The organism is Bacillus paramycoides (assembly GCF_001884235.1).
Taxonomy (GTDB): Bacteria; Bacillota; Bacilli; order Bacillales; family Bacillaceae_G; genus Bacillus_A; species Bacillus_A paramycoides.
In genome coordinates, this window is the sequence record NZ_MAOI01000015.1 from 115,343 (window position 1) to 173,013 (window position 57,671).

52 protein-coding genes and 2 pseudogenes (1 of these 54 cut by a window edge) are annotated in these 57,671 nt (G+C 35.8%); 30 read left to right on the forward strand and 24 right to left on the reverse strand.

Annotated features, from left to right (window positions below; genetic code table 11):
• Together BAU28_RS02040 and BAU28_RS02045 are read right to left on the reverse strand one after the other, a co-directional pair.
• On the reverse strand, positions 1-1,101 hold the 5' portion of the coding sequence (locus BAU28_RS02040; protein WP_116500270.1) for a sensor histidine kinase. The gene continues 270 nt to the left of window position 1, outside the view; 1,101 of the gene's 1,371 nt are visible here — the first part of the coding sequence; it begins with the start codon at positions 1,099-1,101; the stop codon falls past the left edge of the window.
• Positions 1,102-1,112: 11 nt separating this feature from the next.
• Positions 1,113-1,790, reverse strand: coding sequence for a response regulator transcription factor (locus BAU28_RS02045; RefSeq protein ID WP_071717569.1), 678 nt, complete (start codon positions 1,788-1,790; stop codon positions 1,113-1,115).
• 173 nt (positions 1,791-1,963) lie between these two features.
• On the opposite strand from BAU28_RS02045, the gene BAU28_RS02050 reads away from it, so the two are divergent.
• The 4 genes and pseudogenes from BAU28_RS02050 (at position 1,964) to BAU28_RS02065 (ending at position 4,488) form a co-directional block, all read left to right on the forward strand.
• Positions 1,964-3,211, forward strand: a complete 1,248-nt coding sequence (locus BAU28_RS02050; protein ID WP_071717570.1) for an ArsR family transcriptional regulator — start codon at positions 1,964-1,966, stop codon at positions 3,209-3,211.
• 147 nt (positions 3,212-3,358) lie between these two features.
• Positions 3,359-3,664, forward strand: a pseudogene (locus tag BAU28_RS02055) (STAS domain-containing protein); the annotation flags it as partial.
• A 65-nt stretch (positions 3,665-3,729) separates the two neighbouring features.
• Positions 3,730-4,152, forward strand: a complete 423-nt coding sequence (locus BAU28_RS02060) for a universal stress protein (protein WP_025149813.1) — start codon at positions 3,730-3,732, stop codon at positions 4,150-4,152.
• 219 nt (positions 4,153-4,371) lie between these two features.
• Complete coding sequence (locus BAU28_RS02065) at positions 4,372-4,488, forward strand: DUF4027 family protein (protein ID WP_071717615.1); 117 nt, start codon at positions 4,372-4,374, stop codon at positions 4,486-4,488.
• Between the two features lie 103 nt (positions 4,489-4,591).
• Here the strand turns inward: BAU28_RS02065 and opp4A are convergent, their stop codons facing one another.
• The 6 genes from opp4A to glpT form a co-directional block, all read right to left on the reverse strand.
• Positions 4,592-6,367: an oligopeptide ABC transporter substrate-binding protein gene (gene opp4A / locus BAU28_RS02070; RefSeq protein WP_071717571.1), complete on the reverse strand. Its 1,776-nt coding sequence runs from the start codon at positions 6,365-6,367 to the stop codon at positions 4,592-4,594.
• Between the two features lie 12 nt (positions 6,368-6,379).
• The gene (locus BAU28_RS02075; protein ID WP_071717572.1) at positions 6,380-7,285 is read right to left on the reverse strand and encodes an ABC transporter permease; all 906 of its coding nucleotides are present in this window, start codon (positions 7,283-7,285) and stop codon (positions 6,380-6,382) included.
• A gap of 18 nt (positions 7,286-7,303) precedes the next feature.
• A complete protein-coding gene (opp4B, locus tag BAU28_RS02080) occupies positions 7,304-8,272 on the reverse strand; it encodes an oligopeptide ABC transporter permease (RefSeq protein WP_042981932.1) in 969 nt (322 codons plus the stop codon).
• A 14-nt stretch (positions 8,273-8,286) separates the two neighbouring features.
• On the reverse strand, positions 8,287-9,213 hold the full coding sequence (locus BAU28_RS02085) for an ABC transporter ATP-binding protein (protein WP_071717573.1): 927 nt from the start codon (positions 9,211-9,213) through the stop codon (positions 8,287-8,289).
• Positions 9,200-10,219 carry an ABC transporter ATP-binding protein gene (locus BAU28_RS02090; protein WP_071717574.1) on the reverse strand — a complete coding sequence of 340 codons (1,020 nt, stop codon included), beginning with the start codon at positions 10,217-10,219 and terminating at the stop codon, positions 9,200-9,202. Before BAU28_RS02090 ends, BAU28_RS02085 begins: the two co-directional genes overlap by 14 nt.
• A 273-nt stretch (positions 10,220-10,492) precedes the next feature.
• A complete protein-coding gene (gene glpT / locus BAU28_RS02095; RefSeq protein WP_071717575.1) occupies positions 10,493-11,842 on the reverse strand; it encodes a glycerol-3-phosphate transporter in 1,350 nt (449 codons plus the stop codon).
• 271 nt (positions 11,843-12,113) lie between these two features.
• On the opposite strand from glpT, the gene BAU28_RS02100 reads away from it, so the two are divergent.
• The 10 genes from BAU28_RS02100 (at position 12,114) to inhA2 (ending at position 23,552) form a co-directional block, all read left to right on the forward strand.
• Positions 12,114-12,572 carry a MarR family winged helix-turn-helix transcriptional regulator gene (locus BAU28_RS02100; protein ID WP_048370760.1) on the forward strand — a complete coding sequence of 153 codons (459 nt, stop codon included), beginning with the start codon at positions 12,114-12,116 and terminating at the stop codon, positions 12,570-12,572.
• A 19-nt stretch (positions 12,573-12,591) separates the two neighbouring features.
• On the forward strand, positions 12,592-14,205 hold the full coding sequence (locus BAU28_RS02105) for an MDR family MFS transporter (protein ID WP_071717576.1): 1,614 nt from the start codon (positions 12,592-12,594) through the stop codon (positions 14,203-14,205).
• Positions 14,206-14,342: 137 nt separating this feature from the next.
• Entirely contained in the window at positions 14,343-15,314 is a 972-nt protein-coding gene (rbsR, locus tag BAU28_RS02110; RefSeq protein ID WP_071717577.1) for a ribose operon transcriptional repressor RbsR, read from the forward strand.
• A 13-nt stretch (positions 15,315-15,327) separates the two neighbouring features.
• Positions 15,328-16,224, forward strand: a complete 897-nt coding sequence (gene rbsK, locus BAU28_RS02115; RefSeq protein WP_071717578.1) for a ribokinase — start codon at positions 15,328-15,330, stop codon at positions 16,222-16,224.
• Positions 16,221-16,616, forward strand: a complete 396-nt coding sequence (rbsD, locus tag BAU28_RS02120) for a D-ribose pyranase (protein WP_071717579.1) — start codon at positions 16,221-16,223, stop codon at positions 16,614-16,616. Before rbsK ends, rbsD begins: the two co-directional genes overlap by 4 nt.
• A gap of 18 nt (positions 16,617-16,634) precedes the next feature.
• Positions 16,635-18,119, forward strand: a complete 1,485-nt coding sequence (rbsA, locus tag BAU28_RS02125; RefSeq protein ID WP_071717580.1) for a ribose ABC transporter ATP-binding protein RbsA — start codon at positions 16,635-16,637, stop codon at positions 18,117-18,119.
• Between the two features lie 3 nt (positions 18,120-18,122).
• Positions 18,123-19,058 (forward strand): ABC transporter permease subunit, encoded by a 936-nt coding sequence (locus tag BAU28_RS02130; RefSeq protein ID WP_071717581.1) that lies wholly within the window; start codon positions 18,123-18,125, stop codon positions 19,056-19,058.
• A 14-nt stretch (positions 19,059-19,072) separates the two neighbouring features.
• Entirely contained in the window at positions 19,073-19,996 is a 924-nt protein-coding gene (rbsB, locus tag BAU28_RS02135) for a ribose ABC transporter substrate-binding protein RbsB (RefSeq protein ID WP_071717582.1), read from the forward strand.
• A 38-nt stretch (positions 19,997-20,034) separates the two neighbouring features.
• Positions 20,035-20,682 (forward strand): fructose-6-phosphate aldolase, encoded by a 648-nt coding sequence (gene fsa, locus BAU28_RS02140; protein ID WP_071717583.1) that lies wholly within the window; start codon positions 20,035-20,037, stop codon positions 20,680-20,682.
• Between the two features lie 470 nt (positions 20,683-21,152).
• Positions 21,153-23,552 (forward strand): M6 family metalloprotease immune inhibitor InhA2, encoded by a 2,400-nt coding sequence (gene inhA2, locus BAU28_RS02145; protein ID WP_071717584.1) that lies wholly within the window; start codon positions 21,153-21,155, stop codon positions 23,550-23,552.
• Between the two features lie 399 nt (positions 23,553-23,951).
• Here inhA2 and BAU28_RS02150 read toward each other — a convergent pair whose 3' ends face one another.
• Positions 23,952-25,106, reverse strand: a complete 1,155-nt coding sequence (locus BAU28_RS02150) for an MFS transporter (protein ID WP_071717585.1) — start codon at positions 25,104-25,106, stop codon at positions 23,952-23,954.
• A 225-nt stretch (positions 25,107-25,331) separates the two neighbouring features.
• On the opposite strand from BAU28_RS02150, the gene bdhA reads away from it, so the two are divergent.
• The 6 genes from bdhA to BAU28_RS02180 all read left to right on the forward strand — a co-directional run bounded on the left by bdhA (position 25,332) and on the right by BAU28_RS02180 (position 31,630).
• On the forward strand, positions 25,332-26,384 hold the full coding sequence (gene bdhA, locus BAU28_RS02155; RefSeq protein ID WP_000645833.1) for a (R,R)-butanediol dehydrogenase: 1,053 nt from the start codon (positions 25,332-25,334) through the stop codon (positions 26,382-26,384).
• A gap of 119 nt (positions 26,385-26,503) precedes the next feature.
• Positions 26,504-26,848: a potassium channel family protein gene (locus tag BAU28_RS02160; RefSeq protein WP_048370784.1), complete on the forward strand. Its 345-nt coding sequence runs from the start codon at positions 26,504-26,506 to the stop codon at positions 26,846-26,848.
• A 265-nt stretch (positions 26,849-27,113) separates the two neighbouring features.
• Positions 27,114-27,965 carry a phospholipase CerA gene (cerA, locus tag BAU28_RS02165; protein WP_025149832.1) on the forward strand — a complete coding sequence of 284 codons (852 nt, stop codon included), beginning with the start codon at positions 27,114-27,116 and terminating at the stop codon, positions 27,963-27,965.
• Between the two features lie 77 nt (positions 27,966-28,042).
• Positions 28,043-29,044, forward strand: a complete 1,002-nt coding sequence (gene sph / locus BAU28_RS02170) for a sphingomyelin phosphodiesterase (protein ID WP_071717586.1) — start codon at positions 28,043-28,045, stop codon at positions 29,042-29,044.
• A 106-nt stretch (positions 29,045-29,150) separates the two neighbouring features.
• Entirely contained in the window at positions 29,151-30,323 is a 1,173-nt protein-coding gene (locus BAU28_RS02175) for an amino acid deaminase/aldolase (RefSeq protein ID WP_071717587.1), read from the forward strand.
• Positions 30,311-31,630 (forward strand): D-arabinono-1,4-lactone oxidase, encoded by a 1,320-nt coding sequence (locus BAU28_RS02180; protein ID WP_071717588.1) that lies wholly within the window; start codon positions 30,311-30,313, stop codon positions 31,628-31,630. The genes BAU28_RS02175 and BAU28_RS02180 overlap by 13 nt, the downstream gene beginning before the upstream one ends.
• Here BAU28_RS02180 and BAU28_RS02185 read toward each other — a convergent pair whose 3' ends face one another.
• A complete protein-coding gene (locus BAU28_RS02185) occupies positions 31,631-32,782 on the reverse strand; it encodes a VanZ family protein (protein WP_071717589.1) in 1,152 nt (383 codons plus the stop codon).
• A 162-nt stretch (positions 32,783-32,944) separates the two neighbouring features.
• On the opposite strand from BAU28_RS02185, the gene BAU28_RS02190 reads away from it, so the two are divergent.
• Entirely contained in the window at positions 32,945-33,148 is a 204-nt protein-coding gene (locus BAU28_RS02190; RefSeq protein ID WP_002174894.1) for a hypothetical protein, read from the forward strand.
• A gap of 39 nt (positions 33,149-33,187) precedes the next feature.
• Here BAU28_RS02190 and BAU28_RS02195 read toward each other — a convergent pair whose 3' ends face one another.
• The 3 genes and pseudogenes from BAU28_RS02195 to BAU28_RS31515 all read right to left on the reverse strand — a co-directional run.
• The gene (locus BAU28_RS02195) at positions 33,188-33,475 is read right to left on the reverse strand and encodes an antibiotic biosynthesis monooxygenase family protein (RefSeq protein WP_002174895.1); all 288 of its coding nucleotides are present in this window, start codon (positions 33,473-33,475) and stop codon (positions 33,188-33,190) included.
• 214 nt (positions 33,476-33,689) lie between these two features.
• Positions 33,690-34,502 (reverse strand): undecaprenyl-diphosphate phosphatase, encoded by an 813-nt coding sequence (locus BAU28_RS02200; protein WP_071717590.1) that lies wholly within the window; start codon positions 34,500-34,502, stop codon positions 33,690-33,692.
• Positions 34,503-34,634: 132 nt separating this feature from the next.
• A pseudogene (locus BAU28_RS31515) lies at positions 34,635-35,153 on the reverse strand (methyl-accepting chemotaxis protein); the annotation flags it as partial.
• Between the two features lie 646 nt (positions 35,154-35,799).
• On the opposite strand from BAU28_RS31515, the gene BAU28_RS02210 reads away from it, so the two are divergent.
• The 4 genes from BAU28_RS02210 to BAU28_RS02225 all read left to right on the forward strand — a co-directional run bounded on the left by BAU28_RS02210 (position 35,800) and on the right by BAU28_RS02225 (position 38,595).
• Entirely contained in the window at positions 35,800-37,050 is a 1,251-nt protein-coding gene (locus tag BAU28_RS02210) for a 3D domain-containing protein (RefSeq protein WP_071717592.1), read from the forward strand.
• 112 nt (positions 37,051-37,162) lie between these two features.
• Complete coding sequence (locus tag BAU28_RS02215; RefSeq protein ID WP_000154019.1) at positions 37,163-37,381, forward strand: helix-turn-helix transcriptional regulator; 219 nt, start codon at positions 37,163-37,165, stop codon at positions 37,379-37,381.
• Positions 37,374-37,847, forward strand: coding sequence for a DUF2178 domain-containing protein (locus tag BAU28_RS02220; protein WP_071717593.1), 474 nt, complete (start codon positions 37,374-37,376; stop codon positions 37,845-37,847). The genes BAU28_RS02215 and BAU28_RS02220 overlap by 8 nt, the downstream gene beginning before the upstream one ends.
• A gap of 115 nt (positions 37,848-37,962) precedes the next feature.
• Positions 37,963-38,595 carry a class A sortase gene (locus BAU28_RS02225; protein ID WP_071717594.1) on the forward strand — a complete coding sequence of 211 codons (633 nt, stop codon included), beginning with the start codon at positions 37,963-37,965 and terminating at the stop codon, positions 38,593-38,595.
• Positions 38,596-38,626: 31 nt separating this feature from the next.
• On the opposite strand, the gene BAU28_RS02230 is transcribed toward BAU28_RS02225, so the two are convergent.
• Positions 38,627-40,012 (reverse strand): peptide MFS transporter, encoded by a 1,386-nt coding sequence (locus BAU28_RS02230; protein WP_071717595.1) that lies wholly within the window; start codon positions 40,010-40,012, stop codon positions 38,627-38,629.
• Positions 40,013-40,265: 253 nt separating this feature from the next.
• On the opposite strand from BAU28_RS02230, the gene brnQ1 reads away from it, so the two are divergent.
• Complete coding sequence (gene brnQ1 / locus BAU28_RS02235) at positions 40,266-41,576, forward strand: branched-chain amino acid transport system II carrier protein BrnQ1 (RefSeq protein ID WP_083594474.1); 1,311 nt, start codon at positions 40,266-40,268, stop codon at positions 41,574-41,576.
• A 194-nt stretch (positions 41,577-41,770) separates the two neighbouring features.
• Positions 41,771-43,492, forward strand: a complete 1,722-nt coding sequence (locus BAU28_RS02240; RefSeq protein WP_071717597.1) for a DUF2339 domain-containing protein — start codon at positions 41,771-41,773, stop codon at positions 43,490-43,492.
• Between the two features lie 35 nt (positions 43,493-43,527).
• Here BAU28_RS02240 and BAU28_RS02245 read toward each other — a convergent pair whose 3' ends face one another.
• Together BAU28_RS02245 and BAU28_RS02250 are read right to left on the reverse strand one after the other, a co-directional pair.
• Entirely contained in the window at positions 43,528-45,075 is a 1,548-nt protein-coding gene (locus BAU28_RS02245; RefSeq protein ID WP_071717598.1) for a DNA-binding protein, read from the reverse strand.
• Between the two features lie 181 nt (positions 45,076-45,256).
• Entirely contained in the window at positions 45,257-46,648 is a 1,392-nt protein-coding gene (locus BAU28_RS02250; protein WP_071717599.1) for an amino acid permease, read from the reverse strand.
• 280 nt (positions 46,649-46,928) lie between these two features.
• Here BAU28_RS02250 and BAU28_RS02255 point away from each other — a divergent pair, with 280 nt between their 5' ends.
• The 3 genes from BAU28_RS02255 to BAU28_RS02265 all read left to right on the forward strand — a co-directional run bounded on the left by BAU28_RS02255 (position 46,929) and on the right by BAU28_RS02265 (position 49,078).
• Positions 46,929-48,221, forward strand: a complete 1,293-nt coding sequence (locus BAU28_RS02255; RefSeq protein WP_071717600.1) for an NCS2 family permease — start codon at positions 46,929-46,931, stop codon at positions 48,219-48,221.
• A gap of 223 nt (positions 48,222-48,444) precedes the next feature.
• Positions 48,445-48,645, forward strand: coding sequence for a helix-turn-helix transcriptional regulator (locus BAU28_RS02260; protein ID WP_025149845.1), 201 nt, complete (start codon positions 48,445-48,447; stop codon positions 48,643-48,645).
• 4 nt (positions 48,646-48,649) lie between these two features.
• Positions 48,650-49,078, forward strand: a complete 429-nt coding sequence (locus tag BAU28_RS02265; protein ID WP_071717601.1) for a hypothetical protein — start codon at positions 48,650-48,652, stop codon at positions 49,076-49,078.
• Between the two features lie 39 nt (positions 49,079-49,117).
• Here the strand turns inward: BAU28_RS02265 and BAU28_RS02270 are convergent, their stop codons facing one another.
• The 8 genes from BAU28_RS02270 to BAU28_RS02305 all read right to left on the reverse strand — a co-directional run bounded on the left by BAU28_RS02270 (position 49,118) and on the right by BAU28_RS02305 (position 57,399).
• Positions 49,118-49,555 carry a GNAT family N-acetyltransferase gene (locus BAU28_RS02270; protein ID WP_071717602.1) on the reverse strand — a complete coding sequence of 146 codons (438 nt, stop codon included), beginning with the start codon at positions 49,553-49,555 and terminating at the stop codon, positions 49,118-49,120.
• Between the two features lie 14 nt (positions 49,556-49,569).
• Positions 49,570-49,827 (reverse strand): DUF4022 family protein, encoded by a 258-nt coding sequence (locus tag BAU28_RS02275; RefSeq protein WP_071717603.1) that lies wholly within the window; start codon positions 49,825-49,827, stop codon positions 49,570-49,572.
• A 52-nt stretch (positions 49,828-49,879) separates the two neighbouring features.
• Positions 49,880-51,709, reverse strand: a complete 1,830-nt coding sequence (locus BAU28_RS02280; RefSeq protein ID WP_071717604.1) for a monovalent cation:proton antiporter family protein — start codon at positions 51,707-51,709, stop codon at positions 49,880-49,882.
• Between the two features lie 220 nt (positions 51,710-51,929).
• A complete protein-coding gene (gene qoxD / locus BAU28_RS02285) occupies positions 51,930-52,241 on the reverse strand; it encodes a cytochrome aa3 quinol oxidase subunit IV (RefSeq protein ID WP_002174911.1) in 312 nt (103 codons plus the stop codon).
• The gene (gene qoxC / locus BAU28_RS02290; RefSeq protein WP_002174913.1) at positions 52,242-52,844 is read right to left on the reverse strand and encodes a cytochrome aa3 quinol oxidase subunit III; all 603 of its coding nucleotides are present in this window, start codon (positions 52,842-52,844) and stop codon (positions 52,242-52,244) included.
• Positions 52,845-52,857: 13 nt separating this feature from the next.
• Positions 52,858-54,792 (reverse strand): cytochrome aa3 quinol oxidase subunit I, encoded by a 1,935-nt coding sequence (gene qoxB, locus BAU28_RS02295; protein ID WP_002174915.1) that lies wholly within the window; start codon positions 54,790-54,792, stop codon positions 52,858-52,860.
• Positions 54,793-54,825: 33 nt separating this feature from the next.
• Positions 54,826-55,701: a cytochrome aa3 quinol oxidase subunit II gene (locus BAU28_RS02300; RefSeq protein WP_071717605.1), complete on the reverse strand. Its 876-nt coding sequence runs from the start codon at positions 55,699-55,701 to the stop codon at positions 54,826-54,828.
• 282 nt (positions 55,702-55,983) lie between these two features.
• The gene (locus BAU28_RS02305; RefSeq protein ID WP_048370822.1) at positions 55,984-57,399 is read right to left on the reverse strand and encodes an amino acid permease; all 1,416 of its coding nucleotides are present in this window, start codon (positions 57,397-57,399) and stop codon (positions 55,984-55,986) included.
• Between the last annotated feature and the right edge of the window lie 272 nt (positions 57,400-57,671).

Sequence of the window (57,671 nt, forward strand, 5' to 3'; positions counted from 1 at the left end):
TTCTTTCGAATGCCTATAGGCGTTATTTAAAATATTAACCATAACTTGCTCAAAACGCTGCTCATCTAGCTTTACTAAGAGGGAGGGAGGACATGTGAAAACAACTCTAATTTGTTTTTCTCCGTACATAACATTTATTTTTTCAGTGATACGAGTCAGGAAGGCGTGTAAATATACTTCCTTTACTTGAATAGAAAAGTTATGTTGTTCCATTTGAGCGAGTGAAAATAAATCTTGAACTAAGTTTGTAATATAATCAGATTCATCTTTTATAATGGATAAATATCGTAAACGTTGCTCAGGAGTTGTACTTTCTTTTAATGCAATGTCAGCATAACCTCTTACGTACGTTAAAGGTGTTCGTAATTCATGAGCAACACTCGCTAGAAATTCACTTCTTTCGGTTTTCATATAATGTAAATCATTTGCAAGAGTTTGAATGGATTCTGCAAGTTCACCAATTTCATCATTTCGAGTAGTAGTTAAAGAAACGGATAAATCGCCCTTACTCATTTTTTCAGTGGCATGTTTCATGTGTAACAATGGTTTTGTTAATAAGCGGGATAATAGAAAAATTGTGACGACTGTTAATAGGAAAGTCACGATGCCGGCAATAATAAATTGTTTTGTTAAGCCATTAATCATTTCTTCGATTGATGTTGTTCTGAGAAACATATAAACATAACCTTCTAATTTTCCATTTACTACAATGGGACTAACTGTACATATATAATTAGATGTTTTCCAATGATTTTCTATAATAGATCCGTTATGATCTGTACTCGTATTCATCTCGGCAATATGCTTTTTTATAGTTGTATCTAGCTCGTTAGATTTTGCTAGTACTTCCTTATTTGCATTTGTAATAACAACGGTTGTTTCAGCTTCGGATTCCATTAAAGCGACGTGAGAGATTGTTTGCCTGTCAAAATACTTTTCAAGGACATCTCGGTGACTATTTCCGCGCTTTAATAAAGCTGTCATTTCTTCATTTACTCTAGCGTTTACAAGGCTATAATAGAGCAAGACAAATAGAACACTTTCGATTAAAAGTGTAACAATTAGAAAATAAAATCCGAGTTGAATAGAAATTCGCTTCATTGTTTTGCTCCTTAATTTTCGCTATCAATCCATCGATAACCTACTCCGTATATAGTTTTTAAATGGTGATCAATAGGGAAATTTACTTTTCGTAATTTATCACGCAAATTACGAATATGTGAATCGACTGTTCTATCTTCTGTATTTGTATTTAAACCCCAAATCCGTTCAATGAGCTGATCACGGCTTAATACGTAGTTCACATGGCGTAAAAATAATCCGAGTAAAGAGAATTCGATCGGAGTGAGAAGAAGTTCTTCATTATGGACAGAAACAAAATGCTTTGTCTCATCCCATAAAATGCCGTGATATTGGATTTGCGTATGTTGATTCGTACGCCGTAAAACAGCTTCAATTCTTGCGAAAAGCTCCTCTTCATGGAAAGGCTTCGTCACATAATCATCTGCTCCAAGTTTTAATCCTTGAATGACATCTACCGTTTGATCACGAGCGGTTACCATAATGATTGGAACGTTACTAAATGAACGAATTCTTTTGCACGTTTCCCATCCATCCGTCTTTGGCATCATAATATCGAGTAAAACAAATTTGAAGTTTCGATTTTCTATATGTGAAATAGCTTCTTCTCCAGATACCGCACATATGCAGTTATATCCGATTGGAGTAAGATAAAGAGTTAATAATTCAAGCATTCTCGGTTCATCGTCTACGAGTAGTATATCGATCATAGAGTACCTCCGCATTTGTAGTTATTACTTAAATTGTAAGTCAAAATCATGAAGAAATGGTGCAGATTATAATGCATCTGCATAATTTCTTCAGAATTGCTTGTTATCGTAAAGTTGAAATTCCATTTTAAGTAATAATATTGGCTCGAAAACGATGAAGCGGAGGCGATATAGTGAAGAAAAAGACCCGAATCCTTGGGATAACAATAATTACGGCAGCCGGTCTTGCGGCATGTGGGCAAACGAACACAGATCATAAAAATCATGAATCTACAAAAGAGAAGAAAACAGAGCAAAAGGAAATGAAAATGAATCAAGAGGTGACTGCGCCGAAAGAAATGAATAAAAGAGCAGCGAATGATTTATTAACGACAAGTTTAAAAAATATAACGAGATTAAATACAAATGATCCTCTGCAAATGGCAGTGCTAACTTCGCAAACAATATGGCCAGCAACTCATAAAGAGAATCAGCCGGGTGCTGTTATTTTAGTACCAATGAACGAGTGGCAATTAGGTATTGCAAGTGCGGATCTTATTCATCATCCGAATAACGGACCGATTTTATTTATAGAAAAAGAAGCGGTACCTGAAATGACGTTAAAAGAAATAAAACGATTAAATCCACTTGGAACAAAAGATGGAACGCAAATTATGGTGATGGGGGATGTAGGTGCTTCAGCACTAGAGCAATTAAAAGACTATAAAGTAAAGCAAATAAAAGAAACGGATCCAGCTAAATTTGCTAAAGATGTTGATAAAGAATATGCCGATATAACAGGGAATTATCCAAATAGTGTTATTATCGGTTCGTCTGAAGAAGAAGGGCGCTTATATACAACACCAGCTGTAAATTGGATTTCTCATATGCCAGAACCTCTTCTATACGTAGAAAAAGAAACGGTGCCAGAAGCGACAATCGAGGCGTTAAAAATGAGAAAGGATAAAGCGAATATATATGTGTTAGGACCAGAAAAAATCATTTCGAAAGAAGTAGAAAAAGAGTTAAGTAAATACGGAAAAGTAACACGTATTAGTGGGGAGACTCCAACAGAAAATTCTGTTGCGTTTGCGAAATTTAAAGATGAAAAAACGAAATTTGGCTGGGGGTTCACAAAGCCAGGTCACGGTTTGTCATTTGTTTCAAGCAAAACGCCAGATTTAGCAATTGCGGGAGCGCCGTTTTCACATATGGGTAAACATGCTCCGGTATTATTTTTAGAAGAAGGTAAAGCTTCGCAACCAGTATATGACTTCCTTGCTAGCATTCAACCGAAGTTTAAAGATGATCCAACAATCGGTCCGTACAATCATGGATTCTTATTAGGGAATACTGAAAATATTTCATTTGAAACGCAAGGTATTTTGGATGAGAGGTTAGAGATTGTTCAAGAAAATGGCAAGGGGCATGGTGGACATTAAATAGGAAAAGACGCTGCGGAGGTAGCGTCTTTTTTTAGGAAACTTTTACATAGCAAAAAATCTTCTACTCGTTATATAATAGCCTTCGTGCAGTCGGCTCTGATTTTCTTATGGAGAAAATCAAAGAATTAAAGAGTAGAGGAGTACATGGCAAAGATTCACGTGAAACATTTGTATATTGAAAATAAGAAAATATACGAAATTCACAGCCAACTATTCTTCGCATCTGCGACAAATTTTATAAATACATTTCCATACAATGAAGAAGCAAAAGAAATTGAGATGAACTGTACTCACGCACACGTATGGGATGATTCAGTTGTAGCAGCAATTGATAAAGTTATAATGAAGTATGAACAAAGTGGTGTGAAAGTAAGGATCACAGGTTTAAATGAACGTAGCTCGAAGATTGTTTCAAATTTAGCTACTTATAATAAGAGAATTGCTAGTTAGAAGCCTCCTTTTTAGGAGGCTTTATTATATAATACGAGTAGGATAACGAAAAGGGGATTCAGCATATGTACAAACAAATTATATTAGCATGTGACGGTTCTGAGCATGCACTTCGGGCAGCCGAGCATGCAACATATATTGCGAAATTTAACGAAGAAACAAATGTTGAAGTTGTGTACGTAGTAGATAATAGAACGGCAAAATCAGATATTATACAGGGGCAAACAGATTTAGAGACAATTTCAGCAAGTCGAAAAGATAAATTAAAAGAGATTGAGACGTTATTAAAGAAAGAGAAAATTGCCTACAAAATTACGATTCTACACGGTGATCCTGGAGATACGATCGTTCAATATGTAAATACAGGAGATATTGACCTTGTTGTTGTAGGAAGTAGAGGGTTAAATACACTGCAAGAGATGGTGCTTGGTAGTGTAAGTCATAAAATAGCAAAGCGTGTGAAATGCCCGGTGATGATTATAAAATAAATTGAGTGAGATATTCTGTAGTGTAAGTAGGACCTTGATATAATTCAAGGTCTTTTTTGATGTATAAAAGGGGGAAGCGTGGACATACTAGATATATAAGTTTAGAGGGAAATTGTTAACTTACAAATTTGTAAGTTAGTTGTCAGCGAAATCGATGTTATGAAATTTTTCCCACTGGTAAAATTAGAGTATCAAAGGGGAATAGGGAGGATGAAAGAAATGAAATCATTTCAAAATTTATCATATAGTCAAGGGGTAAGTCTTATTTGTTTAGGAGGATTTGCGGGATCTGTTACGTTAGCTGTTTTAATAAAGATGTTTCAGCAAATGTTTTAATCGTATGAATAGAAGGGAATTGATTAATATAAACAGCAAGAGAAGGACGGTAAATAAAAAATAGCTCTTAGCATGTAAGTAAATGCTAAGAGCTATTTTATGCTTATTTTTCTACTTCTGGTTTTTCATTTGTTACGGTAACGTCTTTCCATAATGAATTTACACCAGGAGCAACATCATAATTTTTAACACGCTTATTTACACCTGTTAAATCGAATGTGTAATGAATTGGGATCATTGGTGCTTCGTCATGAATTAATTTTTGCCATTTATCGTATACTTCTTTACGATATTTATCATCAGCAGCTTTTGCAGATAAACCTTCGTTTAATAATTTCGTATTTTCATCATTTACCCAGCGTTGATAGTTAAATCCAGCATCTTTGCCCCATAGGCCAGAAAGGTCAGGGTCAGAACCAGTGTTCCAAGCACCAGAGAAAATATCAATCTTCGGATCATCTTTCTTAATCATGTCACGGAATGCATTAAATTCGTGTAAGCGTCCATCAACAAGTTCTACTTTTAAACCGATATCTTTCCAAGATTGAATATAGAATTTCGCAAGTGGCTCACTTGTTTGAGAACCGCTACTAGCTAAGAAGTTAATTTTAAACTCATTACCTTGTGGATCCTCACGTAATCCATCACCGTTTTTATCTTTATATCCAGCTTCATCTAATAGTTTCTTCGCTTTATCTACATCTAAGTTATATGCACCAACTTTATTATTATGGTACTTAGGCATAGATGGTGGAATTGGAGAGTTAGCTGGAACGCGAAGTCCGTAATATACTTTTTCTGCTAATTTTTCTCTATCAATAGCATATGCCATCGCTTGACGTAAACGAACGTCTTTGAACTTATCTTTATCCATCACAGCTTCGTTCTTTGCTTTGTCCATATGTCCAAACTTAAATCCGATGTAAGTGTAAGAAAGAGCAGTTTTACCTACTAGCTGTGTATTTTTTAATTTACTTACGTTTGGGTATTGATCAGCAGTAACTGTTGCGATATCAATATCGCCTTTTTTCAGAGATGCGTTAACGATAGATGGATTTACAACTTTTAAAGTTACATTTTTTAGCTTAGGTTTGCCACCCCAGTAATCGTCGAAACGCTCATACTCAACGGATTCACCAGGAACCATTTTTTTAACTTTAAATGGTCCAAATCCAATTGGATCTTTACGGACTTTATCAGATTCAGCAAGCTTTTCAATTGGTACATCACCTAAATATTTTTTAGGTGTAGGGTATGTCCAAATACCTGTTTTCAGAGAAGGGTTTACTTCTTTATAAGTAATGGAAATGGTTTTTGGATCAACTACTTTAATACCAGAAATTTTGTCAGCTTTTCCAGCATGATATTCTTCCATTCCTTCAATCATTTGCATTTGTGTATCGTAACGGATTCCTGTATATTTATTGCTACCAATGATGAGGTAAGAATATTCCAAATCTTCAGCTGTTACAGGATTACCATCATGCCACTTTACATTATCTTTAATTGAAATTGTAATTGTTTTCTTATCTTCTGAAATTTTATAAGTTGCAGCACCATCGTTACTGATTTCCCAGTTTTTATCTGTAGATAATAATGCTTCATCGAAGAAATCTAGAACTTCAGCATCTGGAGCAACTTCATATAAAACTCTACTTAAAACACCAGCGAAAGGTGAATTTGAAACGAGCCCATATGTTAATGATCCGTCTTTAATTTCTTTATTATCATTTTTTACAGCGGAGCTAAATTTATCTGTTTCCACTTTCTTTGTATTGCTCGTCTGTTTACTACTGCTATCAGCACCCCCACATGCAGATAGTAATAATGTCGAAGCTGCAAGTGTGCTTAATACTTTGTAAAATTTTGGTTTGTTCATAACGTCCACCCCTTATCCTTTTCTTTGTCTTGCATCAGCCGCACGTTTTAACGCTTGACCAATAAAATTTATACACAGCATCAACACTAAAATCATGATTGATGCAGGTAACCAAATCCACCATTTTTCTTGCAATACATCTGGGTTTGTTGCGTAACTTACAAGTGTACCAAGACTCGGTGTGCTTTCTGGTAGACCGAATCCTAAATAAGTTAAACTAGACTCAATCCCAATGTTACCAGCAAGATTTAATGTAATATTTACGATAATAATAGAGCTTAAATTAGGTAGTATTTGTTGGAAAATAATTTTCCAGTTTGGTGTTCCTAACGTTTGTGATGCAGATACGTAATCAAGTTCTTTCTCAGTTAATACTTTTGAACGTATAAGTCTTGCTTTTCCGACCCATAAGAAAGCGGTCATTATGAGAATAAATGTTGTAATGTTGAAAGTTGGAACGAGTGAGATAAACACGATAACAATCATTAAGAATGGTAAAATCATCATGAAATCGATAAAACGCATAATGATGTTATCTACAACACCTCCAAAATAACCAGCAACTAGTCCCATCGTAAGACCGATAAGGGTTGCTAAAAGAGTGATGGATAAACCAACTGTAAAGGAGTTACGTGTACCAATAATTAATTGTCCGAAAATATCCCGGCCCCCGTAATCAGTTCCTAACCAATGTTCAGCGGAGGGCGGATCGTAAATAGCAAATAAATCAACTCGGACAATGTCCTCTTGCTTCATAATAAAAGATGTTGCATAAACGGCTAATAGTATTAGTGCTAAAAAGAATAGGGAAAACATTGCTAGTTTATCTTTACGAAATTCACGCCACATAATGGAGAAACCAGAAGGGCTTTTTTCGTAATGAGTGACTTCAGTTTGTTTTTCAGGATTTGCTAACATAACGTTTCTTCACCTCCATTAATCAATACGAATACGTGGATCAACGATGCTTAGAATAATATCGGAAAGAAGAGTTCCAAGTAGCGTTGCGAATCCAGTAAATAATACAAGAGCAGTTACGACACTGAAATCACGTTGAGTGATAGATTGGAAAAATAGTTGGCCAATTCCTGGATAGCCGAAAATATTTTCTAGAATAATAGAGCCCCCAACTAACCCTGTAATTTCATAGCCTAGGAATGCTGCGATTGGTAAAAATGAATTTCGTAAAATGTGTCTTGAATATACTTTAGATTCTGGTACACCTTTTGCTTTTACCGTGCGTACAAAATCTTTATGTTTCGTATCAATAATTTCGCTTCGTAAATATTGTACAGTGCCTACTGTTCCAATTAATGCCCCAGATAAAGCTGGCAAAATCATATGATTGAATTTACTTACATAGTAATCAAATGTTCCGGCTGTAACTTGCGGATCAACGCTACCACTCGTAGGGAAAATTGGATATAAAAATCCGAATAAGAATAACATTACTAATCCGAAAATAAAGAGTGGTGTACCGAATCCTAAAAAGTTATAGAGTGTAATGAGTCGATCAGCCCACGTATCATTCCAACGTCCACTTATAACACCAAGTGGGATTGCAATTAAGTAAGTAAGAATAAGAATAAGAAGAGCTAACAATATCGTATTCCCAAGGCGTTCTCCGATTATATCTGTTACTTTTAATTTATGAGCATATGAAATACCGAAATCCCCTTGCACAGCATTGGAAATCCAGTGTACATATTGAGTGGGAAGAGGGTCATTTAAACCTAATTTCTCACGTTGTTCTTCAATTATTTTTGGATCTGCTTTCGGGTTTGCTAGTTCAGCGCCACTTAATGCATCACCTGGCATTGCTTTAGCAAGAGCAAAGACTAGTACACTTAATAAAAATACTTGCGGAATCATAATTAAAAATCTCCGTAGTATAAACTTCCACATGTTTTATCACTCCCTTATGGTAATGCCACCCGGTGAGTTGGCGAGATTGGTTTTAAATCGTAAGCACGACCGTTTTCATTGAAATAATTTTCATATGATTTCTCGTATTCAGCGCTTACCTCACGACGTAATTTACGTTGTTGTTCTCGGTTTTCTGGACGAATATCAGGAATAGCTGATATTAGGCGCTTCGTATAGATGTGCTGTGGATTATTATAAATTTCTGCACTAGTTGCTTCTTCAACAATTCGTCCACGATACATTACACCGATTCGGTCACACATATGGCGAATTACACCTAAATCATGACTAATGAATAAGTATGTTAGTCCGAGTTCAGCTTGTAAATCTTGTAAGAAGTTTAAAACTTGCGCTTGTACTGATACGTCAAGTGCAGATACTGGCTCATCTGCAATAATAAGCTTCGGTTTTAATGTAAGTGCGCGTGCAATACCAATCCGCTGTCTTTGTCCACCGGAAAATTCATGTGGATATTTATAAATAGACTCTGGATTTAACCCAACTTTATCAAGATAATCTTGAACAGCTCTACGCTCTTCATCAGGTGAGAGCTTCTCGAAATTCCGAAGTGGTTCTGCAATAATATCCATAACGCGTTTCTTTGGATTTAAGGATGAATATGGATCTTGGAAAATCATCTGAATATCTTTTCGTTGTTCTCTTAGTTCAGAGCGACTTAACTTTGTTAAATCTCTATTATTAAAATGAATGCTACCGCCTGTCGCTTTCGTTAAGTGCATAATTGCTTTTCCAGTTGTTGATTTGCCACTCCCGGATTCCCCAACGATTCCATACGTTTCACCGGGTTGTAATTCAAAGCTGACCCCATCAACAGCCCGTACGTAGTCTAATGTGCGACCGAAAATACCACCTTTAATTGGAAAGTGTACTTTTAAATCTTCTACTTTAAGCAGTGCCATGAGTTACGTCATCTCCTTTCTTATGCTGGAAGTTGAAGTGCTTATAGCAAGTACAACGTACCCAATGGTCTGGTTTTACTTCATGTAAAATAGGATTTTCTTCATGCTGATCTGGTCTAATCCATGGAATTCGAGCTTGGAATCGACAACCCATGCGAGGAAGCTTCGCTAACGAAGGAACAACCCCTTGAATAACATGTAATTTTTCTTTTTCAGCATATGCAGATGGAATAGAATTTAATAAAGAGCGTGTATATGGATGAAGAGGGTTATTAAATATCTCTTCAACAGTTCCTGTTTCTACAATTTGTCCTGCATACATAACGACAATGCGATCAGCTGTTTCAGCGACAACACTTAAATCATGGGTAATTAAAATGATGCCCATTTTCGTTTGTTCTTGAATGGATCGTAATAAATCTAAAATTTGTGCTTGAATTGTTACATCTAGAGCGGTTGTCGGCTCATCTGCAATGATGAGTCCTGGCTTACAAGCAATTGCAATTGCGATAACAATTCTTTGTCTCATTCCGCCAGATAATTCGTGTGGGTATTGCTTATATGTAAGTTCTGGTTTTGGAATACCAACTTGATGGAGTAGTTCTAAGGTGCGTTCTTTCTTTTCTGCTTTCGAAAAGTTTGTGTGGTAGTCTAAGTTTTCTTCGATTTGTTTTCCAACTGTCATAAGAGGGTCGAGTGCTGTAAGAGGTTCTTGGAAAATCATTCCGATATTTGAACCACGTACTTTATTTATTTCAGCAGTTGACATGCTAAGTAAATCTTTATCTCTATAATAAATTTGCCCTTGTAATTTTGTATTTGCTTCATTATGCAAGCGCATAATGGAAAGGGCAAGTGCACTTTTTCCGCATCCTGACTCACCAACGATCGCGACAATTTCATTTTCATGGACAGTTAAGGACACATCATCAACTGCTGCATGATATTGATCTTGTATGCGAAAGGAAGTCTGTAAGTTTTCAATACGAAGAAGTGGATTCTTCATGGCTATCCCTCCATCTTTCTGAAAAGACTAAATATTTTGTATGTTGTTGTTATTTTAATATAAATTGACATTGTTTGACAAGAGTAAATATTCGAAAATCTTTTTATATAGAGATGAAGTGCAGTGATATAAGGAAAAAAACATTTTGAAAGCGCTAACAATATCGATGTGGATTTATGAATTATTTGTAATAAAAAAGTAGTATATGTAGAAAAAAGAGAGGCGTCCTGGAAAGAACGGTCTCTCTTTTTTTTGTAAGTATAATAATAGTACTTAAGCTTGTTTTTGCTTTGCAGATCCTGTATTTAAAGTAAGAGCAAGGAAGAACATTGCAAGTACACAAGAAGCAAGTAACAAAATGAAGCCGCCATCCCATCCGAATGCATCTACAATAAAGCCCATAGCTGCACTAGCAAAAGTAGCTCCGCCTAGGTAACCGAAGAAGCCAGTTAAACCAGCGGCAGTTCCAGCAGCTTTCTTTGGTGCTAAGTCAAGAGCGTGTAGGCCAATTAGCATAACAGGTCCGTAAATTAAAAATCCAATGGAAACAAGTGCGATACTATCAATGATTGGGTGACCAGCAGGGTTTAGCCAGTAAACGAGAACGGCAATGAATACACCGACCATAAATAAAATACCAGCAGGTGCGCGGCGCCCTTTAAATAGTTTATCACTCATCCATCCGCAAAGAAGTGTACCTGGAATACCAGCCCATTCATATAGAGCATACGCTGTACGTGAGCTACTATGAGTAAAGCTTTTTTCCTCTACTAAATAAGTAGGAGCCCAGTCTACAACACCGTAACGAACGAAATAAACAAAAACGTTAGCGATAGCGATGTACCATAAAAATTTATTGTTTAATACGTATGTAAATAAAATTTCCTTTACCGAAAGTTCGCGTTCGCGATCTTTTACTTTTTCATCTGATGGATATTCCCCAGTGTGTTCCTCAATAGAAGGTAATCCGCAAGATTGAGGTGTATCTCTCATCGTAATTAATACATAAATCCCAACTAAAATTGAAAGAATACCTGGGAAGTAAAAGATACTTTTCCAGTCATCTGCAAAGAAATATAACCCTAATGTAACGAGAGAAGGCATAAGTGCGCCGCCGACATTATGAGCGACGTTCCAAATAGACATTTTTGTACCGCGTTCACTAATAGAGAACCAGTGAACCATTGTACGTCCACAAGGAGGCCACCCCATACCTTGTACCCATCCGTTTAAAAACTGAAGTACAAACATGAGCATAATACTCGTTGTAATGAAAGAAAATGAACCAAAAATAATATTAATGATACCTGATAAAAATAGCCCAGCTGCTAAGAAATAGCGAGGGTTACAACGATCGGATACGATACCCATAAGAAATTTACTTAATCCGTAAGAGATAGATACCGCTGAAAGGATAACACCGAGTTCTCCTTTACTAAAACCTTGCTCGATAAGATATGGCATTGCCAGTGAAAAATTCTTTCGAACAAAGTAGTAACCTGCATAACCGATGAAGATGCCTAGAAATACTTGTAAGCGAAGCTTGCGGTATTCGCTGTCAATGCGATCAGCTGGTAGGCGCTCTGCATGGGGGGCAGGTTTAAATAATTGTGTTAAAAACATAAACTGAAAATCCTCCTCTGATTAATTGGAAGTGTTTTAAGACAGCGAGAATATAAAAAGGCCATGAAATATAAAAAAGTTTCCTTTTTTATGATTCATAGCCGTATACTCTGATTCTCCGTGACTGTCAATATTAACTTCGACGAAAATTATACAACTTTGTGACAGAATTGTAAACGTTTTTATGAATAAAGGTGTTGACGGATTTTGTTTGCGGGATTAATATTTAAATACGTTAAATATTTTATTGTTTAAATAAGAGGTGGATAACATGCCAAATGATATGACTCATATTGATAAAATTCAAGCTCTTACATTTGCTATAGGAAAGAAAATGCAAACAGAGCTACTGGAACAAATGCAAGCATCAGGACTTACACCACCACAGTTTTATATCTTGAAGATTTTAGATCATTACGGAGCCTCAAGAGCGACACAATTAGCGGAGAAAATGTACGTAAAACCAAGCGCAATTACAGTAATGATTGATCGTTTAATTGATCATGGGTTAGTAGAGCGCTATCACGACAATAATGATCGCCGCGTTGTTGTCATTGAGCTAACGAAAAAGGGGAAAGCTACAGTAGAAGAGGCTATGGCGGCTCGTAATGAGCATATCGCAAAATATTTCTCACAATTAGAATTACAAGAACGAGAAGATTTGTTACGCCTCTTTGAAAAGCTAGAAACAATTATTTGCGGGTCACTAGAGAAAAAAGAGAAAAACTAAGAGGAATTGAGGAGATTACATGGAGCAACAAGAAAATCAAAATAGAAAGTTGTTGTTAATCGGTTTAGTAATCGCGATGCTATTTGCTGCGTTAGACGGAACAATCGTTGGTACAGCAATGCCACGTATTGTCGGTGAACTTGGCGGATTAAGCTTAATGACATGGCTAACAACAGCTTACATGTTAACATCAACGACAGTCGTACCAATTGCAGGTAAATTAGCGGACTTACTTGGGCGTCGTAACGTATATATAACAGGGCTAGTTATTTTTATGATTGGTTCAGCGTTATGTGGTATGGCAAATGGTATGACAGAATTAATTATTTTCCGTGGTATTCAAGGTCTTGGTGGCGGTATTATGATGCCAATGGCTATGATTATTATCGGAGATATGTTCACGGGAAAAGAACGTGCTAAATGGCAAGGTATTTTTGGAGCTCTATACGGTCTTGCTTCTGTAATTGGACCACAAGTTGGTGGCTGGATTGTAGACGCAGTGAACTGGAGATGGGTGTTCTACATTAACTTACCGGTTGGTATTTTAGCGACAATCTTTATCGCAATGGGACTAAAATCACATAAACAAACGGGACCAATTAAAATTGATATCGCTGGAATCTTTACGATGATTCTCGGTGTTGTAAGTTTATTACTTGCGTTAACGTTTGGCGGGAAAGATTATGCGTGGGATTCTTGGCAAATTATCGGGTTATTTGCATTAGCTCTAATTGGTATCGTTGGCTTTGTTATCGTTGAAACAAAAGCAGAAGAACCAATCTTACCGATGCATTTCTTTAAAAATCGTACATTTACATTACTAAATGCGATTGGATTCTTTATGAGTATCGGAATGTTTGGCGCTATTATGTTCGTACCGTTCTTCATGCAAGGAATTGTAGGCGTTAGTGCTGCTGAATCAGGAACTATTATGACACCGATGATGATTACAATGATTGTTATGAGTATTATCGGTGGTCAACTTGTATTAAAGGTTGGTGTGAAACCACAGATTATTACAGGAATGCTTGTTATGGCTGGTGGATTCTGGTTATTAACAACGATGGATATGCACACAACTAAGCTTACCGCTACTTCTTATATGATGGTTATCGGTTTAGGAATGGGTCTTGTTATGCCAACACTGACATTGGCGTTACAAGAAAGCTTCCCGAAAAAAGATCTTGGTGTAGTAACTTCATCAAGTCAGTTCTTCCGTCAAATCGGGGGAACATTCGGTATTACAATTTTAGGATCAATTATGAATAACACTTCAGGTACAACATTAACAAATAAATTAGTACCTGTATTAGATACGTTCCCTAAAGAAGCAGGACAAATGGTAACAAAATTTAAAGATATGATTCATACAGACCCACAAGGTTTATATTCGATGCTCTTTAATCCAGAAGCATTAAAACAAATGCCAGAAGCATTCTCTAATAGCATCGTACCAATTTTGAAAAGTTCTTTAGTAGACTCACTTCATACTGTATTCTTAACAGGATTAGTATTTATCGTAGTAGGTGCCATCTTCACGATTTTCTTACAGAAGATTAAACTGTCTGATCGTAAAAAAGGTGCTGAAGAGCCTGCTGTGGAAGAGAAAGAACGAACTGCATCAAATTCGTAATGAAAAAGCATCGCCTTATGGCGGTGCTTTTTTGAGTATAACCTTAAAAGCTTTTTAGTGAGAAATGATTGACGTATTTATATAAATACGTTATATTATTTTCTGTAAACGGTTACATGAAATGAGGAGAAAAGAGAATGAGTACGATTAAAGACGTTGCAAAATTGGCAGGGGTATCTGTTGCGACCGTTTCCAGAGTGTTAAATAAAAATGGATATGTTCATGAGGATACGTTAAAGAAAGTAGAGCGAGCAATTGAAATGCTAGATTATAAGCCTAGTACAGTAGCACGTTCTTTATATAATAAAAAATCTCGTTTAATTGGCCTAGTTGTTCCAAATATCGTGAATCCATTCTTTCCAGAAGTTGCACGTGCCGTAGAAGATGTAGCACATAAGCAAGGTTACACAGTTGTCCTTTGTAATTCTGATGAAAGTTTAGAAAAAGAGAAACAATATATCGATGTACTTAGACAAAATAATGTGGATGGGTTTATTGTGGCAACGAATCCACAAAATAGTGTTAATTACATGAATTTATCTGTTCCAGTCGTTGCAATTGACCGTATGTTTAATGAGCGCATTCCTACTGTATATGCAGACAACTACGCAGGGAGTCAGGCTGCGACAAAGTTATTAATAGATAAAGGATGTAAACATATTGCACATATTCGCGGACCGCGCGATGTGAGTACAGCTAATGAACGTTTTGAAGGTTTTGTAGACGTTATTACGCAAAATAATCTTTCTTATATGATTGCAGAGAGTACATTCGATCCAGCTAATAGTGAACGGGTAGCGATGGAATTATTAGAAGAATATCTGCATATTGATGGAATTGTTGCTGGGAATGATTTAATTGCAATTGGTATCGTAAAGGCTGCACTTCAAAAGGGGATTTCTATTCCAGACGATTTACAAGTTATCGGATTCGATGGGATTTCTTTAACAGAAATGATGTATCCATCTATTACGACTGTTGCTCAACCAATTTATGAAATGGGGAAAATGGCAACAGAGTTGTTGTTAGAGCAGATGGAAGGAAATGCGTTAGAAGAGAAACACTATCGTTTACCGATTGAAATTATAGAACGAAATACAACAAAGTAAGGAGATGAAACAAATGCCAAATATTGCAGTAGTAGGTAGTATCTCAATGGACTTAGTGGCTGTTTCAAAAATACGTCCGAAAGCAGGAGAAACAGTAATTGGTGAAGCGTTTCATACTATCCCAGGAGGAAAAGGGGCTAACCAAGCAGTTGCTGCAGCTAGATTAGGAGCAAATGTAGCAATGGTTGGTGCAGTAGGAAATGATGATTACGGAACAGTAGTTAGAAAAAATTTAGAGAACGAACGAGTTTTTATCGACTATGTGGTACCGGTTACAGATAGAACGACAGGAATCGCTCATATCGTTTTAGCAGAGGAGGATAACAGTATTGTGGTCGTACAGGGAGCAAATGCTCTTGTAGATGAGTCAATTGTAGATCGTTCAAAAGACCTTCTTGTTAAAGCTGATATGGTTGTTCTTCAACTAGAGATTCCACTTGAAACAGTAAAATACGTTCTGGCTATTTGTGAGGAGCATAAAATTCCAGTTATGTTGAATCCAGCTCCAGCACAAGTTTTATCAGAAGATATTTTAGAAAAAGCAACTTATATTACGCCGAATGAACATGAATGTCGCATCGTATTAAATGATTTCACATCACCAATTGAAGAGTTACTTGCGAAATATCCAAATAAGTTATTAATGACTGAAGGGTCTAACGGTGTTCGATTCCATAACGGAACGGAAGTTGTTCAAGTTCCAAGTATTGCTGTAGATGTAGTGGATACGACTGGAGCTGGTGATACATTTAACGGCGCGCTAGCAGTTGCACTTTCTGAAGGAGAAACACTTCAGCAGGCTATTCGTTTTGCAAATATTGCTGGTGGTCTTTCTGTAACGAAACTTGGGGCACAGGGCGGTATGCCAACGAGAGATAGAGTACGTGAAGTGCAGGTGATTGTCGGATGAAAAAGCATGGTGTATTAAATAGTGAAATCGCGGCAGTCCTTGCTAAACTTGGGCATACAGATACGATTGTAATTGCTGATTGTGGGTTACCTATTCCTGATGGAGTAAAACGAATTGATTTAGCAGTCGAAATTGGAAAGCCTAGCTTTTTAGACGTATTACAAGTTGTTGCTGATGATATGGCAATTGAAAAAGTGACGTTAGCAGAAGAAGTCATTATGAATAATGCAGAGGTAAATAAAGAAGTTGAAATGCGATTAACAGAGCCAGCATTTGAATATGTGTCTCATAAGGAATTTAAAGAGCATACAAAGAGAGCGAAGGCGGTTATTCGTACAGGAGAAGCAACGCCTTATGCGAATGTTATTTTACATGCAGGCGTGATTTTTTAATAAAGGGATGTGATGAGAATGCATATTGAAATGAAAAATATTTCAAAAGCGTTCAATGGTAATCCTGTTTTAAAAAACGCACAGTTTATGATTGAAACAGGGGAAGTCCATGCATTGATGGGGGAAAACGGAGCGGGGAAATCGACGCTCATGAAGATTTTAACAGGTGTATATAAAAAAGACAGTGGAACCGTCACGATTGATGGGAAAGAACGAACTTTTAAAAATGCAAAAGAAGCAGAAGAGTACGGTATTGCATTTATCCATCAAGAGTTGAACATATTACCGAACTTGACGGTAGCTGAAAATATGTTTCTTGGAAAAGAGTTAATGTATGGGAGAACAGGAATATTACGTACACGTCAAATGAATGCGATTGCCCAGCAGCAATTAGCAAATCTTGGCCTACATGTGAGAGGCGCTATGCTAGCAGGTGAATTATCAGTTGGACAACAGCAAATTATTGAAATTGCTAAAGCATTAATGACAAATGCAAGCGTTATTATTATGGATGAACCTACAGCTGCATTAACAGATCGCGAAATTGAAACGCTGTTTACTGTTATTAATAAATTACGTAAAGAGGGCGTTTCATTCGTTTATATCTCACACCGGATGGAAGAAATTTTTTCAATATGTGATGCCATTACGATTTTGCGTGATGGAGAATATGTAGGGAAGAGATTAATTCCAGAAACGTCATTTGATGAAGTAGTTAGCATGATGGTAGGCCGCAGTATTGGTGAACGTTACCCAGAGCGAAATAGCCAAATTGGTGAAGTGATTTTTGAAATGCGTAACGGAACGAAAAAGGGGAAATTTGAAAATGTTTCGTTTCAAGTTAGAAAAGGTGAAATCCTTGGTGTTGCTGGCTTAATGGGAGCTGGCCGTACGGATATTATGAAAGCGATATTTGGATATGAACCGCTTGATTCAGGACAAATTTTTATGAATGGACAAGAAGTGAAAATTGATAGTCCAATAGATGCGATTAGGCAACGAATTGCTTTTATTACAGAGGATAGAAAATCTGAAGGGCTTGTGTTAGATTTTTCGATTCGTGAAAATTTAGCTTTACCAAATTTAGAGAGTCTTTCAAAGGGAAGCGTTGTTAATAAAGGCTTAGAACAACAATTTACAGAGGATATGATGAAGCTTCTTAAGGTGAAAGCAGCAGACGGAGAGCAAGCTGTAAAATCTCTTTCTGGTGGAAATCAGCAAAAGATTGTAATTGCAAAATGGCTAGGTATTCATCCGCAGTTACTCATTTTAGATGAACCAACGAGAGGTGTAGATGTTGGGGCTAAAAAAGAAATTTACTCTATTATGAATAAGCTTACCGAGCAAGGAGATGCCGTTATTATGGTATCGTCTGAGCTTCCAGAAGTTTTAGGAATGAGTGATCGTGTTCTTGTCATTCATGAAGGAAGAATCGGTGGTATTTTAGAGAAAGATCAGGCATCACAAGAGTCTATTATGGCACTAGCTACAGGGGGAGAGTAAGATATGGCTAAGAAGGGGAATGTATTACAACAACTCGGTTCTTTAATCGGTTTAGTGTTGATTATCGTAGTAATTACAGCTTTAAATCCAGCATTTATTGAAATTCCAAATTTATTTAATATACTGCGCCAAGTATCGATTAATGCACTCATTGCATTTGGAATGACCTTCGTTATTTTAACAGGGGGTATTGACTTATCGGTAGGTTCTATTTTAGCATTATCAAGTGCACTTGTTGCCGGAATGATGGCAAGTGGCATGGATCCGTTCCTTGCAATGGCAGTTGGATTATTAGCAGGTCTTGTAATGGGGATTATAAACGGTATCATTATTGCGAAGGGAAAAGTAGCTCCTTTTATTGCAACTTTAGCAACAATGACCATTTTTCGCGGGTTGACGCTTGTTTACATGGACGGACGTCCGATCACTGGACTTGGTGATCATTTAATGTTCCAAATGTTTGGCCGTGGTTATTTCCTTGGTATTCCTGTGCCAGCCGTTACAATGATGATCGCTTTTGCAGTACTGTACTTTATTTTAAAGAAAACAACGTTTGGTCGCCGTACGTTTGCGATTGGTGGAAATGAAGAAGCGGCAGCTTTATCAGGTATTAATGTTACGAGAATTAAAGTAATGATTTACGGTCTTTCCGGAATTTTGGCAGCGCTTGCAGGTATTGTCTTAACATCAAGACTAGATTCTGCACAGCCGACTGCTGGTACTTCTTACGAATTAGATGCAATTGCAGCAGTTGTGTTAGGAGGAACGAGTCTTTCAGGTGGAAGAGGATGGATTGTTGGTACATTCATCGGTGTACTTATTATTGGTGTACTAAATAACGGTTTAAATTTATTAGGTGTATCTTCTTTCTTCCAACAAGTTGTAAAAGGACTTGTAATCTTACTAGCTGTACTAATTGATCGCCGAAAAGAAGCGTAATGGAGGGGCAATTCATGAAAAAATGGTTACTGATACTCGTTGCATGCATCATGGTAGTTACTGCTGGTTGTTCAATGGAACCACCAGAATGGGCAAAGGATTCTAGCAATAAAGGTCGAAATAAAACTATTAAAGTTGGATTTTCTGTTTCAACTTTAAATAATCCATTTTTCGTCACGTTGAAAAAAGGTGCAGAAAAGAAAGCGAAAGATAGCGGCATTGAATTAATCGCTGTTGATGCACAAAATGATGCAGCGAAGCAAACAAACGATGTTGAAGATTTAATTCAAAAAGGTGTCGATGTAGTTGTTATTAATCCAACCGATTCAGATGCCGTTGCTTCAGCGGTAAGTGCAGCCAATGCAGCGAATGTTCCTGTTATTACAGTAGACCGAGTTGCAAATTCAGGTAAAGTTGTTTCTCACATTGCTTCCAACAATGTCGAAGGTGGTCAAATGGCTAGTGATTACATTCGGGAATTAGTTGGTGAAGGAACAAACGTCGCTGAGTTAGAAGGAATCCCTGGATCGTCTGCAGCTCGTGAGCGTGGGAAAGGATTCCATAACGTGGCTGATAAGTCTTTAAAAGTAGTAGCAAAACAAGCAGCAGATTTCGATCGTGCAAAAGGATTATCTGTTATGGAAAATATTTTGCAAGCAAATAGCGATATAAAAGCAGTATTTGCTCATAACGATGAGATGGCATTAGGTGCACTTGAGGCATTAAAATCTGCTGGTAAAACGGATGTAGTCGTTGTTGGATTTGATGCAACAGACGATGCTGTGAAAGCGGTTAAAGATGGACGCATGTCAGCAACAGTCGCTCAAAAACCGGAATTAATCGGAGAGAAGGCGATGGAAACAGCAAAAGAGATAACACAAGGGAAAAAAGTGGACAAATTTATTCCGATTGAATTAGAGCTTATTAAGAAAAAATAAATAAATATAAAATGAAAATTAGGAAGGAAGAATAACAAATGAAATTCTTTATTGATACAGCAAACGTTAACGAAATTAAAGAGGCAAATGCATTAGGCATAGTAGCTGGAGTAACGACAAACCCATCACTTGTAGCAAAAGAGGGCGTAGATTTCCATGAGCGCATTCGTGAAATTTGCAGCTTTATAGAAGGTCCTGTAAGTGCAGAAGTAATTAGCTTAGAAGCTGATAAAATGATCGAAGAAGGAAAAGAATTAGCGAAAATTGCTCCAAACGTTGTTGTAAAAGTTCCAATGACAACAGAAGGTTTAAAAGCAGTAAAAGCATTCTCTGATTTAGGAATTCGTACAAACGTTACATTAGTATTCTCAGCAGTTCAAGCATTACTTGCAGCTCGTGCTGGTGCGACATACGTTTCACCGTTCTTAGGTCGTTTAGATGATATCGGTCATAACGGTATGGACTTAATTCGCCAAATCGCAGAAATCTTTGCAATTCATGGTATTGAAACAGAAATCATTGCAGCATCTGTACGTCACAGCGTTCACGTAACTGACGCAGCATTAAATGGTGCACATATTGCAACAATCCCAGCAAACGTAATTGCTTCATTAGTGAAGCACCCATTAACAGATCAAGGAATTGAGAAATTCTTAGCTGATTGGGAGAAAACACAAGGGCAATAATAAGAAATGGAGAACCCAAGTTTAAATAACTTGGGTTCTTTTTTTATTTAAAAGAATTTTCATGCAATTGTGCATATTACCTTTTAAATTTGTTATATAAGCTATTTAATATATAACAAATCACTCTTTATTTTTCATATTTCGATATAAAGTGAAACTTTAATCAGTGGGGGTTTTGTCCATCCCCCACTGATTATTAGTTGAACCAATCGGGCTTTTACGGGCAGTCACCTCCCACCTAACTTCCTTGCATTCGCCGAATTTTGAGGTGGGAGTCTTACTGCCCGTTAATGCGGGATAAAGTGATAGAGGGTCTGACCAGAAAATTGGAGGGCATGATTCTATAACAGAAGGTTTAATGTTTATAGAATTATGCCTTTTTATATACAAGGGAGGATAGAGCGAGAAGATTGCGGTTAGTTTACAAGTATTTATCTGAATTTTAAGACTTATAAAAGGAGAGAAATACAATGAGAAGAAAAGCACCATTTAAAGTATTGTCGTCATTAGCAATTGCGACAATCATCGGATGCACAGCTGTAATGAGTGCTCCGCTAGCATACGCAGAAACGCCAGTGAAAGCAAAAGAAAATGTGTCTACGACGCCAATTGATCATAATTTAATTCAAGAAGATCGTTTAGCGGAGGCGTTGAAAGAAAGAGGAGCAATTAATCCAGCATCATCAAAAGAAGAGACGAAAAAAGCTGTAGAGCAATATATTGAAAAGAAACAAGGGGATCAGGCAAATAAAGAAATTCTTCCAGATGATGCTGCCAAAGAAGCATCTGATTTCGTAAAAAAGGTAAAAGAGAAAAAGATGGAAGAAAAGGAAAAGGTAAAGAAAGCTGAAAAAAATGTTAGCCCAGAGCAAAAGCCAGAGCCAAATAAAAAACAATTAGATGGGAAAGTTCCAACTTCTAAGGCGAAACAAGTTCCATATAATGGACCTGTTCGTACGGATAAAGTGCTAGTGTTACTCGTTGAGTTTAGTGATTATAAACATAATAATATTGAGCAAACGCCGGATTATATGTATTCGAAAGATTTTAGTAGAGAACATTATCAAAAAATGTTATTTGGTAATGAGCCTTACACATTATTTGATGGTTCGAAAGTAAAAACATTTAAGCAATATTATGAAGAACAGTCTGGTGGTAGTTATACGACAGATGGATATGTAACAGAGTGGTTAACTGTTCCAGGTAAAGCTGCTGATTATGGTGCTGATGGTAGTAGTGGTCACGATAATAAAGGACCAAAAGGTGCGCGTGATTTAGTGAAAGAAGCATTAAAAGCTGCAGCGGATAAAGGATTAGATTTATCACAATTTGATCAGTTCGACCGTTATGATACAAATGGCGATGGTAATCTTAATGAACCGGACGGTGTAATTGATCATTTAATGGTAATTCATGCTGGTGTTGGTCAAGAAGCTGGTGGTGGTAAATTAGGAGATGATGCAATTTGGTCACATCGTTCAAAATTAGCAAGAGATCCAGTAGCGATTGAAGGAACAACATCTAAAGTACCTTATTGGGGTGGAAAAGTAGCGGCTCATGATTACACAATTGAACCAGAAGATGGTGCAGTAGGTGTGTTTGCACATGAATTCGGACATGACCTTGGTTTACCAGATGAGTATGATACGAAGTATACAGGAGCTGGATCACCTGTTGAAGCTTGGTCGTTAATGAGTGGAGGTAGTTGGACAGGGAAAATCGCTGGAACAGAGCCAACTAGTTTTTCACCACAAAATAAAGACTTCTTACAAAAGAACATGGGTGGCAACTGGGCAAAAATTTTAGAAGTAGATTACGATAAAATTAAGAGTGGTGTAGGAGTTCCTACATATATTGATCAAAGTGTTACAAAATCAAATCGTCCAGGTGTCGTACGTGTCAATTTACCAGGTAAGAGTATTGAAACAATTAAACCTGGATTTGGAAGGCATGCATACTATAGTACAAGAGGCGATGATATTCATACGACATTAGAAACACCGTTCTTCGATTTAACAAAAGGAACAAATGCAAAATTTGATTATAAAGCAAATTATGAACTAGAAGCAGAGTGTGATTTCATCGAAGTACATGCTGTAACTGAAGATGGAACGAAAACATTAATTGATAGATTGGGAGAAAAGGTAGTCAAAGAAGATAAAGATACAACAGATGGAAAATGGATTGATAAATCATACGATTTAAGTCAATTTAAAGGGAAGAAAGTTAAACTACAATTCGATTATATTACAGATCCAGCTTTAACATATAAAGGTTTCGCAATGGATAATGTAAATGTAACAGTTGATGGACAAGTAGTATTTTCAGATGACGCAGAAGGACAGTCTAAAATGAAGTTAAATGGATTCGTTGTTTCTGATGGGACAGAACAGAAGCCACATTATTATTATCTAGAGTGGAGAAACTATGCTGGATCAGATAATGGATTAAAAGCAGGAAGAGGTCCGGTGTATAATACAGGTCTTGTCGTTTGGTATGCAGATGATAGTTTCAAAGATAACTGGGTTGGGGTACATCCAGGTGAAGGGTTCCTTGGTGTTGTGGACTCTCATCCGGAAGCGCTTGTTGGTAATTTAAACGGGAAACCAGCGTACGGTAATACTGGAATGCAAATTGCAGACGCTGCATTTTCATTTGATCAAACGCCGGCATGGAATGTGAATTCATTAACACGCGGGCAGTTTAATTATGCTGGGTTACAAGGTGTTACAACTTTTGATGATTCTAAAGTGTATAGTAACAAACAAATTGCTGATGCAGGACGAAAAGTTCCAAACCTTGGACTTAAATTCCAAGTTGTTGGACAAGCAGAGGATAAATCGGCAGGGGCTGTTTGGATTAGACGTTAATAAAGTGAAACTTTAATCAGTGGGGTTTTTGTTCATCCCCCACTGATTATTAGTTGAACCAATCGGGCTTTTACGGGCAGTTATCTCCCACCTAACTTCCTCGCATTCGCCAAATTTCGAGGTGGGAGTCTTACTGCCCGTTAATGCGGGATAAAATAAAAGCACACTCTTCATATGAAGAGTGTGCTTTTATTTATAAATTAAGTTATTATTTTAGCTTATGTAATACAACTGTTTATCCATGTGTAGTGTATCAAATTATGTGGGGAAAGGAAATATTTCCGAGGAAATTGTCGAAGTATCGTTGCCTTTTGTATTTAAATTAATTGGCATTATCCCAACTCTTTCGTTATATTACGGGTTATATCAATATGCATTAAAAAAAAGACAATGATGGAGTTAACCCATCATTGTCTTTTTTACTTTGCTTCGTACATAAATCATTCCGGCAAATGTTAATAAGAACGCCGTCCCGATAATGAAGCTTGCACTAGGTGATGCACCGATGGCTCCAACTGTAAAGGAACCAGCAACAACTCCTAACGAGAAGAATGCATAAAACAATCCGAATGCTTTTCCTCGATTACTATCTGTCGTATTTTCAACAAGTAAAGCATTAATTGATGGGAAGAGGATAGCGAATCCAGTTCCATAGATCATCATAACGATAAAGAGCATGCCTTTTGTTGCAAATAATCCGAGTAAAGATAATGCTAATGCCATTACTGTAATCCCAATTAACATTAGTTTTGAACGATTAAATCGATCGTAAATCCGATTTGTTGGAAGTAAGAAGAAGAGGATAGCAGTAATTCCGAATACACTTAACATCATGCCTGTTGTAGATGCTTTAAGTGCTAATGCCTCAACTTTTACTGGTAACATATACGTGACAATTCCTTGTGAAAACATAAGTGTGAAAGCACCAATATATGCTTGTAATAATGGTTCTGATTTCAATAGTTCAATCATATCTTCTTTGTTCATCATTTGAGTTCTTGATGTATCTTTTCTTGATACGTTATTTGGTAAGAAGAATAGAGATACGATTGTACCAAGGGCCATTAAAATAGAAATGGTAATGAAAACCCATTCTATGCCAGCAGTTGCTTTCATAATGCCACTGAAAGCAGGTCCTACGATTGCCGCTGTTCCAACAGCAGCACCAGATAGAGCCATAGCTTTTCCTTGTCGTGCTGAATTCGTTTGTTTTGATAAAAATGTAAAGGCAGCAGGGATTAAAAATCCGTCACTAAAACCGTGCATAAAGCGCACAACTAATAGTTGTTCACCACTTTGAACAACGGTGTATAACAAGACTATGAAACTCGTAAATCCCATGCTTATATAAAGTATTTTTTTTGCACCAAATTTATCGACGGCAGCTCCAGCAATAATATTACCAATCATATTAGCGAATGAGTACATACCGACAACTAGCCCGATAATAAGAGGGGTTCCTCCAAGACTTTGAGCGAAAGTACTCATAATAGGTAATTGTGAAAATGTATCTAAAAACGCTACGATAACAATAAAGTAAATAAAATATTTCAAGCGATATTCACCTCTCCTATGCTATTATGGCATAATGCTAATTTCAACTGCAATGAAATTGAATTAACAGATGTGGAAAAAAGTACAAAGTGACAAAATATTGAACGTTATTTGTTAAAAATTAGTGGAAATGAGATTGTTTTTTTGAAATATATGGATAGAAGGACTATAATAGATTTGTAAACTTCACCAGGTTAAGTATATACATAGAGAGGGATGTATAAAATGAAAGCATTACTTTGGCATAATCAACGTGATGTACGAGTAGAAGAAGTACCAGAACCAACTGTAAGACCAGGAGCAGTGAAAATTAAAGTTAAATGGTGTGGTATTTGCGGGACAGACTTGCATGAATATTTAGCAGGCCCAATTTTTATTCCGACAGAAGAGCACCCATTAACACATGTGAAAGCACCAGTTATTTTAGGTCATGAGTTTAGTGGTGAGGTAGTAGAAATTGGTGAAGGAGTTACATCTCATAAAGTGGGAGACCGCGTTGTTGTAGAACCAATTTATTCTTGTGGTAAATGTGAAGCTTGTAAACATGGACATTACAATGTTTGTGAACAACTTGTTTTCCATGGTCTTGGTGGAGACGGCGGTGGTTTCTCTGAATATACAGTAGTACCAGAAGATATGGTTCACCATATTCCAGATGAAATGACGTATGAACAAGGTGCACTTGTAGAACCAGCAGCAGTAGCAGTTCATGCAGTACGTCAAAGTAAATTAAAAGAAGGGGAAGCTGTAGCAGTATTTGGTTGTGGCCCAATTGGTCTTCTTGTCATCCAAGCAGCTAAAGCAGCAGGAGCAACTCCTGTTATTGCAGTTGAACTTTCTAAAGAACGTCAAGAGTTAGCGAAATTAGCAGGTGCGGATTACGTATTAAATCCAGCTACTCAAGATGTACTAGCAGAAATTCGTAACTTAACAAATGGTTTAGGTGTTAATGTTAGCTTTGAAGTAACAGGTGTTGAAGTTGTACTTCGTCAAGCAATTGAAAGTACAAGCTTTGAAGGTCAAACTGTAATTGTTAGTGTGTGGGAAAAAGATGCGACAATTACTCCGAACAACCTTGTGTTAAAAGAAAAAGAAGTTATTGGTATTCTTGGATATCGTCATATTTTCCCATCTGTTATTAAATTAATTAGCTCTGGCCAAATTCAAGCAGAGAAATTAATTACGAAAAAAATTACAGTGGACCAAGTTGTTGAAGAAGGATTTGAAGCACTTGTAAAAGATAAAACACAAGTGAAAATTCTTGTTTCACCTAAATAATATATAAAAGAAGAAAGTAGCCCTTTTCTAGAAATAGAAAAGGGCTACTTTTTTTATACATTGAAAGGTGATAGACTTTCCTTTAACTAAAGGTATTCTTGTTTGGAAGGGGGAGTCCAATGCTTTCATTTGTGTTAACATTGAAACGGATGCTAAGAGCCTGTTTACGAGCGTGGAAAGATAAAGAATTTCAAGTGTTATTCGTATTAACAATCTTGACCTTAATATCTGGTACGATCTTTTATAGCACGGTTGAAGGATTACGTCCTCTTGATGCTTTATATTTTAGTGTCGTGACGTTGACTACTGTCGGTGATGGGAATTTTAGTCCTCAAACTGATTTTGGGAAGGTATTTACGATAATATACATATTTATCGGGATTGGACTAGTGTTTGGGTTTATTCATAAATTGGCAGTTAATGTACAATTGCCAAGTATATTATCGAATAGAAAAAAAGAGTAAAGCATGTAATTGCTTTACTCTTTTTTTTACAATAGTTTATATGTGTATTTGCAGTAGCTTAACAATACTTTATTACAATGTAAGTGCATTCAATCATTATATTCACTATGTATAAAGTTATAGTGATATGAACATTTGCATATTTTAATTTATTAATAGAATTTTAGTGAAAGGTGGGATATTCTAGTCATAGGTTAACCGGAAGACATCGTAGGATCCTAACAAAATACTTACAATAATTCAATTATAAAATGGAGGATTTCAGATGAAAAAGAAAGTTCTTGCTTTAGCAGCAGCTATTACATTAGTAGCTCCGTTACAAAGTGTTGCGTTTGCTCATGAAAACGATGGAGGACAGAGAGTAGGAGTTATTCCGCGCTGGTCTGCTGAAGATAAACATAAAGAAGGCGTAAACTCTCATTTATGGATTGTAAACCGTGCAATTGATATTATGTCTCGTAATACAACACTTGTAAAACAAGATCGAGTTGCACTATTAAATGAATGGCGTACGGAGTTAGAGAACGGTATTTATGCTGCTGACTATGAAAATCCTTATTATGATAATAGTACATTTGCTTCACACTTCTATGATCCTGACAATGGGAAAACGTATATTCCATTTGCAAAACAGGCAAAGGAAACAGGAGCTAAATATTTTAAACTAGCTGGTGATTCATACAAAAATAAAGATATGAAACAAGCATTCTTCTATTTAGGGTTATCTCTTCATTATTTAGGAGATGTAAATCAACCGATGCACGCGGCAAACTTTACAAATCTTTCGTATCCACAAGGATTCCATTCTAAATATGAAAACTTTGTAGATACGATAAAAGATAATTATAAAGTAACGGATGGAAATGGATATTGGAACTGGAAAGGTACGAACCCTGAAGATTGGATTCATGGAGCGGCAGTAGTTGCGAAACAAGATTACGCTGGCATTGTAAATGATAATACGAAAGATTGGTTCGTGAAAGCAGCTGTATCACAAGAGTATGCAGATAAATGGCGCGCTGAAGTTACACCAATGACAGGTAAGCGATTAATGGATGCACAACGTGTTACTGCTGGATACATCCAGCTTTGGTTTGATACGTACGGAAATCGTTAAGTATTTGAAAAAGGTCAAATCTCCGAATAGAGTATTTGGCCTTTTTATCAATATACAGTACATGGAGGTTATGAGACGTGAAAAGTAAGTTGCTAAAAGGTGTACTTAGCTTTGGGATTGGCCTAGGAGCTTTATATAGCGGATCTTCTGCTCAAGCGGAAATGTCTACAAATCAAAATGATACATTAAAAGTGATGACTCATAATGTATACATGTTATCAACGAATTTATATCCGAACTGGGGACAAAGCCAGCGTGCTGATTTAATTGGGGCAGCGGATTATATGAAAAATCAAGATGTTGTTATATTAAATGAAGTATTTGATAATAGCGCTTCAGATCGTTTGTTAGGGAATTTAAAGAAAGAATATCCAAACCAAACAGCGGTATTAGGTCGTAGTAATGGAAACGAATGGGATAAAACGTTAGGAAACTATTCATCTTCGACCCCTGAAGATGGCGGTGTAGCTATTGTAAGTAAATGGCCGATCGTTGAAAAGATTCAATATGTATTTGAAAAAGGATGCGGGCCAGATAACTTATCAAATAAAGGATTCGTATACACAAAAGTTAAGAAAAATGATCGTTTCGTTCATGTAATTGGGACGCATTTACAAGCTGAAGATAGTATGTGTGGAAAAACTTCGCCAGCATCTGTACGTACAAAACAGCTACAAGAAGTTCAAGAGTTTATTACGAATAAAAATATACCGAATAATGAGTATGTGTTAATTGGTGGCGATATGAATGTGAATAAAATAAATGCTGAGAATAATAGCAATTCAGAGTATGCATCTATGTTTAAAACATTACATGCGTCTGTACCATCTTATGCAGGACATACAGCAACTTGGGATGCAACGACAAATAGTATTGCAAAGTATAATTTCCCAGATGCTCCAGCAGAATATTTAGATTACATTGTTTCTAGTAAAGACCATGCAAATCCAGTACGTATAGAAAATAAAGTGTTGCAGCCAAAGTCTCCAGAATGGTCTGCTACATCATGGTTCCAAAAATATACGTATAATGATTACTCTGATCATTATCCAGTAGAGGCGACTATTTCTATGAAGTAGTCAAAAAAGTTTCTTCGTGAAGAAGAAACTTTTTTTATTTGAAAACAGGAAAATCAATCTTTCTTTCCAATATGTATAAGACATATATAGAAGAGGAGAGAAAGATGTGGATAGAAGTATTTTTAAAGAGCTTCCATTACCGTGTGCATTTTTAGATGAAGTGGCTTTAGAGAGAAATATTCAATCTATTATTAAGTTAAGTGGTCATAAAAAGATTCGTATAGCGAGTAAATCATTACGTTCTGTTTCAACTATGAAAAAGATTTTAGCTACAAATGATTGTTTTCAAGGTATTATGTGCTTTTCACCTAGAGAAGCTTTATTTTTAATTGAACAAGGATTTAATGATTTGTTGCTAGGGTATCCTGCTTATAATGAAAGGGCTTTATATGAAATTAGTCTACTTACAAAGCAAGGTTTTATTATTACTTGTATGGTGGATTGCGAAGAGCATATTGTTTATTTAGAAAAAATTGCTGAGAAGTCTAGTGGGTGTTTTCGAGTTTGTTTAGATATTGATATGAGTAGTCGTTTTTTTCGATTTCATTTTGGTGTAAGAAGATCTCCGGTAAAAGATGTCCAGAATGCTTTAAAAATAGTAGAAAAGGTGAAGGCATCACCATATTTAATCTTAGATGGTGTAATGGGCTATGAAGCTCAAATCGCTGGGGTTGGAGATGATATGCCAAAACAATGGCTTCAAAATAAACTTATTTCGTATTTAAAGAGGAAATCAGTACTAGAAATTAATAAAAGAAGAGGGAATATCGTAAAAGAAATACAAAATCTTGGTGTTGAACTAAGGTTTGTAAATGGAGGAGGAACCGGAAGTATAAAATCAACCGAGCAAGATAACTCAGTTACGGAGATTACTGTAGGCTCTGCTTTTTATTCGCCCAAACTGTTTGATTATTATAAAGAAGTAAAATTTCAGCCAGCCGTTGGATTTGCTTTACAAGTTGTACGTAAACCTGACCGGTATATTTATACTTGCCTAGGTGGAGGGTATATTGCTTCAGGTGCAGTTGGTAAGGATAAAGAGCCTGAGGTTTGGAAACCAGATGGTGCAAAGTTATTAGCGTTAGAAGGTGCTGGCGAAGTGCAAACGCCGGTTTATTACAACGGTGACGAACAATTGTATATAGGAGATACTATATTGCTTCGCCATAGTAAGGCTGGGGAATTATGTGAGCGCTTTCCTGTTTTGTATCGTATTAAACAAGGGGAAATTGTTGGAGAGTATTCAACATATCGGGGGGATAACCAATGCTTTCTGTAAAGGGACAAAAATGGAAAAATTGGACAGGTAATATAGAAGGAACTCCGCAGTATACGATGTATCCTGAAAGTATACAAGATGTAGTAGAAGTGGTGAGACTTGCACAAGAAAAGGGGAAGAAAATCCGGGTTGTTGGTTCAGGACATTCTTTTACACCCCTCGTTCAAACAGAAGAAATTTTAATTTCTTTAGATGAATTGAGTGGGATTACGAATGTGGATTCAGAGAAGATGACAGTAGAAGTGTGGGCGGGAACAAAACTACATGATTTAGGAAAATTACTTGAGGAGAAAGGTTATGGGCAAGAGAACTTAGGGGACATTGATTCGCAATCTATTGCAGGGGCAATTAGTACAGGAACTCATGGGACCGGTGCTACATTTGGAAGTTTATCAACACAAGTGATAGAAATTACAGCAGTTTTGTCTACAGGTGAGAGTATTGTTTGCTCTGAAAGAGAGAACTATGAGTATTGGAAAGCGTTCCAGCTATCACTTGGAATGCTTGGTATCATTGTGAAGGTTAAACTGAAAGTTATTCCAGCGTACTCACTTGTTTACAAAAGTGAAAAACAGTCTTTTTCTGTAGTAATGGATAAACTGGAAGAATATAAACGAAATCGTCATTTTGAATTTTTCGTTTTTCCTTATTCAGATGACGTTCAAGTGAAACTTACAAATGAAACAACGAGTAAAGGAACTGATTTGAAGTGGCATAAACTCAAGGTGGAACTACTTGAGAATAGGATCTTTTCTTTATTATCTAAAGGGTGTAAGTGGTTTCCTTCTATTAGTAAAGGAGTAAGTCAATTATCAGCCAAGGCTGTACTTAATACAAAAATAATTGGACCAAGCTATGAAGTGTTTGCTACATCGCGTACAGTTCCTTTTTATGAAATGGAGTATAGTGTCCCTTCAAAGTATATGAGGGCTGCTGTCGAAGAGATTTCAAATCTTATTGAAAAGAAAAAGTATAAAGTGCATTTTCCAATTGAATGTCGCTATGTGCAGGGTGATGATATATGGCTCAGTCCGGCGTACGGAAGGGATTCAGCATATATTGCTGTTCATATGTATAAAGGTATGAAGTATGCTGCTTATTTTGGTGAGGTGGAGCAAATCTTTCGAAAGTATGAAGGGCGCCCACATTGGGGGAAAATGCATACATTAACGTATGAACAATTACAGTATATATACCCAGAATTTCATTCGTTTTTAAAGGTGAGGAAGTTACTAGACGAAACGGGAATGTTTTTTAATCCTTATGCAGAAAAGTTATTTACGATTATGAAAAAAGCTGACAAATAATTATTTGTCAGCTTTTTTAAGTGTAATTGCATTTCTTGTATGACTAATACGCTCGTAAAATAGTAATTTATCACGGCTAAATACATGCAATAAAACATGAATAATAAATAGACCGTTAATTACGAATAGGAATAGTAATATAACCATTAATATTAAAGGTTCTGTGCGGTTTAAAATAGAACTGCTAGAAAGAACATAATTGATTCCTCCTAAAACAAAGTAGAATATGCCGTAACGAATGAATAGTTCTTTCATTGTAATACGCTCCGTTTTTCCTTTAATGTAAATACGAAGCAAAGCTTTTCCAATCGTTTTTCCGTTCGTAAAGTATGGAATGATAATAAAGTAAATAAAGATCGAACATGTAATGAAAATAAGTTCGTATATATTTGTGTAAGATTGAATACTAGAAATAAAGAGAGAGTTTCCTTTGTTTTTAATGACAGGTACAACGATAGATAAGAAAATCCAATCAATTTGCATAGCGATGAGACGACGAACGAATCCGACTGGTTTTGTTTCTAGATTAATATGACTATCTAATTCGCTTGCTTTTGGAAGGAAGTAAGTAAATATTGGTGCAATAATAAAACCAATTACTCCTCCTAATGTGTTTAAAAACAGGTCGTCGATATCGAATAAGCGATATGCACAATTATATATACCATATAATCCAGTTACTTGTGTTATTTCAAAAAATAGTGAAAGACAAAAAGAGATGCAAATCGTCTGTAGGAAACTACGTCGGAAATAATAACGTAAGTAAATACCGAATGGAACGGTTAGTAGAACATTAAAAGCTACTTGTAAGAATGCAGATTCTTTTAATAAATAGAAATAAGTAGTTGGTTTCGTTAAAATTGCCGATGTATGATTACGAATCTCTTGTACGAAATAAAATGGTGAGAGCTGCATATGTTGTGTATTGGCCGGTTGTAGGCTACAAGTATCATACGTTTGTGGTAATGGCAGAATAACAAGAAAATAGGCATTTAATAAATAGAGTAATAAAGAGTATAAAATAAATGAGCGCCATTTATTTAAGTAACCGTATTTTCGATAATTAAATATTAAAAAAGGGATTAAGAGAAACATTGCTAAAATAGGAAATAAAATAAATGCTGTTTTGATTGGGAATAAATATGTCGTCAAAATGAAACTCCTTTCAATTAAAATCCGTCTATCATTATAGCGCTAAAAGGAGTTTGTAACAAAGTTAAAATAGAAAAAATTACAAATTAAACTCATATTAAGTTATAATTAAATTTAATATAAATATATTATGATAATATAAGTTGAGAGAGGGTACATGATATGCAATATGAGCTTTTTTCTATAAGTGGGGATCATATTACGACTTTTGAAAGCGCATGGCGTTTTCAGGAGGGGGAACAGATTTTTGTCCATGATGATAATACAAAACGAAACTTTATTATTATTCGCTTAACACATGATTTATTTCAAAAAAATACACATGTTATTCGCTTGTATTGTCAGGAAAAGAAAGTTTATGCATAAGGAGAAACCTCTTACTGTATGGGGGCAGTAAGAGGTTTTCTATTTCATATAGGAAGCATTGGATTTTGAAGAAAGGATATAATTTTGCACTTGGTGCTTCCACGTTTCACCGCTCTTTCTTTGAGGCAGCCACTCATGATAATCTTGTTGTGTTTTCCATAACATACGAACCATATATTCAGCGCCAGCATCTGTACGATGCACGTGCGAAAATTCTATGTTAATAAAACCTTGTGTGCCAGACGATGGATAATGCTGTCTAAGCGAATGAAATATTTCATTTTCATAGCCATATTTAATATGAATAAGTTTAGTAACAATAAACATACGAACACCTCTTTTTCGATAATAATAAAAAACAAGATAGAAGAGAGAACTTTAATTTTCTTTATACATGTAAGGGAAAGTAGTGAGGATAATTAAAATTATACTATTCAGAAAATTCAAAGTAAATAATGAAACTTATTTTTATTTGAAATATAAAAAAGAAAGTCATCCTATTTTAATAGAATGACTTTCTTTAAAGAGTGTAAGTTTCACTTTATAAGAAAATGATAGTGAGTACACCTACGATAATACAGTAGAAAGAGAAATATTTTAAATTTCCTTTTGCCATAATGTTCATAAACCATTTTAATGAAATATATGTCATGATAAATGTCGCGATGAACGCAACAAGATAAGGTACAAATAATGTATCTAAATTTGGATCTTTTGCAATATCTGTAATACTTAGCAATAAACCACCTAAGCTAACAGGAATATATAGTAAGAATGAGAAGCGAAGAGCAGTTTCTTGCTTCATACCAAGTAACATTGCCGCTACGATTGTAGCACCAGATCTGCTTATGCCAGGAATTAGTGCGCAAGCTTGTGCTAGACCGACAATGATTGCATCTTTCATAGAAAGATCGCCATCATTTTTACGTCCACGCAAGTTTCTAATAATCCAAAGGCCGATAGCAGTAATGAGGAGAGAAATCCCAACCATTTTAACACCTTTTAAGTACTGATCGATATAATCTTTGAATAAAACTCCAATTACACCTGCTGGAATGGTTGCAATAATAAGGTAAGTAATAAAGAAGAAATCTGATTTTGCATCTTCTGCTCTTGTAAATATATAAGATAGACCATTTTTTGTTAGACGAACTAAGTCATTTCTATAAATAAGTAATACAGCTAATAATGAAGCTGAATTAACAAGTAGCTCAAAGCTAAACCCTTCTATTTCTAGTCCTAGCAAATGTTGTGCTAAAACGAGGTGACCGCTTGAAGAAATCGGAATTGGTTCTGTTAGTCCTTGGAACAGGCCAAGAATTAAATATTTTAAAATGTAATAAAATTGTTCCATAACATCCTCCTTGTGTATTAGTCGAAAGAAACAATTGTTTTATTATAACAAAAGAGAGGACGAATATTGAGAAGAAAATAATATTCAAAATATAATAAAAATCCCCTATTACGTTATAGGAGATTTTTAACACTACTGAGAAACTACTATTTCTTGAATACTTTTCGATAATTGGACATCGACTTTTTCCGCATCATGAATGTGGTTCATAATAGTAGTATTTAACTTTTGGAACATTTGCTGTGTATTTTTAAATTCTCGTAATATATCATCATTACAAGATTTTTGGTTCTCGATAGCTTTAATAACATTTGTAGCACCACTTTGTAATGTTTGAATCATCATTAAAATATTTTCAATTCTAGCGTTAGTATCGGCGCTCATTTCCACACCTTCATCAACTAAATGTAAATTATCTTTTGTATTTTCGTACGCTTTTTCAATTTCTTCTTGAATTTTTTTCGTTAAGTTGCCAATATTTTTTGTACTCTCTGCTGTGCTTTCTGCTAGTTTTCTTACTTCATTGGCAACAACAGCGAATCCTTTCCCATGCTCTCCAGCACGTGCAGCTTCAATGCTTGCATTTAACGCTAATAAATTTGTTTGTGCTGCAATGTTTTGAATTACTTCTACTATTTGTTCAATTTCTTTAGAGCGTTCGCTTAAATGATTCATACTATTAGAAGTGCGTTGAGATTGTTCACCTAATTTATTAATTACAATGAGTAAGCGATGAACGGATTCTTTTCCCTCATTAGAGCAATCAATAATTTCTTCAATAGATTGAATTAAGCTTTGTTCTTTTTGTAGCATTTCGTTATTTAATTCATTGGAATGTGTAGTACGAGTCGAAACATTCTCAAAGCATGCATTTAATTGTTGAATTAAGTTTTGGAGTGTATGGTGTTGGTTATTTACAACTTCATGCTCTTGCATAACGCTTTGTACACGATTATGGATAGAAGATATAATTTCTTGTTTTTCCACATCTTTTTGTTTTAATTCTGTTTCTAGTTCATGTATACGAGTTTCTAGTTGATCGATTTTATGTTGGAGTGATTTCTTTTGAGTAAACATTTTATTTCATTCAACCGCCTTTAAGATTTTTAATTTCTCTATATTTGGATTTTAGCATTTTTTATAATTTTTAAATATAGTAATTGTTAAATATTTAAGAATCTATTACATTTCATCTGTAATTCCCTTTTTTTGTCATGAAAAATAAACTGTATTTAATGGTTTTGTAAACAAACTGTAAAATAAATCATGTATAACTGTATAAGAAGGGAGTCGGATTATGAACTATTTTAAGCGAATCAGTAGTCTTGTATTAGCAGGAATTATCGGTCTTTCTAGTACAGTCGCTGTAAAAGCAGAGTCAAACGACGAGAAACTTAACAACATGCAACAGCAATTGCAACAAAACAATGCAGATATGCAGAAGAAAGAGCAAGAGAAGCAAGCTGTTAGTAAAGAAATTCAAGGTATCGAAAATGAACTACATAATTTAAATAATACAATTGCAAAAAATAAAGAGGATCAAGCTGCTATTCAACGTAAAATCGATGAAACACATAAGCAGATTGAACAAAAAAAAGCAGATATTGTCGTTTTAGAAGATAAAGTCCTTGCTCGTAAGGATATTATGAAAAAACGTATGGTTTCTGTTCAAAATAGCTCAAATACGAGTTTAGTAGTAGAAGTTGTTGTGGAATCAAAAAACTTTGCTGATTTCATACAACGTATGAATGCAGTATCTACCATTTTAGATGCAGATAAAGAAATTTTACGTCTACAAGAACAAGATCTTCGTCAAATTGAAGAAGATAAAAAAGCGATCGACGAAAAAGAAGCATCTTTAGTAGTAGATAAGCAAAAATTAGCAAAAGCACAAGCTGATTTGCAAGATAACTTGAAAAAGCGTCAAGATAACTTGCAAACAGTTCAAGCTAAATATAATGAGATTGCAAACCAAATTAATTTAGCAGCAGAAGAAAAAGCAAAAGTTGAAGCAAATATGAAAGCAGTACAAGAAACAATTGCTCGTGAACAAGAAGCAGCAAGAATTGCAGCAGAAGAACGTGCAAAAGCTGAAGCAGCTGCAAAGGCTGAGCAAGAAGAGTTAGCAAAAGCGAAGGCAGCAGCTAAGCAAAAAGAAGAACAGACAGCTAAGCCGGCAGAGCCTGTAGCAAAAAATACAGCACCAGAATCTAAGCCAGACCCTAAACCAGCTCAAGGTGGAAAAGAATTTTATGTAACAGCAACTGCGTATACAGCTGATCCATCTGAAAATGGCTATAAATCGGGTGAAACTGTAAAATCTAAGTTAGGACATGATTTAACTGCAAATCCAAACATGAAATTAATTGCTGTAGATCCAGCTGTTATACCGTTAGGTTCTACTGTATATGTAGAAGGATATGGAACAGCGATTGCTGGAGATACTGGTAGTGCGATTAAAGGTCATATTATCGATTTATTAATGCCAGATTCAGCAACAGCTAATAATTGGGGCAGAAGAACGGTTAAAGTTACAATTTTAAACTAAACCAAAATCCAACTTTACAATAAGTGAAGTTGGATTTTTTTGTGAAAATAATGTTAAGTTGAGTTTACATTTTGTTAAGGATAGCATACAATGATGATGAGAGGTGGTAAATTTGACCATTTTAAATAGAGTGAAGGAATTAAGAGCTCGCTTTAATTTTACGCAAAGTGTATTAGCAGAAAAAGTTGGAGTGACAAGACAAACAATTGCAGCAATTGAAAAAGGGGATTACGTTCCTTCGTTGCTATTAGCCTTGACGATTTGTGATGTGTTCCAGTTAAAGATGGAAGATGTGTTTGTTTTAAATAAGGAGGGGGAAGAGGATGAATAGAATTGGTTTTTCTTATATCGTAAACGTACTTTATACTGCATTAGCATGCTGGACATTTGTTGAATTTTATAGTGTTACTACAGAGCTAGCAGATATAATAAAAAACGAGAAGTTCCCATTTGAAGTATGGTTTAATGGAGTACCATTCGTTTTATTATTTATTGGAGCTATTATAGTTACAATTTTTTATAGAATTCAAAAGAAAAAATATAAGAATTTATCTTTTTGGATGTATCCATTACTATTTCCACTAGAAGATGAACGTGAAAAAGCGATTACGGAGAAAGCTTGTCGAACAACTTTTGTTTCGTTATGGTATGTGTTACCTTGTGCAGTTGGATTTTTAACTTTTTCGCCTATTATTAATGAATATCTTCCTGAATACCCACTGTATATTATATTTTCTATTTTCTTTATTCAAATGACAGTCTTCCACGTATCCCTATATAAAAATAAATTAGCTTAAAAAGAAACCTTCTTGCATCAGCAAGAAGGTTTCTTTCAGCTTATACTTGTACATATAGCAATATTATTTTATCATTTTATATAGAGTAAGATTTTGTAAGGGAAAGGAATTGTATATGAATAAGCAAAGAATTTATAGTATAGTAGCAATCCTTCTATTTGTTGTAGGTGGTGTATTAATCGGAAAGCCATTTTATGATGGATATCAGGCGGAAAAGAAACAGACTGAAAATGTGCAAGCTGTTCAAAAGATGAATTATGAAAAGCATGATACGGAATTTGTAGATGCTTCGAAAATTAATCAACCAGACTTGGCAGAAGTAGCGAACGCATCGTTAGATAAAAAACAAGTAATCGGTCGAATCTCTATTCCGAGCCTTTCGCTAGAGCTTCCTGTTTTAAAATCATCTACTGAGAAAAATTTACTGTCAGGTGCGGCAACTGTAAAAGAGAATCAAGTGATGGGAAAAGGAAACTATGCATTAGCAGGACATAATATGTCAAAAAAGGGTGTTTTATTTAGTGATGTATCAACTTTAAAGAAGAATGATAAAATTTATTTATATGACAATGAAAATGAGTATGAGTATGCGGTTACTGGAGTATCTGAAGTGACTCCTGATAAATGGGAAGTTGTAGAGGATCATGGGAAAGATGAGATAACGCTTATTACATGTGTATCTGTTAAGGATAATTCTAAGCGTTTTGTTGTTACAGGCGATTTGGTCGGAACAAAGGCGAAGAAATAAAAAAAGATGAGGGGAAATCCCTCATCTTTTTTTAATCCATCCACTTTACTAATTTTTTAGAAATCGATAATAAAACACAACCTAAAACGATCGCCACAGCGCCGATAACTGTGAATACTTCAGCATATCCAAGTGAAGTTGTAAAGCTTGCAAGCTGTCCACCTAAAATGTTGGCGATTCCTGAGCTTGCTAGCCATACGCCCATTAGTAGAGAAGCAAGTTTTACTGGAGCGAGAGCACTAACCATTGATAGCCCGACAGGTGATAAGAATAGCTCACCTAACGTATGGAAAAGATACGTAAAGACGATAAATAGTAAGTTTGCTTTTTCTGTAATGTTATGCTCATCACTACCTGTTTTTAATGTAGCCATAACGAGAATGATATAACCGATACCGAGTAAGATCATACCAAGTCCCATTTTTGTTGGGATTTTTAAGTCACCACTTTTTCTAGTTGCAAGTTTTGCCCATAATGCTGAAATGGCTGGTGCAAGTAAAATAATAAATAATGGATTGACCGATTGGAACCAAGACGTTGGTACTTCCCATCCGAATATGGAGCGGTCAACGAACTTATTTGTATATAATGTTAACGAACTACCAGCTTGTTCAAAACCAGCCCAGAAGAAGACAACGAAGCACGTTAAAATGACGATAACTGCTGTATGTTGTTTTTCTTTTTTTGTTAATGGTGTATTTCCTACTGTTGGTTGCCCATCTGTTGTTTGTAAATTGCGAGTTGGTTTTTTACCGATATCACCAAGGAAGCGATTAGATAGTGTTGTAAATAAGATTTGTCCAATAATCATTCCGATTGAAGCTGCTAAGAAACCGTAACGGAATCCGTAATGAACAACACCATCAACTGTTGTTTTGAATAAATTTTCTGACAAAAATCCACAAACGAGTGGAGCTAAAAACGAACCGACGTTAATACCCATATAGAAAATTGTAAATGCACTATCACGTTTTGGATCGTGCTCTTCGTATAATTCTCCAACAAGTGTAGAGATATTAGGTTTGAAGAATCCATTACCGATAATAATAAGCGCTAATCCGAGGTATAGGCCGACTTGGTTTTGCAGGGCAAATAGTGTAAGGTTACCGATTGCCATTGTTATACCACCAATTGTGATGGCTTTTCGTCTACCTAGAAAACGGTCTGTTAAGTATCCACCGATTAATGGAGTGAAATAACAAGCTCCAGTATAAAATCCGTAAATAGAGAGTGCCCACGCTGGACTAAACCCAAGACCACCACTTACTAAAGCTGTTGTTAAATATAATGTTAATAATCCTCGTAATCCATAGTAACTAAATCTTTCCCACATTTCTGTAAAGAAGAGTAAGTATAAACCGGGAGGATGTTTCTTTTTTCTTTGTTGTTCTTTTTCTAGTTGTATCGCTGATTCCATGTTATTTTCCTCCTGACACAAACAAAAACAAAGTTAATAGTTTTATTTGTTTAATATTTTACTTTATTAACTATTGAAAGTCAATTAAGGTTGATTTTTCAGAAGAAATTGGAAAAGGGAAGTAGCTATAGAATGGGTGTTTCTTTTGTGGTAGACTATGGACTATGTTTTCTTTGTAAGGAAGCGGATTATTGCGTTTTTCTTATGTGTGGAATTGATTTCACGCAAGATGAAATTGAAGAAGGAGAAAGAAATGAAATTGTTACAGAAAAAAGAAATTTTACTTATTAGTCTTATGTTATTCTCTATGTTCTTTGGAGCGGGTAATCTTATATTTCCGCCTTTCCTTGGATACGAAGGGGGAGAACATGTGTGGATTGCGTTGTTAGGCTTTATTATATCAGCAACAGGTCTTCCGATATTAGGTGTTATTGCTATTGCGAAAGCAGGAAGCTTTCAAACGTTAGCAGGTAGAGTTCATTCTTCATTTGCAATTATTTTTCCATGTATTGTGTATTTATTTATTGGACCTGGGCTTGGTATACCACGTGCAGGAAGTTTAGCTTTTGAAATGGGACCAGGTCAGTTGTTCCCTGAAGCGGGTAGCGTAGTTTTATTATTTTATACGGTTATTTTCTTTGGTGTTGTTTATTGGTTAAGTTTATCACCATCTAAATTAATGGGCTTGTTTGGAAAGGTTTTAACGCCTTTATTATTATGTATGATTGCCCTTATATTTATAAAGAGTATGTTTACGCCGGTAGGTAGTGTAAAAGAGCCTGCTGGAAATTATGGACAAGCTCCTATGTTCCAAGGATTTTTAGATGGATATTTAACGATGGATGCGTTAGCGGCTTTAATCTTTGGGATTGTTATTGCAAATGCTTTGCGTGCAAAAGGTGTAGAAGATGATAAAGGTATAGCGAAATACATGAGTATTGCTGGTATTGGAGCAGGCCTTTTATTATCTATTATTTATGTCATTCTTGGATATGTTGGTTCAATAAGTGGTTCACTAGGTACATTTGATAACGGTGCGAAAGTGTTAGCACAAGTTATGACGACATTATTTGGACAGAGCGGGGTAGTTTTATTAGGTCTTATTTTTACTGTCGCTTGTCTTTCTGTTTCAATTGGACTTGTTACGTCTTGTAGTCAGTTTTTCGCTAGTGTATTTCCGAAAGTATCTTATAAAGTTTGGGCATTTATATTAAGTTTTGTTAGTATGGTTTTAGCTAATTTAGGATTAACACAAATTTTAAAAGTATCGGTACCGATTCTTGGATTCATATATCCGATCGCATTAACGCTCATTATTTTAGGGTTGTTTCATAAATATATGGGGAAGTATGTCTACGTATATTCGGTAACAATTGGGATTGTAGCGTTATTTAGTGCAATGGATATTTTAAATAAAAGTATGTTGATGAATAAGTGGACACCGTTACTAGAAAATCTTCCGTTTTATACAGAAGGTGTAGGTTGGATTATTCCAGCGTTTGTAGGTGTTTGCCTCGGTATAATCGTTAGTATTGCTATAAATAAGAATAAAGTGAAACTTTAATCAATGGGGGTTTTGTCTATCCCCCGCTGATTATTATCCCTTACCAATCGGGATAAATAAGTGACAAGGTGTTTTCCTATTTCGGAAAACACCTTTCTTTTTGGGAAAAATAGTATTGAAAATGAATAGACTAGGAGTATGATAAAGATAATTGGAAATATATAGGTTTAAAATGAATGATGAGGTGGGAGTGTATGAAGGAGGATTTAAATAAGAAAATAGAAGCACTTGAAATAGCAATTGAAACAATTCAAGAGACACTTTCTGAATTGAAAGCGCAGCAAAGAAAAATAGAAGTAGATAAAGTTCAACAAAATGTTAGTGAGGAAAAGCAAGAATATATTGAAACGGTAACGGATGAAAAGCTACAAGAGGATGCAGTTACGATAAGGGAGCCAATGCAAGAACTTGAGGTAAAACAAGTAGATATATCTGCATTTAAACCAGAACCATTTAATATTATAAAGTTTTGCCAAACATGGTTACCACGCATATTTGTCGGTATTATGTTACTTGGGGTTATTTGGTTGTTTAAAGCGGGAGTAGATGCTGGGTTGTTAACACCAGCGATACGGATTGTGTTTGGTATAGCACTATCTATCGGTTTGTATTATGTAGGAGATATACAAATTAAAAGAGAGCGGCAAGCATTAGGGTTAGTATTAGCTGGTGGAAGTATTACAGGTATTGTTTTAACGACGTTTGCAGCACATTATTTATATGAGTTTATTCCCGCAAGTATTGCGTTTATCTGCAACATTATATGGGTCATTTTAGGGATTTATTTAGCGAAAAGATATAGATCGGAATACCTTGCTATTTTCGTAGCGGTAGGGGCATTTTTCGTTCCTTTCTTGTTAAATAGTACGACTCCTAATACGTACGTTTTCTTTAGCTATGAGACGATATTAACAATCAGTTTATTATGGTATGCATTGAGAAACCGTTATAAGTACTTATATATGATTTCTTATGTTGTTGCTGCAATTGTCCTATTTGTTTTCTTTGCTGTTATGTCAATATTAGTAGGGAATTTGCAAGTGCAGTTAACGGTTGTATACGGAATAATTCATTTACTATTATTTTGGCATACGTTTACGGAGAGAAACTTTATACAAGAACCACGCTTGGCAATATTTAGTACTAACGCAGTTTTCTTTATATTAGCCATTTCAAAAATACCTGAATTTACAACGTGGGGGCTAGTTATTAGTGCATTTGTGCATACCGCTATGTTCGTACTTGAATATAGGAAGAATAGACATTCTGTATTTACAAATCTATTATTTGGTTTTGCAATGGGATCATTTAGTTTAGCGATTTTATACGAGTACAGTTTAGTGAATGCAGCAATCGTATTATTGTTACAAGGTTTCCTAGGAGTGGCTACTTCTATTAAAGTAAAACAGAACATGAAATTGTATATAAGTGCAACAATTTATGCAATCGGGATGATACAGACAATCTTTAGTCCGTTTGATCAGTTCATTTCAGCAGGTTTTGTAGCTCATATTATTTTAATAGTGACATTTTATTATGGCATGATAAAAGCGAAACATATGTTAGCGAGTTTTGGAAAATATATTTATTCTATAGCGCTCTATTGGCTAATGGTAATTGTATTTATTACAATTACTAGAATCGGTGAAGTTCTTTCTACCGATGGAAGTATAATTAGCGTATATGTATCATTATTATGGATGGTATATGCATTATTTGCAGTTTGGTTTGGCCGTAATAGACAGATGAATGAAATATTATATGCTGGTTTAGTCGTATTAGTAGTAACAGTAGGGAAGTTGTTCCTTCTCGACTTACCAGAGGTGTCTATGATGATCAGAGCGGTGTTATTCTTAATCGTTGGTAGTATAGGTATCGTTATTTCAAGAATGTTTTTCTCAAAAGAAGAGAAGTGAAAAGAAGGCAATCCGTATACGGATTGCCTTTTCTTTTACTTCTTATTAATCGTTACAGTTTCAGTATATTTCGCTGTTGTATTTTGACGTAGACGAAGTGTTGCTTGTCCAGTTGTATTTGAATCAAGTTGCACATTTACAATTTTTTCAGCAGAACCTAAGCTATTTGTTGTGAAAGAGAATGCACTACTATATCCGAAAGTAGATGGCCAAGTGCCGTTTGTATTTTGAACTTTTGCCACTTGTGTCCCGCCAGAAGTGAATATACCTAAAGAATAATTATTATATGTTGTATTTGGTAATAAGTTATTTACTTGCATTTTTATTTGAAATAATTCATTATTCGGTAGAATACTAGGATGCGTAATTACGTAATCACGCGCTGTCACTGCGCCGTTGTATCCGTATGAACCTGGTTTAAAAGTATTGGTATTAAACCATTGATAGCCTGCATTTGGCGCGCTCCAAGGTTCTGGTTGTGGTTCTGTTGATAAACTTGGTTGTTCAAATGTTTGTAAAGCTGTAGGTGCATCAAGCTGTAAACCATTCACTTGATCTAAGCTTGTAAATGTTTCTTGCTTCGCTAACCAATTCACGATGTTTTCTAATAGAACAGCATCGTTTTCTTCTTTATAACCATCATAAGTTTTCTTTGATTGACCTGAATCTTCACGAACATATTTTGGCGATGCATCTTCAACAGGAGAAGAGTCGCCAATAAAGGCTGCTTTTCCAAGACCAACTTTTGCAATGGCAGCATAAGGCCCCTCTGCAACACCACCGCCGTTATAAACGCCGCCATCAACAGCGTTATTCCATTTTGATGGGTTTTCTGGAAGATATACAAGCCCTTTTGCTAGTTTTGGATTTGTAATCGCAAGAGTAGAACCGGCATGCATTGCTACAGATGAAACTCCATTTGTAATTCCAAATGATTGCTCAGGAGAGACAATATTTTTAGCAGAAACATCACCAAGTGCATTGTAACGGAAGCGAATACCGAAATTATCGGATAGCCAATCAGAGCTTTCTACCCCTTGCATAGCTTGTGAATTTGCTTCATCACTAGACATTCCTTTCGCTGGATTATCCCATGCTCCGCGTCTATATCCGTTAAATACTTCTGACGAATCCCAGCGATTTTTATTACGATCTGCATTATAGTGATCGGCAATGAAGAAGATACTGCCGCCATTTTTTACGTATTGTAACATCGCGTCTTGTTCAGATTTTTTATAAGGAATATTTGCTTCCGGGACGATAAAAACATTATAATTTTTTAAATCGTCGTATGTAATAGGTGTTGATTTACGAAGTTCTTTTACATGATATCCGTTTTGGGCAATGCCGTTTCCGAAATCAGAAAAACCGCCATCAATAACCCAGTCAGCTGTCCCAGCTGTTTGACCGTGAGTATTATCGAATAATACTTTCTTCCCATTGTTTTGATTTACAATTTTTGCAACAATTTCAGGAGCTGGATCTACAGAGCTTTCTGCATAAGTAGATGGAACATAGGCGCTTCCTAAACTGATTGTGATTGCTGTTGCTAAAGAAAATTGAATCCATTTTTTATTCTTCATAGAAGAATCCCCCTAATAATAAATATATGTGCTTTAATAATGTAATTTATTTTTCTGTAAAAATAAAGGCGGAAAATATAAAATATATTAAAAAATTGTAAAAATACCGTGAATTTTGTTGAGAAATATTTGTATAGACAATAAAAAATCCCTTCCAATCAATAAGGAAGGGATTTCGTAGTTAACTAATTTTTGAATTAGATGATTCATCAATCTTATGAAAACCTTTCATATAATACACGATAGCTAAGCCGATAAGCCAAATTGGACCGACGATTAATGCGATTCGTGTATCTTCTGAATAGGCCATGATACCTAGTACAAGCACAAGGAAGCCGAGTGAGAAATATGAACTTAATGGGTATAGTGGCATTCTATACGTTAACTTTTGCTTGTTTTGTGCTGGTAATCCTTTGCGGAATTTAATTTGAGCGACTAATATAATCCCCCAAGTCCAAATTGCACCGAAAGTTGAAATACTAGTTAACCAAGTAAATACTTTCGCAGGAACGAGATAGTTTAATATAACGCCAACGAGTAAAACAATCGCAGTTGCTATAATCCCTTGACTCGGAATGCCATTTTTATTTAAACGCCCGAATCGTTCAGGTGCTTTCTTTTGTTGTGCTAATGTAAATAGCATACGGCCTGTACTAAACAAACCACCGTTACAAGATGAAAGAGCCGCTGTTAACACAACGAAGTTAATAATACCCGCTGCCTTTGCGATACCGATTTGTTGGAACGTTAAGACAAACGGACTTCCTTTCTCGCCAAATTCGTTCCACGGGAAAATTGCCATCATAACGAATAGAGCTCCAACGTAGAACAGTAAAATTCTCCAAAATACGTTATCAATTGCTTTTGCGAGTGTCTTTTTTGGATTTTGAGCTTCACCAGCTGTGACACCGATAAGTTCGACTCCTAAATAAGCGAATAATACCATTTGTAAGGAAAGTAGTAATCCAGAGAATCCATTTGGGAACCAGCCGCCATGTTCCCAAAGATTTGAAATACCAGTTGCAACGCCACCATTTCCAAATCCGAATAGAATAATACCAGCGCCGACTACTATCATACAGATAATTGTGACAATTTTAATGAGAGCAAACCAAAACTCAAGTTCTCCAAATACTTTTACAGATAAGAAGTTGAAAGCACTCATTAATAAAAGAGCTAGTAATGCCCAAATCCAGCGCGGGATATCTGGGAACCAATACTGCATGTAAATTCCTGCAGCTGTAATTTCCGCCATACAAGTAACAACCCATAAAAACCAGTAATTCCAGCCTGTAATATACCCAGCTAGTGGGCTGATGTAATCATTTGCATATTTACTAAAAGAGCCAGCAACCGGTTGTTCAATTGCCATTTCTCCGAGTGCACGCATAATGAAAAAAATAACGAGTCCGGCGATCATATAGCCTAGTAAAATGGATGGACCAGCTAGTTTAATAGCGGAAGCTGATCCTAAAAATAGTCCAACGCCAATAGCTGAGCCGAGAGACATTAAAGTAATATGTCGTTCTTTTAAGCCGCGGTTTAAAGATCCAGATTTGTTTGTTTGCTGCATAAGAAGAATCCCCCTTGTAGAGTGAACGATATTTGAATGCGCTTACTAAATATTTAACTATTTCAAATTATAAAACATTTCTATCTGTTATGCTACAAAAATAATCATAATACACTGTACTATATCTATGTTTGTCAGACTTAAACTTAAAATTCTAACTATTAAAGAATATATTGACTCTTCTTTTTATTGATTGTTAAGATTAGGTGTTACATTTTCTCACATACTAATAAGAAAAGAATGTGTGATAATAATTCAGGTGTAGGAAGGGTACATAAGTATGTTTCAATTACAAAAGTATAACACTTCTGTGAAGCAAGAAATTTTAGCTGGCATCACAACTTTTTTTACATTTGCGTATATTCTTGTCATCAATCCAAAAATATTATCTGATGCAGGTATACCATTTGATCAAGCATTTACGGCGACTATAATTGCGACAGTTGTTGGAACGCTATGTATGGCGTTTTTAGCTAACTATCCAATTGTTATTGCTCCAGCTATGGGAATGAATGCATATTTTGCTTATTCTGTGGTTCAACAGGCAGAGGGGATTACATATGTCATTGCGTTTTCGGCAGTATTTGTAACAGGTATCATTTTTCTTTTATTATCGTTCACCTCATTTAGGCAAAAGTTAATTGTCGCAATTCCTGACAGTTTAAAACATGCAATTGCAGGTGGAATTGGATTATTTATTGCTTTTATCGGATTGCGACTTTCAGGTATCATCGTTGACCATCCATCTAACTTAGTTACAATCGGAGACTTTCATTCACCGGCTGTTATTTTAACATTAGTTGGTTTAGTGTTAGCGGCGGTATTAATGGTATTACGCGTTAGTGGTGCGTTGTTTATTAGTATGATTGTGACAGGGATTATTGCTTTCTTTACGGGGCAATTGAAGTTTGAGGATAAGATTGTGGCAATGCCACATTTACCAGAAGGAATTATTGTTTCAAACCCTATCAACGCATTTTCAGATGTAATTCAATACGGGTTATATGGAGTTATTTTTTCATTCTTACTTGTACTTTTATTTGATACAACAGGGGCTTTGCTTGGTTTAATTAAACAGGCAGGTTTAAATACAGATAACACGGAAAAGCGCTTTGGTAAGGCGTTCATTGCAGATGCAATTGGCGGAACGACAGGTTCCATCTTTGGGACAAGCCCTACAGCAGCGACAATTGAATCATCAGCCGGAATTGCGGCAGGTGGTAAAACTGGATTGACAGGTATTGTAGTCGTTTGTTTAACGATTATAACGGCATTCTTTAGCCCTGTTATTGCCTCTTTATCAAGTGTAGCAGCTATTACAGCACCTTCATTAATTATAGTAGGTAGCTTAATGGCACAAAGCATTCGTGATATTAATTGGAATGAATTTGAAGACGCATTACCAGCATTTTTAATTTTCGTTGGTATTCCGTTAACATCTAGTATTGCGAATGGAATTGCAATCGGATTTTTAGTGTATCCAATCTTAAAAATCGTGAAGGGGAAAGGGATGGAAGTACATCCGTTACTATACTTATTTACAATTTTATTTGGATGTCATTTATTCTTATAATATAGAGATAGGAAAGGGGTTTCTTATGAGAGGCTCCTTTTTTGTGTATAATAAAGTGAAACTATAATAAGTGGGGGGCACATCCCCCACTTATTATTAGTTGAACCAATCGGGCGTTTACGGGCAGTTAATGCGGGATAAGGTAAAATTCAAATTTGTTTTGTAAATTATAAATTACTAAATGGAATATATATGTTACAATAAGGGCGGAGGAGGAACATGAATGGCTGTAAGTAAAATAAAAGTCGCGCGTGTTCAGTTAGATTTAACACAGCAACAATTAGCAGAAAAAGTAGGCGTTACAAGGCAAACGATTAGTTTAATTGAGAAGGGGAAGTATAATCCGTCTCTAGATTTATGTTTAAAAATTTGTTATGCGGTAAATAAAACATTGAATGATTTGTTTTGGGAGGAAAAGGAGTGATAGGGTGAAAATCGTGAAAGATGAACGTTTAATGATTGAAGGGTTAAAACATGTTAGATTGGCTTTCATCTTACAGAATATCGTCATACTAGGTATTGTTTTTTATCGCTACGTTTTGCAAGGGGAAGGATATGAAAGTATTTCGGATTTATTAATGATATTTATCAGCGGGATAGTAGTTATTAACTTTTTAAACTTAAAAAATTCAGTGGAAGTGTATGAGCATACAGGGGGAGTATCTCGTAGTTATTTCATGAAATTATTATTCATTCCAGTTGGGATTGTTATTGGGATTTTAGCTATTTGTATCATTGTGACACCAGATATTTCGATAAAGGAAATTAGTATAACAGGACTTATTATGTTTGCCTGTTTTTTAGTTCCTAGCTTGTTTATATACATATATATGAAAAAGATAAAAAATGAAGATTGAAATATAAGAAAAGCTTTCCCGTATTGAGGAAAGCTTTTCTTATATCTTTTTATACAGAACTTTATGAAGGCCAATCGGTTCAATTTCAAAGATTTCACCATGTTCGTGGAAACCTAATCGTTTGTAATAGTCAGCTACAGTAATTCGGCCATTACACCATAAAATGTTTGCGTTACGCTCTTGTAAGATTTGCTCGGCTTTATGGATTAAGGAGCTTCCAGCGTGTTTGTTTCGAAAGTTTGGTAATGTCGCCATTCCTCGTAGACGATAGTGGATACCAGTTTGTAAATCAGGATATATTTCTTTAGAGAAGGAAGCGATGCTAATAAGTTCTTCATGCAGAAATGCACCCAAGTGGAAGGTGTCTACTTCGTAGTCGGAAGAATATTTACAATCTGCTAATAGCTGATTAGGGCGCAAAATTTTTTGACGTAATACGTAAGTTTCAGATCCATCAATATTTTTCACGGTAATCATATTAACATCCTTTCTTATAAGCCTTTTTCTGTTAGCTGTATAAAGAAATAGGCAGGTGCAGCGAAAAGTCCGAGTATGCTAGCGGTTCCAAGAAGGAGTGAAAGCAAGAGACAAGTGTATTTGACTCCATTTGATTTTTTCCATCCGTAACTACAAATTTCAATGCTAATACCGATGAGAATAATGGCGACGAGTACTTCCGCTAATAATAAGAGAGCTAAAGTTGAAATAGACATAATGTGATTCATCCCCATAATATGTGATAGTAACATTTTACCATATGAAATTGGAAAAATGCCCCTCAATTATGTGAGGGGCATTTTTCTACTCTAGTATGTTTTTCATTGTATCAATATGCTCTTTTGAACCTGTTACAAGTAAAATGTCACCGTGTTGTAATTTCGTATCACCATGTGGTATTAATGCTTTATTACCACGGTAAATTTGAATGACAAGTACATCACCTAAAAACGGAAGGCGACGAAGTGCTAAGCCATTATATTTATTGCTACGTAGTTCAACCTCACGCACTGTTTCATTCGCTGTTGTAATTAAGCGGACGAGACTTGGTTTATCAATAAGTGCACGTAATAAAATACGTGTAGAGTTAATAGTTGAGAATACAGCGATATGTTCTTGCGTTGCTTTTTCTTGTAGAAGGGGATCTTCTACACTTGCGATGACATGTTCAACACCTAATTCTTTTGCGTGTTCTGCTAATAATAAGTTTTGGTCATCATCACTTGTCGCAACAACAACACGGTCTGCATCAAATGCTGTTTGTTCAGTTAATGATTCGATTGTGATTTCATCTAGTTTCACGATAGGGAAGTCATGAGATTTTACTTCCTCATCATTTATTTTATTCTGGCGTATCATATATAGCGTTACGTCATAATCTTCGCGCTTCAAATCAAGTGATAACGGAAGGGTAATTCTGCTCGCGCCAATAATAGATACTTTCGGTTTTGGTGTTTCCACTTTTGGAAACATCTTTTTAAATAATATAGGTGCAAAAATACAAGTAATAACTGCACTTAAAATAAGGGATGCTGATAAACTTGGGCTAATGATACCTAGCTTTTCACCGATTTGTGCAGCCGCAATAACTAAAGAAAGTGTTGATGTTAACAAAATAGCACTTCCGAGTACGATATTGCGTGGGTACCATTTTCGTAAGACGAGTGATGGCAATAGTTTTGAAATAAAGAGTCCCACAATTAAAATTGGAATCATTAGCATACTAGAAGGCTCTTTAAAAATAGACCATACTTCTAAATTTACACCAACCATTACGAAGAAAATAGGGATGAAGAAACCATATCCGATGGAATCGAGTTTTTCAACCATATCGTCATTTGGTGATAATAAAGATACGAGTACACCTGCTAAGAAGGCTCCTAAAATGTTTTCTGCTCCAACGGATTCAGATAATCCAACTAATATTAAGATGAGTGCAAAAACAGCTCGTGTATCAATTTGTACACTACCGGCTTTTAAGCTTTCTAGGTATGGAATATTTTTAAAGCGTCTTGCGATAAAGTAAATTATAATACCAGCGCCGAATAGAAGAAGTAGAAGCCACATACTTTGGCCACTTTCGGAATTTAATCCGACGAATACAGCGAGTAAAATCATTGTAACTAAGTCTGCAATAACAGCGACTAATAAAATGATTTGTCCGATTGCGGTTTTTCCTAAGTTATTTTCTTTTAATGTTGGTACGACAACACCTAAGGAAATAGTTGAGATAATTAAAGTCATGAACATTGCATTGTCTACGAATCCTAGCCATACGAATATTAACGATAGGGCATAAGATAAAATGAAAATAAATAAGAAGATAATGCTTGCTGCTTGGAATGTGTTCGGTTCGTTTGTCGTATTCTTTTTCCCTTTTTGTTTAAAGATAGAAAAGTCAATTTCTAAACCACTTAAAAACATTAGGAAGATAAAACCTAGTGTTGATAAGACTTGAAGCCACATATCTGGCTCAATGATGTTAAATCCACTTTTACCTACAAAGATTCCTGCGATAATTTCTGCGACAACGACAGGAAGTGCTTTTAATTTAAAGCGTTGTAACAAAAGGGGAACGAAAAACGCGATTGCAACGACAACCATAAGTGATAGAACAGAAGAATGATGTTCCATTGCGTTCTCTCCCTTCAAATAAATATAGTACCTATTTAGCCATATTATAGGTAGAAAATCAACGCATATGGGTTCGATTTCATAAAGAAAGAGTTTTCTTAACATTTGTCATAATAAGTATATTTTTCATGATTCTGTTGTTAATTCCGTAATGTGGATGCAATAGGGGAGATAATAAAAAAAGACTGCTGAGATTCCTCAGCAGTCTTTTTCATGCAAATTACATTGAGAAGAAAATCCATACAGTAAGACCAACTGTTGCTGTTGCAACGAAGAAACTGTATATCATTGTAAGAATTTGAACTCTTCCTTCTCCTTCTTTTAAGTGCATGAACATAATTAATTGTAATAATGCTTGCGCAACTGCCATTATGATGATAGTTGTTAATATCGTTGAAAGAGGCAGGCTTGTGTAAAGTGCCACGTATAACGCTAGAAACGTTAGTGCAAGCGATAAAATAAATCCGAAAACGTGTGACCATGGGAATCCGCTATGCGCATGCCCGTTTGCTTGATTGTTATTTTGAGCCATTTACGCCACCATCCCGTTCAAGTAAACTAGTGTGTAAATAAAGACCCAAACAAGATCAAGGAAATGCCAGTATAAGCTGATAATGAATACTTTACGAGCTGTAACTGGTGTTAAACCTCGTTTTAAAATTTGGATGATAACACAAGTTGCCCAAATGATACCACCTGTTACGTGGGCTCCGTGCGTTCCAAGAAGAACGAAGAATCCAGATAAGAAAGCACTTGTTTGAATTGTTGCGCCTTCACCAACGTACATAATGAACTCTTCAATTTCAAAGAATAGGAAGCCTGCACCTAAAAGTAATGTAAAGATGAACCATCCAAGCATTGCTTTTTGGTTGTGTTTACGCATTTCATGAATTGCGATACCACATGTGAAACTACTTGTTAAAAGTAGTAGTGTTTGAATTAAAAGTGTTTTAACTTCAAACAGTTGTGCTGGTGTTGGGCCATCTGCCGTACGACCAGCAAGTACTAGATAAGAGGCGAAAAGTGTTGCGAACAGCATAATTTCAGCCCCAAGAAAAATCCAGAATCCTAGGATGTTCAATCTGCTTTGCTCGGATTGATATTCCAAAGGTAAGCTTTTATCTAAAGCCGCCATATCATTTCACCTCTCATGCTACATGTTCTGTTTTTTTGATTTCATCAACACTTACGTAGTAACCGTCATCGTAATCGAATGAACGATAGATTAAGCAAGCTAAAATACCAACGCCGCCGATTGCTGCAAGCCAGAACCAGCTAAATACTAATGCAAAACCTGCAAGACCGAAGAATGCAGACGCAATAATAGGCACACCAGAGTTACTTGGCATGTGAATTGGTTTTAATTCTTCTGCAGCTGGTGTAACTGTTTCTCCGCGTTGTTTCATATACCAGAAAGCATCAGCTTCTTTAATTTCAGGAAGTTTCGCGAAGTTGTAATGTTGTACAGGAGATTGAGTAGCCCATTCAAGTGTACGACCATCCCATGGATCTCCAGTAACGTCACGTTCACCGTGACGTGCACTCCAAATTACGTTGTAACAAAGAAGTACGAATCCGATACCCATCATTACTGCGCCGACAGATGCGATTTGGTTTAACCAACCCCATCCAAGACTTTCAGAGTAAGTGTACATACGACGAGTCATACCGTCTAAACCTAAGAAGTACATTGGGAAGAAACAGATGTTAAATCCGCTCATAAAGATCCAGAATGTCCATTTACCTAGGCGTTCATTTAGCATATGACCTGTCATTTTTGGATACCAGAATGTAAATCCAGCAAGCATAGCAAATACTGTACCTGCGATTAATACGTAGTGGAAGTGAGCAACTAGGAAGTAGCTGTTATGGTACTGATAATCAGCTGCTGCCATTCCAAGCATAACCCCTGTAACTCCACCAACTACGAAGTTTGGAATAAATGCCAATGACCAAAGCATTGGAACTGTAAAACGAATACGTCCTTTATACAGCGTAAACAACCAGTTAAAGATCTTAACCCCGGTTGGAATCGAAATCGCCATTGTCGAAATCGAGAAGAACGAGTTAACCGCTGGACCTGCACCCATTGTGAAGAAGTGGTGAAGCCATACGACGAAACTTAGTAAAGAAATTGCGACCATTGAGTACACCATCGCACTGTAACCGAATAGACGTTTACGTGAGAATGTACTAATGATTTCAGAGAAAATACCGAATGCCGGTAAAATAACGATATATACTTCAGGGTGACCCCATACCCAGAATAGGTTGGCCCAGAGCATTGGCATACCGCCGCTCGCCATCGTAAAGAAGTGAGCATCAAATAGACGGTCAAATGTCATTAATGCAAGAGCTACTGTTAATACTGGGAAAGCGAAAATAATGATTACACATGTAATTAAAATAGACCATGTAAACATTGGCATTTTCATTAATTTCATGCCAGGTGTACGCATTTTTAAAATCGTAACAAGGAAGTTAATACCTGTCATTAGCGTACCGATACCTGAAATCTGTAATGCAATTGCGTAGAAGTTATTTCCTACACCAGGAGTAAACTCTGTACCCGCCATTGGGAAGTAAGAAGTCCACCCAGCGTCTGGTGAACCACCGATAACGAAAGCGATGTTGAATAACATTGCTCCGATAAAGAATAACCAGAAACTTAAAGCATTTAAGAACGGATATGCAACGTCACGAGCACCAATTTGTAATGGTACAACGACGTTCATTAATCCTAGAACGAATGGCATTGCCATGAAAAGAATCATAACTGTACCATGTGTTGTAAAGATTCCGTTATAGTGTTCAGCGTTTAAATATGTTGTATCTGGGAATGTTAATTGGGCACGAATCATTAAACCATCCATACCACCACGGAATAACATTATAACGGCAGAGATAATGTACATGGTCCCTATTTTTTTATGGTCAACAGTTGTTAACCATTCATCCCAAAGCCATCTCCATTTTTTGTACTTTGTTAGTACGAAAAGAATCGCTAATGTCACAAGAACGATAGATGCGTCAGCACCGTAAATAATTGGGTCACCTGTGACAAAAAATTCATCAAGCTTCACTGTGTTCACTCCAATCTGTTGGAATAATAGCTATTATTTTTTGTTTTTGTAGTAGTTGTAATCACAATATTCAAGTGATTTTGGATCTACATAACTTAAGTGATGACTAGAGAATGTCATACGACCAACTACACCAGGTTTAACAATTTCGTTGTACTTATCTTCTGTTAGTTTAGGAGCAGTTTGTTGTACTTCTTTTACCCACTTGTCATACTTTTCTTTTGTTTTTGCTTCAAGTTCGAATTCCATATGAGTGAATCCTTCACCAGAGAAGTTCGAACTACGACCTAGGTAAGAACCAGGTTTATCAGCTTGTAAATATAAATCCATGATCATGCCATCCATAGTGTATTTCATACCACCAAGTTCTGGAACCCAGAAAGCATTCATTGGACCTACAGAAGTCAGTTTGAATTGAATAGGTACACCAGCTGGGATGTTTAAATAGTTAACGGTTTCAATTTTTTCCTCTGGGTAACTAAATAACCATTTCCAGTTTGCGGATGTAACATAAATTTCAACTGGTTTAATATGTTTGGACTCTTTCGGAACCTCTTCCGAAGCATAAGTTGCTTTTACTGTTGGAATCGATAATGCGATAACGATAATAACAGGGACAAGCGTCCAAATAATTTCTAATAATGTGTTACCGTGTTGATCAGGTGGCTCATAGTCCATATTCTCTGGTTTTTCACGATAACGAATCAAGATGACTGTAAACAAGATGAATACAATTGCGATAATTAATGACATAAGCACGAATGACCAAACAATTAAATCATACTGTGCTTTTGCAACAGGTCCTTGCGGATTTAATACTGCGAGTTTCTTATCACAGCCACCGAGGAACAGAAGTAATGATAACGGAAGAAGTGAAGCCAACTTCCAAAACGCTTTCTTTAGTTGCACGATTGAAAATCTCCTTTCTCCTTGGATTGAAACTATGCCAATAAAACAATATAAACCTATTAATTTATAGAAGGCAATAGTTTTTGTCATATTGTTAAAAAATAGACACAAATGCACGCTTTTTAAGGTGAATATCATTTGTAACTTGATTACATTGTAAACTATTTTCCAGAGAAAAACGTGATTGTGAAAATTTTAAGTTAAATAAAGTTATACCAAGATATCCAATAAATAGAAAAAAGCTATCTTATCATAAGAAAGATAGCTGAATATTTAGTATATTTAGTTTATTTTCCGAGTTATATTTTGTTGTTGTTCAAATGTGACAACTTTTTTATATTTTACTTGGTATAAAATGTAACAGATAATCATAAATGGAATCCCGCAAAAAAGAGCAATTCTCTGATCTGGAATGAAAGCTAAACTAACAAATGTAATGAAATTGAGTGAAAAAGCTACGATTGGAACTACTGGATAAAGTGGTGTACGATATTTTAAATCCTTTATGTCACCGCCATTTTTAACGAATTCTCTACGGAAGAAAAATTGTGAAGCTGCGATCGACATCCAAACGACAACAGCTGCCATTGCTGCAATAGATGTTAGAACTAAAAAGACAGTATCTGCCGCAAATACACTCGTTAATAAAGACAGGCTTGCAAAAATTAGGCTGAAAATTAATGCGTTTAGCGGTACACCTTTTTTAGTTAGCTTTGTAAAAGCTGGACTTGCCATGCCTTGTTTTGCCATCGCCCAAAGCATACGAGAATTTGCGTATAGACCAGAGTTAGCTACAGATAATACAGCTGTAATAATAACAAAGTTCATAATGTCTGCTGCATATGGAACACCAGCCACATCAAATACAAGTACAAATGGACTTTCAACTAGATTAGCCTCTTGCCATGGGAGTAAACCTACAACAACTGAGATTGCTAAGACGAAAAAGAATAGAGTGCGCCAAATTGTGTTTTTTATAGCTTTTGGGATCGTTTTTTCAGGGTTTTCGCTTTCACCTGAAGCAATACCAATAAGTTCAGTTCCTTGGAATGAGTAATTTACTGTAATCATTGTAAGAAGAACTGCTAGTGCACCATTTGGAAATAGTCCGCCATTTTCAGTGAAATTATGAAGCATTGGAGCTGGTTTTCCATTAAAGTCGAGAAAACCGAACATAACTGCGCCTCCAAGTACAATAAAGACAACAATTGTTGCAACCTTTACGCTAGCGAACCAAAACTCAGTCTCTGCATATGCTTTCGCTGATAAAGCGTTCACAAGAAAGAGTGCTGCTGCAAATATAACACACCAAATCCACGAAGAAACGTCTGGAAACCAACGTTTCATTAAAATACTAACAGTCGTTAACTCTACTCCAACTGTAACAGCCCAATTTAACCAATACATCCAACCGACGACAAATCCAAAGCCAGGTGAAATAAATTTGCTTGCATAACTTTGGAATGAACCTGCTTCTGGCATAGCTACTGATAATTCACCAAGACATAACATCGTTAAATACATAACGAAACCACCGACTAAAAATGCAAGAATAGCTCCGCCTGGTCCGGCATTATGGACGATTTGTCCAGAGCCCATAAATAATCCTGTTCCAATGACTCCACCAAGTGCAATCATGAATAAGTGTCTACTTTTCATTGTTCGTTTTAAATCTGTTTGTTCTACTTGTTGATTCATATGCCCCTCACCCCGTATTTTTCTTGTATGTGTTAACTTGATTTCATTCTGGGATTTTAATCATTAGTGGGGGATGAAAAACATACTCGATTTATTTTGTTATGAAATGAATGGAGTATGTAAAAGAAAAACTAACTTATGACTAAATATCCTAGAATGTTTGTTAACATGGTGGAAGACTTGCGATTCATTCACTATGTTAACAATTTTGATTTTAGCAAAATATTCAGAAAAAGTATATTGTTTTTTCTTTTTATTAAAAATAATTAGAA

Bases quoted from the DNA above. Each gene is read 5' to 3' on its own strand.
- BAU28_RS02045 (WP_071717569.1), bottom strand. From the start codon at position 1,790: ATGATCGATATACTACTCGTAGACGATGAACCGAGAATGCTTGAATTA.
- BAU28_RS02060 (WP_025149813.1), top strand. From the start codon at position 3,730: ATGTACAAACAAATTATATTAGCATGTGACGGTTCTGAGCATGCACTT.
- BAU28_RS02065 (WP_071717615.1), top strand. From the start codon at position 4,372: ATGAAATCATTTCAAAATTTATCATATAGTCAAGGGGTAAGTCTTATT.
- opp4A (WP_071717571.1), bottom strand. From the start codon at position 6,367: ATGAACAAACCAAAATTTTACAAAGTATTAAGCACACTTGCAGCTTCG.
- BAU28_RS02075 (WP_071717572.1), bottom strand. From the start codon at position 7,285: ATGTTAGCAAATCCTGAAAAACAAACTGAAGTCACTCATTACGAAAAA.
- opp4B (WP_042981932.1), bottom strand. From the start codon at position 8,272: ATGTGGAAGTTTATACTACGGAGATTTTTAATTATGATTCCGCAAGTA.
- BAU28_RS02085 (WP_071717573.1), bottom strand. From the start codon at position 9,213: ATGGCACTGCTTAAAGTAGAAGATTTAAAAGTACACTTTCCAATTAAA.
- BAU28_RS02090 (WP_071717574.1), bottom strand. From the start codon at position 10,219: ATGAAGAATCCACTTCTTCGTATTGAAAACTTACAGACTTCCTTTCGC.
- glpT (WP_071717575.1), bottom strand. From the start codon at position 11,842: ATGTTTTTAACACAATTATTTAAACCTGCCCCCCATGCAGAGCGCCTA.
- BAU28_RS02100 (WP_048370760.1), top strand. From the start codon at position 12,114: ATGCCAAATGATATGACTCATATTGATAAAATTCAAGCTCTTACATTT.
- BAU28_RS02105 (WP_071717576.1), top strand. From the start codon at position 12,592: ATGGAGCAACAAGAAAATCAAAATAGAAAGTTGTTGTTAATCGGTTTA.
- rbsR (WP_071717577.1), top strand. From the start codon at position 14,343: ATGAGTACGATTAAAGACGTTGCAAAATTGGCAGGGGTATCTGTTGCG.
- rbsK (WP_071717578.1), top strand. From the start codon at position 15,328: ATGCCAAATATTGCAGTAGTAGGTAGTATCTCAATGGACTTAGTGGCT.
- rbsD (WP_071717579.1), top strand. From the start codon at position 16,221: ATGAAAAAGCATGGTGTATTAAATAGTGAAATCGCGGCAGTCCTTGCT.
- rbsA (WP_071717580.1), top strand. From the start codon at position 16,635: ATGCATATTGAAATGAAAAATATTTCAAAAGCGTTCAATGGTAATCCT.
- BAU28_RS02130 (WP_071717581.1), top strand. From the start codon at position 18,123: ATGGCTAAGAAGGGGAATGTATTACAACAACTCGGTTCTTTAATCGGT.
- rbsB (WP_071717582.1), top strand. From the start codon at position 19,073: ATGAAAAAATGGTTACTGATACTCGTTGCATGCATCATGGTAGTTACT.
- fsa (WP_071717583.1), top strand. From the start codon at position 20,035: ATGAAATTCTTTATTGATACAGCAAACGTTAACGAAATTAAAGAGGCA.
- inhA2 (WP_071717584.1), top strand. From the start codon at position 21,153: ATGAGAAGAAAAGCACCATTTAAAGTATTGTCGTCATTAGCAATTGCG.
- bdhA (WP_000645833.1), top strand. From the start codon at position 25,332: ATGAAAGCATTACTTTGGCATAATCAACGTGATGTACGAGTAGAAGAA.
- BAU28_RS02160 (WP_048370784.1), top strand. From the start codon at position 26,504: ATGCTTTCATTTGTGTTAACATTGAAACGGATGCTAAGAGCCTGTTTA.
- cerA (WP_025149832.1), top strand. From the start codon at position 27,114: ATGAAAAAGAAAGTTCTTGCTTTAGCAGCAGCTATTACATTAGTAGCT.
- BAU28_RS02180 (WP_071717588.1), top strand. From the start codon at position 30,311: ATGCTTTCTGTAAAGGGACAAAAATGGAAAAATTGGACAGGTAATATA.
- BAU28_RS02190 (WP_002174894.1), top strand. From the start codon at position 32,945: ATGCAATATGAGCTTTTTTCTATAAGTGGGGATCATATTACGACTTTT.
- BAU28_RS02195 (WP_002174895.1), bottom strand. From the start codon at position 33,475: ATGTTTATTGTTACTAAACTTATTCATATTAAATATGGCTATGAAAAT.
- BAU28_RS02200 (WP_071717590.1), bottom strand. From the start codon at position 34,502: ATGGAACAATTTTATTACATTTTAAAATATTTAATTCTTGGCCTGTTC.
- BAU28_RS02210 (WP_071717592.1), top strand. From the start codon at position 35,800: ATGAACTATTTTAAGCGAATCAGTAGTCTTGTATTAGCAGGAATTATC.
- BAU28_RS02220 (WP_071717593.1), top strand. From the start codon at position 37,374: ATGAATAGAATTGGTTTTTCTTATATCGTAAACGTACTTTATACTGCA.
- BAU28_RS02225 (WP_071717594.1), top strand. From the start codon at position 37,963: ATGAATAAGCAAAGAATTTATAGTATAGTAGCAATCCTTCTATTTGTT.
- BAU28_RS02230 (WP_071717595.1), bottom strand. From the start codon at position 40,012: ATGGAATCAGCGATACAACTAGAAAAAGAACAACAAAGAAAAAAGAAA.
- brnQ1 (WP_083594474.1), top strand. From the start codon at position 40,266: ATGAAATTGTTACAGAAAAAAGAAATTTTACTTATTAGTCTTATGTTA.
- BAU28_RS02240 (WP_071717597.1), top strand. From the start codon at position 41,771: ATGAAGGAGGATTTAAATAAGAAAATAGAAGCACTTGAAATAGCAATT.
- BAU28_RS02245 (WP_071717598.1), bottom strand. From the start codon at position 45,075: ATGAAGAATAAAAAATGGATTCAATTTTCTTTAGCAACAGCAATCACA.
- BAU28_RS02250 (WP_071717599.1), bottom strand. From the start codon at position 46,648: ATGCAGCAAACAAACAAATCTGGATCTTTAAACCGCGGCTTAAAAGAA.
- BAU28_RS02255 (WP_071717600.1), top strand. From the start codon at position 46,929: ATGTTTCAATTACAAAAGTATAACACTTCTGTGAAGCAAGAAATTTTA.
- BAU28_RS02260 (WP_025149845.1), top strand. From the start codon at position 48,445: ATGGCTGTAAGTAAAATAAAAGTCGCGCGTGTTCAGTTAGATTTAACA.
- BAU28_RS02270 (WP_071717602.1), bottom strand. From the start codon at position 49,555: ATGATTACCGTGAAAAATATTGATGGATCTGAAACTTACGTATTACGT.
- BAU28_RS02275 (WP_071717603.1), bottom strand. From the start codon at position 49,827: ATGTTACTATCACATATTATGGGGATGAATCACATTATGTCTATTTCA.
- BAU28_RS02280 (WP_071717604.1), bottom strand. From the start codon at position 51,709: ATGGAACATCATTCTTCTGTTCTATCACTTATGGTTGTCGTTGCAATC.
- qoxD (WP_002174911.1), bottom strand. From the start codon at position 52,241: ATGGCTCAAAATAACAATCAAGCAAACGGGCATGCGCATAGCGGATTC.
- qoxC (WP_002174913.1), bottom strand. From the start codon at position 52,844: ATGGCGGCTTTAGATAAAAGCTTACCTTTGGAATATCAATCCGAGCAA.
- BAU28_RS02305 (WP_048370822.1), bottom strand. From the start codon at position 57,399: ATGAATCAACAAGTAGAACAAACAGATTTAAAACGAACAATGAAAAGT.